This is a genomic window from Escherichia sp. WS1152 (assembly GCF_046487665.1).
Taxonomy (GTDB): domain Bacteria; phylum Pseudomonadota; class Gammaproteobacteria; order Enterobacterales; family Enterobacteriaceae; genus Escherichia; species Escherichia coli.
The window spans coordinates 1-57,671 of the sequence record NZ_JBJQJA010000010.1; the positions used below are offsets into that span (position 1 = coordinate 1).

Genomic DNA, 57,671 nt, shown 5'->3' on the forward strand with positions numbered 1-57,671 from the left:
CAGCACCCGGCAGATGACGTGGAGCCGCTACGGTCAGTTGCTGGCGTTCACCGACTGCTCGGGCTACCAGACCCGCTATGAATACGACCGCTTCGGCCAGATGACGGCGGTTCACCGCGAGGAAGGTATCAGCCTTTACCGCCACTATGACAACCGTGGCCGGTTAACCTCGGTGAAAGACGCACAGGGCCGTGAAACGCAGTATGAGTACAACGCCGCAGGCGACCTGACTGCCGTTATCACCCCGGACGGCAACCGGAGCGAGACACAGTACGATGCGTGGGGAAAGGCGGTCAGCACCACGCAGGGCGGGCTGACGCGCAGTATGGAGTACGATGCTGCCGGACGTGTCATCAGTCTGACTAACGAGAACGGCAGCCACAGCGACTTCAGCTACGATGCGCTGGACCGGTTGGTACAGCAGGGCGGCTTTGACGGGCGGACGCAGCGTTATCATTATGACCTGACCGGAAAACTCACGCAGAGTGAAGATGAGGGGCTTGTCACCCTCTGGTACTACGATGAATCGGACCGTATCACTCACCGCACGGTGAACGGCGAACCGGCAGAGCAGTGGCAGTATGATGACCACGGCTGGCTGACAGACATCAGCCACCTGAGCGAAGGCCACCGTGTCGCTGTCCACTACGGCTACGACGATAAGGGCCGCCTGACCGGCGAACGGCAGACGGTGGAGAACCCGGAGACGGGGGAACTGCTGTGGCAGCATGAGACAACACACGCCTACAACGAACAGGGGCTGGCAAACCGCGTCACGCCGGACAGCCTGCCGCCGGTGGAGTGGCTGACCTACGGCAGCGGTTATCTGGCGGGCATGAAGCTTGGCGACACGCCGCTGCTGGAGTACACGCGCGACCGCATGCACCGGGAGACGGTGCGCAGCTTTGGCAGCATGGCAGGCAGTAATGCCGCATATAAACTGACCAGCACATACACCCCCGCAGGCCAGTTACAGAGCCAGCACCTGAACAGCCTGGTGTATGACCGTGACTACGGGTGGAATGACAACGGCGACCTGGTGCGCATCAGCGGCCCGCGACAGACGCGGGAATACGGCTACAGCGCCACGGGCAGGCTGGAGAGCGTGCGTACCCTCGCACCGGACCTGGACATCCGCATCCCGTATGCCACCGACCCGGCGGGAAACCGCCTGCCGGACCCGGAGCTGCACCCGGACAGTACCCTCACAGTGTGGCCGGATAACCGCATCGCGAAGGATGCGCACTATGTTTACCACTACGATGAATACGGCAGACTGACGGAGAAGACGGACCGCATCCCGGCGGGTGTGATACGGACGGACGACGAGCGCACCCATCACTACCATTACGACAGCCTGCACCGCCTGGTCCATTACATCCGTATCCAATATGAGGAGCCGCTGGTCGAGAGCCGATACCTTTACGACCCGCTGGGTCGCCGGACAGGGAAACGGGTGTGGCGTCGCGAGCGTGACCTGACGGGATGGATGTCGCTGTCGCGGAAACCGGAGGTGACGTGGTACGGGTGGGACGGCGACCGGCTGACGACGGTACAGACCGACACCACGCGTATCCAGACGGTATATCAGCCGGGGAGCTTCGCGCCGCTCATCCGCATCGAAACAGACAACGGCGAGCGGGAGAAAGCGCAGCGCCGCAGCCTGGCGGAGAAGCTGCAGCAGGAAGGGAGCGAGGACGGGCACGGCGTGGTATTTCCGGCTGAACTGGTGCGGCTGCTGGACAGACTGGAGGAAGAAATCCGGGCAGACCGCGTGAGCAGTGAAAGCCGGGCGTGGCTTGCGCAGTGCGGGCTGACGGTGGAGCAACTGGCCAGACAGGTGGAGCCGGAATACACACCGGCGCGAAAAGCTCATCTTTATCACTGCGACCACCGGGGACTGCCGCTGGCGCTTATCAGCGAAGACGGCAATACGGCGTGGAGCGCGGAATATGATGAATGGGGCAACCAGCTTAATGAGGAGAACCCGCATCATGTGTATCAGCCGTACCGTCTGCCAGGGCAGCAGTATGATGAGGAGTCGGGGCTGTATTATAACCGGAACCGGTACTACAATCCGTTGCTGGGACGATATATTACTCAGGACCCGATTGGGCTGGCGGGGGGATGGAGTCTGTATGCGTATCCGGTGAATGGTATTGATCCATTAGGGTTAAGTCCTGCAGATGTAGCGTTAATGCGAAAAAAAGAACAACTAAACCATCAAAGAGCATGGGATATATTATCTGATACTTATGATGATATGAAGAGATTAAATTTAGGTGGGACTGATCAATTTTTCCATTGTATGGCATTTTGTCGAGTGTCTAAATTAAATGACGCTGGTGTTAGCCGATCGGCGAAAGGGCTGGGTTATGAAAAAGAGATTAGAGATTACGGGTTAAATATGTTCGGTATGTACGGCAGAAAAGTAAAGTTATCCCATTCTGAGATGATTGAAGATAATAAAAAAGACTTGGCTGTAAATGAACATGGGTTGACATGTCCATTAACACAAGATTGCTCAAATAGATGTATTGATTATATTAATCCAGAGCATAAAAAAACGATAAAGGCTTTACAAGATGGTGGCTATCTCAAGTAACATCTCAAAGATGGTAATATTTATTTTTGCTATTATAATCGTTGTTTTTTTATGCGTGACTACTTATCTTTATTTACACAAAGATGAATCTCTTGTAAGTAAGCATTACATAAACTATATGGCAATACCAGAAAATGATGGAGTTTTTACATGGCTCCCAGATTTTTTTCCGCACGTAGCGGTGGATATATCAATATCCACAAATGTAGAAGATGATTATTTTTTTTCTTATTTTTCCCTAACAATCGATGATGGGGGGAGGTTTAAGAAAACATTGACGGTGAGGGCCAGGGAACAAGTGGCGAAAATCGTATCAAAGAATGATCCAGATACAAAAAAAGTGTGGTGTAAATATGGTAAAATACCAGGGCAAGGGGATAGCGTAAATCTTTTTTTTGTTGGTGAAATTAATGTTACGCATTATTTTATAACAAATATTGGAGCTGGATTGCCTGATGCTTGTGCAGAGTAATTGCTTGAATTAAGAGTCTATCCCATATCGAAGTCGTCAACTTCGTAGTGAGGAAAAGTAAAAATCCTGACTGAGAAAAGACATGTCGGCTATTGTGTAAAGCCATATAGCTCAGACGATGAATATCTACTCGTATTCAGTTGTTTATTGAGGGTGAGTTCCGACCCTGAAGCAACAAATAAAATGAACAGTCAGAGAGTTTACATAGAATTGCACTGGTCTTTTACGATATCTGACATTGTGTAATACATATTCAGCCATGCATTAATTAAAATGTTACGTGTTTAATGTGAGTCCCTATCTGAAAATAAATAATCCTTCCGGATTAAAATAAATTCTTGCCGGGAAAGAAAGAGGAAATAAACCATTAGCGGAAAACCAGCGGCACGCCAGGGTGACATGCCCCAGTACGGCGGCCCGATAGTCCAGGGTTCAGCGGGGGTACTGATAGTCGCGCCGACTGCATCGAGAACTCCATACAACTTTTTACGGAACGTCACCTGATAAAATTTGTTCAGTATCGTCTTTTGAGATTCTCAAGGTTATGGAGTAACCAGACAGAACGGACACCACTGTCGGAGATAAAAACCCCCTGTTTACGCAGCTCGTTGCTGGCCCGGTGCTGACCATGTGTCGGGAAAGCGACGGCGTAATCAACAACAGCCTGTTCAGTTGCCTCATCGGTACGGTTCTTAAGGTTAGGAGCGCGGCGACTACGATTAATCTGCGCATCCACACCGCCTTCAGCGACCAGTTCGCGGTAACGATAAAACGTATCACGCGAAACGCCCATGATTTTACAGGCTTTTGATACGTTGCTGAGTTCTTCAGCCAGATTGAGCAAACCGGCTTTGTGTTTGATGACGGGATTGGCAGTATGAAGCATGAGAGTTACCTCTTGTTTTGGATAAGGATTCGACACTCATATCAAAACCGGTAACTCTCAACCTTTCAAGGCCATGTGTCAGATCAAGTCGCGACTAATACAAATACGTCCCTCATTACCGCGCCTTAACCCATTCCGCCACTTCCGCCCACTCACCGCGAAAGACAACTTTTTCCGCTTTTTTCTCAAGCTGATAGCGATACATCGGGTCGTAATATTCTTCAAGTAACGGCACCAGCCAGGCCAGATGACCGTCGGTGCTGCCGGTGGTGAGTTGCGTTGTCAGTGCTGCATCCAGCCTTGCAGCCAGTTCGTTATATCGCTGTAGCCCCAGCCGACGCTTAATAGCCGAAAGTCCGTGATGCAGGTATTCGCAATACTCCTGCCAGCCCTGTTCGTCGCCGTACGCGTGGGTAAAATCATGATGCATACGCAAGAAATACTCTTCGTTCAGGCGCTCAAGACGGATCTCAAACGGATCTTCTACCACCGCAATCGCCGCCTGAGTCATTCGCTCGCGCAGGCATTCCGGCAGGTGATTCGAACCGATCATCCGGCTTTCGTCTTCCAGCACCCACAGGCGCAAATTCTGACGGGCGTCGGTTTTTAGCATTTCGGCAGCCAGCAGGTTTTCAAAACTCGCCTGGCTAAGTTGTGGTTGTAACGTGCGACCAAACGCCGAACCGCGATGACGCGCCAACCCTTCCAGATCAACACCGTTCGGCTGTTGCTGCACTAACAGCGTTTTACCGCTGCCGGTACAACCGCCAATCAGCACTATCGGTTTTTGTGCCAGTTCAATGGTCGCCTGAATCGCGGTCTGGCGCAGTGCCTTATAACCGCCTTCCACCAGCGGATAATCAATCCCCGCTGCATGCAACCAGCTTTGCACAATATGTGAGCGCTGACCGCCACGGGCGCAGCAGAGAATACCTTGCGGATTTTGCAGGCACGCTGCCCGCCAGGCGTCCATGCGCTGCTGACGAATTTCACCCGCCACCAGTTTATGTCCCAATGCCAGCGCCGCGTCTGACCCTTGCTGTTTATAGCAGGTGCCAACGGCGGCGCGTTCATCGTTATTCATTAACGGCAGATTGATAGCGGCGGGCATTGCGCCTTGCTCAAACTCGATAGGGGCGCGAACATCAATAATGGGCGTATCAGCAATCAGCAGGGCACGATAGTCCTGTTCCGTGTGTCTCTCTTGCATAGTTAAAAGTGAACCTCAAATCAGCTTGCGCGCTATTTTACGCGCCAACGCGCAAGGAAACTTGATTTTTAACTGCGTGGGTTGCCGAAAATTTCTAAAAATCCGCTGATTTCCGGCCTGCGCTGGGTAAACAAGGTCACAATATCTTCTACCGCTTTGCCGCTGCCAAATTTGCGCCATGCCAGACTCAATGGCGAAGGAGGGCGCATCGTTGGGATTACCCGGCTGACCAGTTGTTGATTATCGATCATTGACTGGCAAAGTGATTTTGGCAAAAAACCAATGCCAACGCCCGCCAGATGGGCGGCGATTTTCGTTTCCATATCGGGAACAATAATCTCTTTTTGCCCTGGCAATCGCCAGGCGACGCGTTTGGTTAAGGTGCGGGCGCTGTCTTCAATATTGACCGCCGGAAAGCGCCGCAACTGCGCTTCTGTTAGCGGCTCTTCAACGTTCGCCAGCGGATGATCCGCCGCCATGACAAATCGCCATTGCACCGATCCTAAGGGATCAAGACTAAAGGTATTTGCCAGCGCCTCAGTTCCCGTGACGCCGATAGCCAGCGCAAAACCTTCGTACAATAGCGAGTCCCAGACGCCCATATAGATTTGTCGGGAGATGTGAAACTGGGTAAAGGGGTAACGTTCATTCAGCCACGCCAGCAACTGGGCGACGGCCTGGGGGGTGTAGAGCAGGTTGTTGATGACAATATTCACCTGGCGTTCCACGCCATCATTCACCTGTTGCAGCTCGCTTGGCATACTTTCCAGCCAGCTCAGCCAGTCTCTGGCCTGGGAAAGTAGATGCTCGCCAGCCGCTGTCAACGTCACGCTGCGAGTCGTACGGAAAAACAGCGCTACTCCGGTATTCTCTTCCAGAAGTTTAATGCGATAACTGATCGTCGCCGTGGTTTTACATAATCGTTCTGCCGCTTTTGAAAAACTTCCTGTTTCAGCAACCGCAATGAAAGTCCGCAAGGTTTCTGGATCGAACATCTTCAGGTATCCCCTTTTAAATCCGCAAGTTGCGTGATTTTCTTATCCTCTGATTTATCAGTATTTTTACATGATAACCCTGTTCAATTTGTGGACTAAATCTAGTTTTGGAAAAATATTCCAACTTTTGTATTGATGTTGTTCTCTTAAGGTTTTAGATTGCCTGTTATTGAAACCAAGCTGACCGGTCGGCGCTGGTTGAACGGAATTATGTTACAAGGACAAAAAGATGAAACTTCAGGTATTACCGTTAAGTCAGGAAGCCTTTAGTGCTTATGGCGACGTAATCGAAACGCAGCAACGGGATTTTTTCCATATTAACAATGGCCTGGTGGAGCGTTACCACGATTTGGCGCTGGTTGAGATTCTTGAGCAAGACCGTACGCTTATCAGCATTAACCGCGCGCAACCGGCGAATCTGCCGCTGACCATTCACGAACTCGAACGTCATCCGCTGGGTACTCAGGCCTTTATCCCGATGAAAGGTGAGGTGTTTGTGGTGGTCGTGGCGTTAGGTGACGACAAACCAGACCTGTCAACCCTGCGGGCGTTTATTACCAACGGCGAACAGGGAGTGAATTACCATCGTAACGTCTGGCATCACCCACTTTTCGCCTGGCAGCGCGTCACCGATTTTCTGACCATCGATCGCGGCGGCAGTGACAACTGTGATGTTGAAAGTATTCCTGAACAGGAACTCTGTTTTGCGTGACGCCTGCAACCGACTTGCATAAGATAAACTAATTGTTCATTGTTTATGCTCACTTGTAGGTCGGAGTTAACGTAGGTATGACGGAAGTTAGACGGCGCGGCAGGCCAGGACAGGCGGAGCCTGTGGCACAGAAGGGCGCACAGGCATTAGAGCGGGGAATTGCGATTCTGCAATATCTGGAAAAAAGTGGGGGAAGTTCGTCGGTTAGCGATATTTCTCTCAATCTGGATTTGCCGCTCTCCACGACCTTTCGCTTGCTGAAGGTTTTACAGGCAGCGGATTTTGTCTATCAGGACAGTCAGTTAGGCTGGTGGCATATAGGATTAGGTGTCTTTAACGTCGGTGCAGCGTACATCCATAACCGCGATGTCCTCTCCGTCGCCGGGCCGTTTATGCGCCGCCTGATGTTACTTTCCGGCGAAACGGTCAATGTCGCGATCCGTAACGGCAATGAAGCGGTATTAATTGGTCAGTTAGAGTGTAAATCGATGGTCAGGATGTGTGCGCCACTGGGCAGTCGTCTGCCACTGCATGCTTCCGGTGCGGGCAAAGCGCTGCTTTATCCGCTGGCGGAAGAGGAGTTGATGAGCATCATTCTGCAAACCGGTTTGCAGCAGTTTACGCCAACTACGTTTGTGGATATGCCCACCTTGCTGAAGGACCTGGAACAAGCGCGTGAACTGGGCTATACCGTAGATAAAGAAGAGCATGTTGTAGGTCTGAATTGCATAGCTTCAGCAATTTACGATGATGTAGGTAGCGTTGTTGCCGCTATCTCCATCTCCGGGCCTTCATCAAGACTGACAGAAGACCGTTTTGTCAGTCAGGGTGAGCTGGTCAGAGACACCGCCCGCGATATCAGCACGGCGTTGGGACTGAAAGCACATCCATAATGTCTGTCGCATCCCGCTCTGCGGAGCGGGTTTTTTTGACAAAATTTGAAAGTTGGAAAAATTTTCCAATAAATAGAGGTAGGAATAAAATGGCAAAAATGAGAGCCGTTGACGCGGCAATGTATGTGCTGGAGAAAGAAGGTATCACCACCGCCTTCGGTGTTCCGGGAGCTGCAATCAATCCGTTCTACTCAGCGATGCGTAAGCACGGCGGTATTCGTCACATTCTGGCGCGTCATGTGGAAGGTGCTTCGCACATGGCGGAAGGTTATACCCGCGCAACGGCAGGGAATATCGGCGTATGTCTGGGGACTTCCGGTCCTGCGGGCACGGACATGATCACCGCGCTCTATTCTGCTTCTGCTGATTCCATTCCTATTCTGTGCATTACCGGCCAGGCTCCGCGCGCCCGTCTGCATAAAGAAGATTTTCAGGCCGTAGATATTGAAGCAATTGCTAAACCGGTCAGCAAAATGGCGGTTACAGTTCGTGAAGCGGCGCTGGTGCCTCGCGTGCTGCAACAGGCATTTCACCTGATGCGTTCTGGTCGTCCGGGTCCGGTACTGGTGGATTTACCGTTCGACGTTCAGGTTGCGGAAATCGAGTTTGATCCTGACATGTACGAACCGCTGCCGGTCTACAAACCTGCTGCCAGCCGTATGCAGATCGAAAAAGCTGTAGAAATGTTAATCCAGGCCGAACGTCCGGTGATTGTTGCCGGGGGCGGGGTAATCAATGCTGACGCAGCTGCACTGTTACAACAGTTTGCTGAACTGACCAGCGTTCCGGTGATCCCAACGCTGATGGGCTGGGGCTGTATCCCGGACGATCATGAACTGATGGCCGGGATGGTCGGTCTGCAAACCGCGCATCGTTACGGTAACGCAACGCTGCTGGCGTCCGACATGGTGTTTGGTATCGGTAACCGTTTTGCTAACCGTCATACCGGTTCGGTAGAGAAATACACCGAAGGGCGCAAAATCGTTCATATCGATATTGAGCCGACGCAAATTGGCCGCGTGCTGTGTCCGGATCTCGGCATTGTCTCTGATGCTAAAGCGGCGCTGACACTGCTGGTTGAAGTGGCGCAGGAGATGCAAAAAGCGGGTCGTCTGCCGTGTCGTAAAGAATGGGTCGCCGACTGCCAGCAGCGCAAACGCACTTTGCTGCGCAAAACCCACTTCGACAACGTGCCGGTGAAACCGCAGCGCGTGTATGAAGAGATGAACAAAGCCTTTGGTCGCGATGTTTGTTATGTCACCACCATTGGTCTGTCACAAATCGCTGCGGCACAAATGCTGCATGTCTTTAAAGACCGCCACTGGATCAACTGTGGTCAGGCTGGTCCGTTAGGCTGGACGATTCCGGCGGCGCTGGGGGTTTGTGCCGCTGATCCGAAACGCAATGTGGTGGCGATTTCCGGTGACTTCGACTTCCAGTTCCTGATTGAAGAGTTAGCCGTTGGCGCGCAGTTCAACATTCCGTACATCCATGTGCTGGTTAACAACGCCTATCTCGGTCTGATTCGTCAGTCACAACGCGCCTTTGACATGGACTACTGCGTGCAACTCGCTTTCGAGAATATCAACTCCAGCGAAGTGAACGGTTACGGCGTCGACCACGTAAAAGTAGCGGAAGGTTTAGGTTGTAAAGCTATTCGCGTCTTCAAACCGGAAGATATTGCACCGGCCTTTGAACAGGCGAAAGCCTTAATGGCGCAATATCGGGTACCGGTAGTCGTGGAAGTTATTCTCGAGCGTGTGACAAATATTTCGATGGGCAGCGAACTGGATAACGTCATGGAATTTGAAGATATCGCCGATAACGCAGCGGATGCACCGACTGAAACCTGCTTCATGCACTATGAATAAGGGAGATAAATAATGTTACGTTTCTCTGCTAATTTATCGATGTTATTTGGTGAATATGATTTTCTCGCCCGTTTTGAGAAAGCTGCGCAGTGTGGTTTTCGCGGCGTTGAATTTATGTTTCCTTATGACTACGACATTGAAGAATTAAAACAGGTACTGGCGAGTAATAAACTCGAACATACGCTGCACAATTTACCGGCAGGTGACTGGGCGGCGGGCGAGCGGGGTATTGCCTGTATTCCTGGCCGTGAAGAAGAGTTTCGGGATGGCGTAGCAGCAGCGATTCGTTATGCTCGTGCGCTGGGTAATAAAAAAATTAACTGTCTGGTCGGTAAAACGCCGACTGGTTTCAGCAGTGAACAGATTCACGCAACGCTTGTAGAAAACCTGCGTTATGCCGCGAATATGCTGATGAAAGAAGATATTTTATTACTGATTGAACCTATTAACCATTTTGATATTCCTGGTTTCCATCTCACCGGAACTCGGCAGGCGCTGAAATTGATTGATGATGTTGGTTGCTGCAATTTGAAAATTCAGTATGACATTTATCACATGCAGCGGATGGAAGGTGAATTAACCAACACCATGACTCAGTGGGCCGATAAAATTGGTCACCTGCAAATTGCCGATAATCCGCATCGCGGCGAACCGGGGACCGGAGAAATTAATTATGATTATCTCTTTAAGGTAATCGAAAATTCTGACTACAACGGTTGGGTTGGTTGTGAATATAAACCCCAAACCACCACGGAAGCCGGTTTACGCTGGATGGATCCGTACCGTTAAAACGTAACGCTGTTCAGGCAATGCTTTTTTAGGCCGCTAAGTTGGCAGGGGATCGTGTTGTCTGAATCCAGGAAAAGCAAAATTTAAAAGAGGTTAATTATGAAACTGGGATTTATTGGCTTAGGCATTATGGGTACACCGATGGCCATTAATCTGGCGCGTGCCGGTCATCAACTGCATGTCACGACCATTGGACCGGTTGCTGATGAATTACTGTCACTCGGTGCTGTTAATGTCGACACCGCGCGCCAGGTAACGGAAGCAGCGGACATCATTTTTATTATGGTGCCGGACACACCTCAGGTTGAAGAAGTTCTGTTTGGTGAAAATGGTTGTACCAAAGCCTCGCTGAAGGGCAAAACCATTGTTGATATGAGCTCCATTTCACCGATTGAAACTAAACGTTTCGCTCGTCAGGTGAATGAACTGGGTGGTGATTATCTCGATGCGCCAGTCTCCGGCGGTGAAATCGGCGCGCGTGAAGGGACGTTGTCGATTATGGTTGGCGGCGACGAAGCGGTATTTGAACGTGTTAAACCGCTGTTTGAATTGCTCGGTAAAAATATCACCCTCGTGGGCGGTAACGGCGACGGTCAAACCTGCAAAGTGGCAAATCAGATTATCGTGGCGCTCAATATTGAAGCGGTTTCTGAAGCCCTGCTATTTGCTTCAAAAGCCGGTGCGGACCCGGTACGTGTGCGCCAGGCGCTGATGGGCGGCTTTGCTTCCTCACGTATTCTGGAAGTTCATGGCGAGCGTATGATTAAACGCACCTTTAATCCAGGTTTCAAAATTGCGCTGCACCAGAAAGATCTCAACCTGGCACTGCAAAGTGCGAAGGCACTGGCGCTGAACCTGCCAAACACCGCGACCTGCCAGGAGTTATTTAATACCTGTGCGGCAAACGGTGGCAGCCAGTTGGATCACTCTGCGTTAGTGCAGGCGCTGGAATTAATGGCGAATCATAAACTGGCCTGATACCCGCAATAAAAATGGCCGATATCAGAAAATGAATCGGCCAGCAATATTAAAAAAGAAAGCAGCCAAAGATGTTGCTTCAGTATTAAAAATAATATTTTTATTTTATTTGTTCCTCATAGCTAGATTAAAACAACGTTATTCGATACGTGAAATTAAGAGGGATTTATGGAACATCAGAGAAAACTATTCCAGCAACGCGGCTATAGCGAAGATCTATTGCCGAAAACGCAAAGCCAGCGGACCTGGAAAACATTTAACTATTTTACCTTATGGATGGGTTCGGTTCATAACGTTCCCAATTATGTGATGGTCGGCGGCTTTTTTATTCTCGGCTTGTCTACCTTTAGTATTATGCTGGCAATTATCCTCAGCGCCTTTTTCATTGCCGCGGTAATGGTATTAAACGGTGCTGCGGGCAGTAAATACGGCGTACCGTTTGCCATGATCCTGCGTGCTTCTTACGGCGTACGTGGCGCACTGTTTCCCGGATTATTAAGAGGCGGTATTGCTGCCATTATGTGGTTTGGCCTGCAATGTTACGCAGGGTCACTGGCCTGCTTGATTCTGATTGGCAAAATCTGGCCGGGATTTTTGACTCTCGGTGGTGATTTCACTCTGTTAGGCCTTTCTCTACCGGGCTTAATTACTTTCTTACTCTTCTGGCTGGTCAACGTTGGTATAGGTTTTGGCGGTGGCAAAGTTTTAAATAAATTCACTGCCATTCTTAACCCGTGCATCTATATCGTTTTCGGCGGTATGGCGATTTGGGCGATTTCGCTGGTCGGGCTCGGTCCAATCTTTGACTACATTCCGAGCGGTATTCAGAAAGCAGAAAACAGTGGATTCTTGTTCCTGGTGGTGATTAACGCGGTAGTTGCGGTCTGGGCGGCACCGGCGGTGAGCGCATCCGACTTTACGCAAAACGCCCACTCGTTTCGTGAGCAAGCGCTGGGGCAAACGCTGGGTTTAGTTGTGGCCTATATTCTGTTTGCGGTCGCGGGGGTATGTATTATTGCCGGAGCCAGTATTCATTACGGCGCTGACACCTGGAACGTGCTGGATATTGTTCAGCGTTGGGACAGCTTGTTCGCCTCGTTCTTTGCGGTACTGGTTATTCTGATGACGACTATCTCCACTAACGCCACCGGTAATATTATTCCGGCCGGTTATCAGATTGCTGCCATTGCACCGACAAAACTGACCTATAAAAACGGCGTACTGATTGCCAGTATTATCAGTCTGCTGATCTGCCCGTGGAAATTAATGGAAAATCAGGACAGTATTTATCTGTTCCTCGATATTATCGGCGGAATGCTGGGGCCGGTAATTGGTGTCATGATGGCGCATTATTTTGTGGTGATGCGTGGGCAAATTAATCTTGATGAACTGTACACCGCACCTGGCGATTATAAATATTACGATAACGGTTTTAACCTCACCGCGTTTTCAGTAACTCTGGTGGCCGTTATTTTATCTCTTGGCGGTAAGTTTATTCCCTTAATGGAACCGTTATCGCGTGTTTCATGGTTTGTCGGCGTCATCGTCGCCTTTGCGGCCTACGCCTTATTAAAGAAACGTACAACAGCAGAAAAAACAGGAGAGCAAAAAACCATAGGTTAATTAATCCCGATATTGAACATTGAGTTAAAAACCAATCTGTATTTTACAAGGAGTTTGTTATGTCTTTTGATTTAATCATTAAAAACGGCACCGTTATTTTAGAAAACGAAGCTCGCGTTGTAGATATCGCCGTTAAAGGCGGCAAAATTGCTGCTATCGGTCAGGATCTGGGCGATGCAAAAGAAGTTATGGATGCGTCTGGTCTGGTGGTTTCGCCGGGCATGGTTGATGCGCACACCCATATTTCTGAACCGGGTCGTAGCCACTGGGAAGGTTATGAAACCGGTACTCGCGCAGCGGCAAAAGGTGGTATCACCACCATGATCGAAATGCCGCTCAACCAGCTGCCTGCAACGGTTGACCGCGCTTCAATTGAACTGAAGTTCGATGCCGCTAAAGGCAAGCTGACTATCGATGCGGCACAACTCGGTGGCCTGGTGTCTTACAACATCGACCGTCTGCATGAGCTGGATGAAGTGGGCGTTGTCGGCTTCAAATGCTTCGTTGCGACCTGTGGCGATCGCGGTATCGACAACGACTTCCGTGATGTAAACGACTGGCAGTTCTTCAAAGGTGCGCAGAAGCTGGGCGAACTGGGGCAGCCGGTGCTGGTGCACTGCGAAAACGCGCTGATCTGTGACGCACTGGGCGAAGAAGCGAAACGTGAAGGTCGCGTAACTGCCCATGACTATGTGGCTTCGCGTCCGGTATTTACCGAAGTGGAAGCGATTCGCCGCGTGCTGTATCTGGCGAAAGTTGCCGGTTGCCGTCTGCACGTTTGCCATATCAGCAGCCCGGAAGGCGTTGAAGAAGTGACTCGTGCACGTCAGGAAGGTCAGGACGTTACTTGTGAATCCTGCCCGCATTACTTTGTACTGGATACCGATCAGTTCGAAGAAATCGGTACTCTGGCGAAGTGTTCACCGCCGATCCGCGATCTGGAAAACCAGAAAGGCATGTGGGAAAAACTGTTTAACGGTGAAATCGACTGCCTGGTTTCCGACCACTCACCATGCCCTCCGGAAATGAAAGCCGGCAACATCATGGAAGCATGGGGCGGTATTGCCGGTCTGCAAAACTGTATGGACGTGATGTTCGATGAAGCGGTACAGAAACGCGGAATGTCTCTGCCAATGTTCGGCAAATTAATGGCGACTAACGCAGCAGATATTTTCGGTCTGCAGCAAAAAGGCCGTATCGCCCCAGGAAAAGATGCCGACTTCGTCTTCATTCAGCCGAATAGCAGCTATGTTCTTACCAATGACGATCTGGAATATCGCCACAAAGTCAGCCCGTATGTTGGCCGTACCATTGGCGCGCGTATCACGAAAACCATCTTACGTGGTGATGTGATTTACGACATTGAACAGGGCTTCCCTGTTGCGCCGAAAGGTCAATTTATCCTTAAACATCAGCAGTAATCTGGCCCCTGCAATGCCCGTCCTTGCGGCGGGCATTCTCCGGTTAAGGTGTGTTTATGTTCAATTTTGCAGTCAGCCGCGAAAGCCTGTTATCAGGATTTCAGTGGTTTTTCTTTATTTTTTGCAACACGGTTGTGGTTCCTCCTACGCTACTTTCTGCTTTTCAGTTGCCGCAAAGTAGCCTGCTTACGCTCACGCAATATGCTTTTCTTGCTACCGCACTGGCCTGCTTCGCTCAGGCGTTCTGTGGCCATCGTCGCGCTATTATGGAAGGGCCGGGGGGCCTGTGGTGGGGAACCATCCTAACTATCACCCTTGGCGAAGCATCGCGCGGGACACCGATCAACGATATCGCCACCAGCCTGGCGGTGGGGATTGCACTCTCCGGCGTGCTGACGATGTTGATTGGTTTTAGCGGATTAGGTCATCGCCTGGCGCGGTTATTTACGCCGTCGGTGATGGTCTTGTTTATGTTGATGCTGGGCGCGCAGCTGACCACTATCTTTTTCAAAGGTATGCTCGGGCTGCCGTTTGGCATAGCCGACCCAAATTTTAAAATTCAGTTACCGCCGTTCGCGCTCTCGGTGGCGGTGATGTGCCTGGTACTGGCGATGATTATCTTTCTGCCGCAACGTTTTGCCCGTTATGGCCTGCTGGTCGGTACGATAACCGGCTGGTTGTTGTGGTACTTTTGCTTTCCTTCTTCGCATTCGCTCTCCGGTGAGTTGTACTGGCAGTGGTTCCCGCTCGGCAGTGGCGGTGCTTTGTCTCCGGGGATTATTCTGACGGCGGTGATTACAGGTCTGGTGAATATCAGCAATACCTACGGTGCGATTCGGGGCACGGATGTTTTTTATCCGCAGCAGGGCGCGGGGAATACGCGTTATCGTCGTAGCTTTGTGGCGACCGGATTTATGACGCTGATAACCGTACCGCTGGCGGTAATTCCATTTTCACCGTTTGTTTCATCCATTGGTTTATTAACCCAGACTGGCGATTACACGCGGCGTTCGTTTATTTATGGCAGCGTTATTTGCCTGCTGGTGGCGCTGGTTCCTGCACTCACGCGACTGTTTTGCAGTATCCCTTTACCCGTGAGTAGTGCGGTCATGCTGGTTTCTTATCTGCCTTTACTCTTTTCCGCGCTGGTGTTTAGCCAGCAAATAACGTTTACCGCTCGCAACATTTATCGACTCGCATTGCCGTTATTTGTCGGCATATTTTTAATGGCATTACCGCCTGTGTATCTGCAAGACCTTCCATTAACGCTTCGTCCTCTGCTCAGTAACGGCTTATTGGTCGGGATTTTACTGGCTGTTCTTATGGATAACCTTATTCCGTGGGAACGCATCGAATAATTTGTTGAAAAAGGATTGATAATGAAGATTGTCATTGCGCCAGACTCTTTTAAAGAGAGCTTAAGTGCAGAAAAATGTTGTCAGGCAATTAAAGCCGGGTTTTCGACCCTCTTTCCCGATGTGAACTATATCTGTTTGCCGATAGCGGATGGCGGCGAAGGGACGGTGGATGCGATGGTCGCCGCGACGGGCGGCAACATCGTGACGCTTGAAGTCTGCGGGCCGATGGGCGAAAAAGTGAATGCTTTTTATGGCCTTACCGGCGACGGGAAAACGGCGGTGATTGAGATGGCGGCAGCAAGTGGCCTGATGCTGGTCGCGCCTGAAAAGCGTAATCCGTTGCTGGCCTCCAGTTTTGGTACGGGGGAGTTAATTCGTCATGCGCTGGATAACGGCATTCGCCATATTATTCTCGGCATTGGCGGCAGTGCGACGGTCGACGGCGGTATGGGCATGGCGCAGGCGCTCGGTGTGCGTTTCCTTGATGCCGACGGTCAGGCGCTGGCGGCAAACGGTGGTAATTTAGCGCGCGTGGCAAGCATTGAGATGGATGAATGCGATCCGCGTCTGGCGAATTGCCATATTGAAGTAGCATGTGACGTTGATAACCCGCTGGTAGGGGCACGCGGCGCGGCGGCGGTGTTTGGCCCGCAAAAAGGGGCAACGCCGGAAATGGTCGAAGAGCTGGAACAGGGGCTGCAAAATTACGCCCGTGTTTTACAACAGCAAACTGAAATTAATGTCTGTCAGATGGCGGGCGGCGGCGCTGCGGGCGGTATGGGTATTGCGGCGGCGGTATTTCTCAATGCGGATATTAAACCGGGTATTGAGATTGTACTGCGTGCGGTCAACCTGGAGCAGGCGGTGCAGGGGGCAGCACTGGTGATCACCGGGGAAGGGCGCATTGACTCGCAAACGGCAGGCGGTAAAGCGCCGCTGGGCGTTGCGTCGGTGGCGAAGCAGTTTAATGTACCGGTGATTGGGATTGCTGGCGTATTGGGTGATGGCGTGGAAGTGGTGCACCAGTACGGCATTGACGCGGTATTCAGCATTTTGCCTCGTCTGGCACCTTTAGCCGAAGTGCTCGCCAGCGGTGAAACCAATCTCTTCAACAGCGCGCGAAATATTGCCTGCGCCATTAAAATAGGTCAGGGAATTAAAAACTGACCCTTACCTTTAAAGCGGATGCGATTTATTTCGTATAAGAGCGCAGTGCTCATGCCGGATGCTGCATGAGCACTATATCCTTCCTGAAAATCGCGCAAATTCTATATATTGCAGAGATCATGTAGGCCTGATAAGCGAAGCGCATCAGGCAATGTTACAAAAAAAGCCACGGTATAAACCGTGGCAAAATCCAACATAGCTAAAAATAATCAGGCGAGTGGTATGACTTAAATCTCTACGTCGCGGTTGCAATCTTTCGAGTAAATATAGCTGAACGCTTCACCACGCCCTACGCCATAACCAGCCTGTAAAGAATAAGCGCCCATAAAGATGTAATCGCCTTTTTTCACCGGGATCCAGTTATTGTCGAGGTTATAAACCCCCTGACCGGAAAGAATATAGGCACCGTGTTCCTGAACGTGTGTTTCGATATAACCATGGCTGGCACCTGGTGCAAAAGAGAGGATATGCATGTTCATATCAAAACCTAACTCTTTGGGCAGAAAATCCAGCAGGATCACATCATCCATGCCTTCATAATGAATGCGTTCCAGTTCGCTGGCATTGCCAGAAACCAGCCACGGTGCATGGCCTTCTACCGGAACATAGCGGCGCTTATATAAAAAGATTTGGCTGTCTTTGGCCTGGGCGTTAACAAACGTCATTAAGGAGCCTGGCGGGCAATAAAGATAGCCACCTTCGCTTAAGGCAAATGTTTTGCCTTCGGCTTTGGCAGTGATATTTCCAGAGATCACATACAGGAACGTTTCAATGCCTTCGCCACCGAAGCCCTGTTGGTTGCCACCGTTTTGATGCAGTGTGACCAGATAATCAACAAAAGAGGCACCCAGCTTTGGCGTAGAGAGGATTGTCGCGTCACAATTTTCAAAGCCCGGAATAATATTTTTTACCAGACCGTCTGGTGTTAACAGTGCGAAATTACCGTGTTTCACAATCGCACGGTTAGCCAGTAAATCATCGCGGTAACCGGTGACGTTATTTAAATATCCCATTTATGACTCCTTATTTCTGCCAGGCAAGTTGATAAAGCATGAGTGCCAACGTTTTGACCCCTTCGGCAAGGTCGGTAATATTGGTGCGTTCCGCCGGGTTATGGCTGATCCCGTTGATGCTGGGAATGAAAATCATGCAGGTCGGCACGTGAGGCGCGAAAATCTGCGCGTCGTGCCCGGCACCACTGTGCATCACCCGGTAATTCAGTTTTTCACTTTCACACAATTCTGTCAGGGTGGCGACCAGGTCCTTATTCATCGGCACGGGTTCTTCGTCCATCCATAAATTGATATCAATACCAATGTCCATTTCATCGCAAATCGCCCGCATGTCGTTTTCTAACTGCTGAGTGAAATCGCGCAGCACGGCGGCGTCGGTATGACGACAATCAATGGTGAATGTGGTTTTACCCGGCACCACATTCACCGTATTCGGGCGCGGCTCCACCTTACCAAAGGTCAGCACCAGCGGGTCGCCCATCTTTTTCGCTTTTTCGATCGACTGATGGCAAATGCGACTGAAAGCGTAAACCGTATCACGACGATAACCCATCGGCGTGGTGCCTGCATGGTTTGATTCGCCGTTCAGCGTCACCGTATAGCGACGTTGCCCGACAATTGCATTCACCACGCCAATTGATTGCCCATTACTTTCCAGCACACAGCCCTGTTCGATATGCAGTTCGACAAAGGCTTTAATATCCTGACGCGGAGTTAGCGGGGCGTCCGGCAGAGTAAATCCGCAAGCCTTCATCGCATCGACAAAACTATTTCCTTTGGCATCACAGATATTCCGCACGTCGTCAGGATTCGCCAGCCCAAAGATATTTTTACTGCCCCAGAAAACATACGGGAAGCGGCTGCCTTCTTCTTCCGCCATCGCCACCACTTCAACCGTACGCAGCGGTGCGCCGTATTGAGTTTTCAGCCAGTCAATTGCCAGCCACGCCGCCAGCGCGCCGAATTGCCCGTCGAGGTTACCGCCGTTAACCACGGTATCGATATGCGAACCGCTCAGAATCACTTCCTGTGGATATTCGGTGCCACTCAGGCGACCGTATAAATTCCCCACTTCATCGAAACGTGTTTCCAGCCCACTTGCGGCCATTCTTTTTTTAAATTGCTGCTGGGTTTCCAGCCATTCCGGCGAATAAAGTAAACGGGTCATCCCACCCGCTGGGTCAGCGCCAAAAGAGGAAAGCCAGGGCAGCGCTTCTTCTATGGCTTGACGAAAATGTGTAATCATAAGAAAGTCCTGTCTCAATAATTATTGCGCAAAGGGATTTTTCGTTTCGTATGACGTGTTATAAAGCGCGTCGGAAATTAAATACTGGTAAATATCATCAACAATTTCGATGCCTTCGACGGCGGCTTGGCGTTGTTTAATATCCTGATCCTGTCCGGGATAATAAACCTGATTAAAACCGGGCGCGGGGGTAATGGCATTTAATTCGCGCATGGTCTGGCTAAGATGTTGACGGAATAATTCGCTGGAGGAGAAAAAGTTCGGGTTAATAACTACATGTAATTGCCCCAAATTACGCCCGGCGTGTAAATCGTCATACATCGAACTAACCTGTCGCCCGAACGGTAAGCCGAGTAAGACGCCTGAGAGGACGTCAATCATCATCATCAGGCCATACCCTTTCGGCCCGGCTGCGGGGAGCAGAGCATGTACCGCGAACGGATCGGTTGTTGGTGCACCGTTTTTATCGACCGCCCAGGTATCCGGGATAGACATATTACGCGAGCGGGCGTCGAGCACTTTTCCCCATGCCTGTACGGTAGTCGCCATATCAAAGGTAAGGATCTCGTCGCCTTCTCCCGGCGCGGCAAAGGCCAGTGGGTTAGTACCGTAGTAAATTTCCGCGCCGCCAAACGGCACCACCATTGGATCGGACTGACACATCGAAATGCCAATTAATCCGGCGCGGGCTGCCTGCTGCACAAAATAAGAGATTGCGCCGCTGTGACCCATCCGGCTGATACCGACCACCGCAACGCCATTTTGCTGGGCGGTTTTGATGGCATGTTCCATACCCATTTTCGCCGCGACCTGTCCGGCGGCATTGTCGGCATGTAAAATTGCCGAGCACGGCCCGGTTTCCTCAAGACGAAACTCCGGTTCGCGGTTGGTGCCGCCTTTTGAAATGCGTTCCGCGTAGTATTCCACGCGCACCGCGCCATGAGAGTGGATCCCTCTGGCATCGGCGTAAACCAATACTTCAGCCACGGTTGCAGCGTGCTCACGTTTTAACCCAGCCTGGCAGAGTTTATTCTCAATTAGCTGGTGGAGTGTTTCCCGACTGATTTTCATCTGTCTTCCTTTTTAACGACGGTGTGAAGCATGACTGCAATTAACATACAGGGAAAATATCTGGATTATGTGATCCAGACAGGCAAAAAAATATAGTTAGAATTTATTTGATAATCCGCTCGCTTTTAACCTGGTTTTTAAAACAACCACGCTTATTAAAAAATAACACGTAATAGCATGGCGGTTATTTGAATTCTTTTGTTAATAATCCCTGTGTGATATTCATCACCTTATTTACCCGTTGTCATCGATACCGTAATCGCCACATTAACACTGCTCGTGCAATTGCCATGGGTGCAATTTTTAAGGAGTTGTTATGATCCACGCCTTTATTAAAAAAGGGTGTTTTCAGGATTCGGTCAGTTTAATGATTATTTCACGAAAACTCAGCGAATCAGAAAATGTTGATGATGTTTCCGTAATGATGGGTACGCCCGCCAATAAAGCGTTATTAGATACCACAGGTTTCTGGCATGACGATTTTAATAACGCCACGCCGAACGATATTTGCGTGGCAATTCGTAGCGAAGCGGCGGATGCGGGGATCGCGCAGGCGATTATGCAGCAGCTTGAAGAGGCGCTAAAACAACTGGCGCAGGGGGCAGGCAGCAGCCAGTCCTTGACGCAGGTGCGTCGCTGGGACAGTGCCTGTCAGAAATTACCCGATGCCAATCTGGCGCTGATTTCAGTGGCTGGCGAGTATGCGGCGGAGCTGGCGAATCAGGCGCTGGATCGCAACCTCAACGTGATGATGTTCTCCGATAACGTCACGCTGGAAGATGAAATCCAACTTAAAACCCGCGCGCGAGAAAAAGGCTTGCTGGTGATGGGGCCGGACTGCGGTACGTCGATGATTGCCGCCACGCCGCTGGCTTTTGCTAACGTGATGCCGGAAGGCAATATTGGCGTCATTGGCGCTTCCGGTACCGGGATTCAGGAGCTGTGCTCGCAGATTGCGCTGGCAGGGGAGGGAATTACTCACGCGATTGGCCTTGGCGGCCGCGACCTCAGCCGTGAAGTGGGCGGCATCAGTGCGCTGACGGCGCTGGAAATGCTCAGTGCAGACGAGAAAAGCGAAGTGCTGGCATTTGTTTCAAAACCACCTGCCGAAGCGGTGCGTCTGAAAATTGTTAATGCCATGAAAGCAACCGGCAAACCGACGGTGGCGCTGTTTTTAGGTTATACCCCGGCGGTGGCCCGCGACGAGAATGTCTGGTTTGCCTCCTCGCTGGATGAGGCCGCACGCCTGGCTTGCCTGCTTTCACGCGTCACGGCGCGACGTAACGCAATAGCACCTGTCAGCAGCGGATTTATTTGCGGTTTGTATACCGGCGGTACGCTGGCTGCCGAAGCGGCGGGATTACTTGCCGGACACCTTGGCGTGGAAGCCGATGATGCCCATCATCACGGCATGATGCTCGACGCCGATGGTCACCAGATTATTGACCTTGGCGATGATTTCTACACCGTCGGGCGTCCCCATCCGATGATCGACCCAACCTTACGCAACCAGTTAATTGCCGATCTCGGCGCTAAACTGTCAGTGCGCGTATTGCTACTTGATGTCGTGATTGGCTTCGGCGCGACCGCCGATCCTGCCGCCTCGCTGGTGAGCGCCTGGCAAAAAGCCTGTGCCGCGCGTTCAGACAGCCAACCGCTGTACGCCATTGCCACGGTGACAGGTACCGAACGTGACCCGCAATGCCGCTCGCAGCAAATCGCCACGCTGGAAGATGCGGGGATTGCGGTCGTGAGTTCGCTACCGGAAGCCACCTTGCTGGCGGCAGCGTTAATTCATCCGCTCTCGCCTGCCGCACAGCAACACACACCGTCATTACTGGAAAACGTCGCCGTGATTAACATCGGATTACGCAGTTTTGCGCTGGAGCTACAAAGCGCCAGCAAACCGGTTGTGCATTACCAATGGTCGCCAGTCGCCGGCGGCAATAAAAAACTGGCTCGTTTATTAGAACGTTTGCAATAAGGGGTTCCCATGTTTACATCAGTGGCGCAAGCCAATGCTGCGGTTATCGAACAAATTCGTCGCGCTCGTCCACACTGGCTGGATGTGCAACCGGCTTCTTCACTTATCAGCGAACTAAACCAGGGCAAAACACTGCTTCACGCCGGGCCGCCAATGCGCTGGCAGGAGATGACCGGACCCATGAAAGGGGCGTGCGTGGGCGCATGTCTGTTCGAAGGTTGGGCGAAAGATGAAGCGCAGGCGCTGGCAATACTGGAGCAGGGGGAAGTGAACTTCATTCCTTGTCACCATGTGAATGCCGTCGGGCCAATGGGCGGTATTACTTCTGCCAGTATGCCGATGCTGGTGGTCGAGAACGTGACCGACGGCAACCGGGCGTACTGCAACCTCAACGAAGGTATCGGCAAAGTGATGCGTTTTGGCGCTTACGGCGAAGATGTCCTGACTCGCCATCGCTGGATGCGCGATGTGTTAATGCCAGTATTAAGCGCGGCGCTGGGGCGCATGGAGCGCGGTATCGATCTTACCGCGATGATGGCGCAGGGCATTACGATGGGCGATGAGTTCCATCAACGCAATATTGCTTCCTCAGCACTGTTAATGCGTGCGCTGGCCCCACAAATTGCTCGCCTCGATCATGATAAACAGCACATCGCGGAAGTGATGGATTTCCTCAGCGTGACCGATCAGTTCTTCCTCAACCTCGCGATGGCTTACTGCAAGGCGGCGATGGATGCTGGCGCGATGATCCGCGCAGGCAGCATCGTCACGGCAATGACCCGCAACGGTAATATGTTCGGGATTCGGGTAAGCGGGCTGGGCGAACGCTGGTTTACTGCGCCTGTAAACACTCCGCAAGGTCTGTTTTTCACCGGCTTCTCGCAGGAGCAGGCGAACCCGGATATGGGCGATAGCGCGATTACCGAAACCTTTGGTATCGGAGGTGCGGCAATGATCGCAGCGCCTGGCGTAACGCGCTTTGTCGGTGCGGGTGGCATGGAAGCGGCCAGGGCGGTATCTGAAGAGATGGCGGAAATTTACCTTGAACGCAATATGCAGTTGCAGATCCCAAGCTGGGATTTTCAGGGCGCGTGCCTGGGGCTGGACATTCGTCGCGTGGTAGAAACCGGCATTACGCCACTCATCAATACCGGTATTGCCCATAAAGAGGCGGGGATCGGGCAGATTGGCGCAGGCACCGTGCGGGCACCGCTGGCGTGTTTTGAACAGGCGCTGGAAGCACTGGCTGAAAGCATGGGGATTGGTTGAGGAACGCGCAATGACGATCATCCATCCTCTGCTTGCCAGTAGTAGCGCACCGAATTATCGCCAGTCCTGGCGGTTAGCGGGAGTGTGGCGGCGGGCGATTAACCTGATGACGGAAAGCGGCGAACTGTTAACGCTGCATCGTCAGGGTAGTGGTTTCGGCCCCGGAGGATGGGTGCTTCGCCGTGCGCAATTCGATGCGTTATGCGGTGGATTATGCGGCAATGAACGACCACAGGTTGTGGCTCAAGGGATTCGCCTCGGGCGTTTCACGGTTACACAGCCACAGCGTTATTGTTTGCTGCGTATTACGCCGCCTTCGCATCCTCAACCGCTTGCAGCTGCATGGATGCAACGCGCGGAGGAAACCGGACTTTTCGGGCCACTGGCGATGGCGGCAAGCGATCCGCTGCCCGCTGAATTACGCCAGTTTCGTCACTGTTTTCAGGCCGCGCTCAATGGCGTTAAGACCGACTGGCGGCACTGGCTGGGTAAAGGCCCCGGATTAACGCCAAGTCATGATGACACGTTGAGCGGAATGCTGCTGGCGGCCTGGTATTATGGTGCTTTACATGCGCGCGCCGGTCGCCCGTTTTTTGCCTGTTCCGACAATCTTCAACTCGTTACCACAGCGGTGAGCGTCAGTTATTTACGTTATGCCGCGCAAGGATATTTCGCCTCGCCACTCCTGCACTTTGCTCATGCTCTGAGTTGCCCGAAACGTACCGCTGTTGCGATTGATTCGCTGCTGGCGCTGGGGCATACGTCAGGGGCAGATACGCTGCTGGGGTTCTGGCTTGGCCAACAATTATTACAAGGAAAACCATGAAAACACTGGTTGTAGCTCTTGGGGGCAATGCCTTGCTTCAGCGCGGTGAGGCGCTGACGGCAGAAAATCAATATCGCAATATCGCCAGTGCTGTACCCGCGCTGGCACGGCTGGCCCGTTCTTATCGGCTGGCGATTGTTCACGGCAACGGGCCGCAGGTGGGGCTGCTGGCATTGCAGAATCTGGCGTGGAAAGAGGTAGAACCGTATCCGCTGGATGTGCTGGTGGCGGAAAGTCAGGGGATGATTGGCTATATGCTGGCGCAAAGTTTGAGCGCACAGCCGCAGATGCCGCCTGTCACGACGGTGCTGACGCGCATTGAGGTTTCGCCTGATGATCCGGCGTTTTTGCAGCCAGAGAAATTTATTGGTCCGGTTTATCAGCCAGAAGAACAAGAGGCACTGGAAGCGGCTTACGGCTGGCAGATGAAACGTGATGGTAAATATTTACGCCGGGTGGTGGCGTCTCCGCAACCGCGTAAAATTCTCGACAGCGAAGCCATCGAGTTGTTGCTCAAAGAGGGGCATGTGGTGATTTGCAGTGGCGGCGGCGGTGTGCCTGTGACGGAAGACGGGGCAGGGAGTGAAGCGGTGATTGATAAAGATCTCGCTGCTGCGTTGCTCGCCGAGCAGATTAATGCCGATGGACTGGTGATCCTCACCGATGCTGATGCGGTATATGAAAACTGGGGAACGCCGCAGCAACGTGCCATTCGCCATGCCACACCGGATGAGTTAGCGCCATTTGCCAAAGCCGATGGTTCGATGGGGCCGAAGGTAACGGCGGTGAGTGGTTATGTCAGAAGCCGTGGTAAACCCGCGTGGATTGGGGCGTTATCGCGAATTGAAGAGACGCTGGCGGGCGAAGCGGGGACCTGTATTTCGCTGTAGTGATGAGAGCATCCGGCAATCGGCGTACCATGCCTGATGCGACGCTTGACGCGTCTTATCAGGCCTACAATGGGTACCGGATCGGTGTAGGCCGGATAAGGCGTTCACGCCGCATCCGGCAATCAAATGAGCACCAGGTTAACTGAACTTACTCTGCGCCCACATCACGCCGCTGGCATATTCCGGCGGCAGCAGCGGGATCAAGGCTTCCAGCGTCGCGGACAGACGCGATGTGTCGCTGTCGGTCAAATTCAGATGCCCCACTTTACGGCCCGGACGGACTTCTTTGTCGTACCAGTGCAGATGCACCAGCGGCAGTTTCAGCCAGTCATAATTCACATCGCTACCAATCAGATTGATCATCACCGACGGATTATTCACCACTGGTTGCGGTAACGGCAGATCGGTAATCGCCCGCAGATGTAGCTCAAACTGGCTGATGCTGGCACCGTTTTGTGTCCAGTGACCGCTGTTATGCACACGCGGTGCCAGTTCGTTGATCAGCAGACCTTGCGGGGTGACAAAACACTCCATCGCCATCACGCCCACATAGCCCAGCTCCTGCATAATCGCCGACAGCATCTCTTCGGCTTGCGCTTGCTGCTGCGCATTGGCCTGCGGAAAAGCGACGCTGGTGCGCAAAATACCGTCCTGATGCAGGTTATGCGTCAGCGGATAAAACACGGTGCTGCCATCAAAACCGCGCGCGCCAACCAGCGACACTTCACCAGAGAAGTTTATGCCCTGCTCGACTATACATTCGCCGTAGCATTCAGCCGGTAACTGTTCGGTTTCATCGGCGCGTAAACGCCATTGACCGCGTCCGTCATAGCCACCAGTGCGACGCTTAACAATCGCCAGCTCACCTAAACGATCAAACACCGCAGGCCACTCGCTGCGATCGGCAAGTAACTGCCACGGTGCGGTCGGCAGGTGGAGCTTATCGAAAAGCTGCTTCTGAGTCAGACGGTCAGCAATAATCGGGAACACATCGCGGTTCACAAAGGCCGGATGGCGCGCCAGCTCGCGGGTTAATGCGGTTTCCGGCCAGCGTTCGATCTCAGCGGTAATCACGCTTTGTTGAAAAGGCACCGCCGCCGGTTCAGCGTCCAGCCCGACCGGCCAGACAGCAATGCCTAACGGTTCGCCTGCCTGACGCAGCATACGGCCTAACTGCCCGTTACCGAGGACGCAAACCTGTTTCATGCCGCACCTCGCGGGTCCGGGTTTTCCAGCACTTCGTCGGTCTGGGCTTTGCGCCAGTCATTCAGACGCTGGTGCAGCTCTTTATCATGAGTCGCAAGAATTTGTGCTGCCAGTAACGCCGCGTTTGCCGCGCCAGCTTTACCAATCGCCAGCGTACCCACCGGAATGCCGCGCGGCATTTGTACGATGGAGTAGAGGCTATCGACACCGCTCAGTGCGGCGCTCTGTACTGGCACGCCCAGCACTGGCACCAGCGTTTTGGCGGCAATCATGCCTGGCAGGTGCGCTGCGCCGCCTGCGCCCGCAATAATCACCTGATAACCGTTCTCTTCGGCACTTTCGGCGAAGCTGAATAGTTTATCGGGGGTGCGGTGAGCAGAAACCACTTCAACGTGGTGCGGGACATTCAGGATTTCGAAGATTTCGGCGGCGAACTGCATGGTAGCCCAGTCGCTTTTGGACCCCATCACGATGGCGACACGCGCCGGATTATTGCGGGAAGACATGCGTCTTAAAACTCCTGTGGTGCACAACTCTCGGCTTTAGAGGGCACAGAGAATAGCACGGAAAGAGAGCAAGGAAAACGGTTGCGTGGCTGTGAAATCAGCAAAGTTGCGGGTTTTTTAAAACGGAAAATGAATTAACTCAACGTCATCCGCCGTGACTTTCACCATTGAACCTTCCGTATGCCAGGCACCCAGTACCACGCGAAAAGCAGGTTGCTGATTGGCGATAAGTTCATGTACCGCCGGGCGATGGGTATGCCCGTGGATCAGCCATTGCACCTGATGTTTTTCCATCGCACTGACCACCGCGTTTTGGTTAACGTCCATGATCGCCAGCGATTTACTGCTGTTGGCTTCTTTACTGTTCGCGCGCATTCGCGCGGCAATGCGTTTGCGCACAAACAACGGCAGGGCGAGGAATAGCGTCTGCAGCCAGGGTTTGTGGACCTTGGCGCGAAAAGCCTGATAACCCGCGTCATCGGTGCACAGCGTGTCGCCATGCATAATCAGCACCCGACGACCATAAAGTTCGAGCACTTTTTCTTCCGGCAATAACGTCATGCCACTTTCACGGGCAAAGCGTTTGCCGAGCAGAAAATCACGGTTGCCATGAATGAAATAACAGGGAACGCCGGAATCGGACACCGCTTTGATCGCTGCCGCCATCTGGCGATGGAGTGGGTTGGGATCGTCGTCGCCAATCCACGCTTCAAACAGATCGCCAAGAATATACAGCGCGTCGGCCTTGCGAGCTTCCCTCGCTAAAAAACGCAGAAAACCGGCGGTGATCGCCGGTTCTTCCACGCAGAGATGAAGATCTGCAATAAAGAGTGTCGCCACGATTACTCGCTAACGGTCACGCTTTCAATGATAACGTCTTCTTTTGGCACGTCCTGGTGCATACCGCTACGACCGGTTGCAACACCTTTGATTTTGTCTACCACGTCCATGCCTTCAACCACTTCAGCAAACACGCAGTAGCCCCAACCTTGCAGGCTTTCGCCAGAGAAGTTCAGGAAGTCGTTATCAACCACGTTGATGAAGAACTGTGCAGTTGCAGAGTGCGGAGCCTGAGTACGGGCCATTGCCAGCGTACCACGGGTATTTTTCAGGCCGTTGTTGGCTTCGTTTTTGATCGGTTCTTTGGTGGCTTTTTGTTTCATGCCCGGTTCAAAACCGCCGCCCTGAATCATAAAGCCGTTGATAACACGGTGGAAAATGGTGTTGTTGTAAAAACCTTCGCGGCAGTAGTCCAGGAAGTTTTTAACTGTTTCAGGTGCTTTATCGTCAAAAGTTTTGATGACAATATCGCCGTGATTGGTGTGGAAAGTAACCATTTTTGCATCCTGTTCCGTTTGATTGGTGCTTCAACCCAGTTCGGGTCATATATAGGGTGGTGTTATAGCATAACCGCACGATCGGATCATCACGCAATGTATGCTGATTCGCGCGGGAAATATGGGTATTATACGCAACTCAATTACCCACACATGTCTAAACGGAATCTTCGATGCTAAAAATCTTCAATACTCTGACACGCCAAAAAGAGGAATTTAAGCCTATTCACGCCGGGGAAGTCGGCATGTACGTGTGTGGAATCACCGTTTACGATCTCTGTCATATCGGTCACGGGCGTACCTTTGTTGCTTTTGACGTGGTTGCGCGCTATCTGCGTTTCCTCGGCTATAAGCTGAAGTATGTGCGCAACATTACCGATATCGACGACAAAATCATCAAACGCGCCAATGAAAATGGCGAAAGCTTTGTGGCGCTGGTGGATCGCATGATCGCCGAAATGCACAAAGATTTTGATGCGTTGAACATTCTGCGCCCGGATATGGAGCCGCGCGCGACGCACCATATCGCAGAAATTATTGAACTCACTGAACAACTGATCGCCAAAGGTCACGCTTATGTGGCGGACAACGGCGACGTGATGTTCGACGTCCCGACCGATCCGACTTATGGCGTGCTGTCGCGTCAGGATCTCGACCAGCTGCAGGCAGGCGCGCGCGTTGACGTGGTCGACGACAAACGCAACCCGATGGACTTCGTTCTGTGGAAGATGTCGAAAGAGGGCGAACCGAGCTGGCCGTCTCCGTGGGGCGCGGGCCGTCCTGGCTGGCACATTGAATGTTCGGCAATGAACTGCAAGCAGCTGGGTAACCACTTTGATATCCACGGCGGTGGTTCAGACCTGATGTTCCCGCACCACGAGAACGAAATCGCGCAGTCCACCTGTGCCCATGATGGTCAGTATGTTAACTACTGGATGCACTCGGGGATGGTGATGGTTGACCGCGAGAAGATGTCCAAATCGCTGGGTAACTTCTTTACCGTGCGCGATGTGCTGAAATACTACGACGCGGAAACCGTGCGTTACTTCCTGATGTCGGGCCACTATCGCAGCCAGCTGAACTATAGCGAAGAGAACCTGAAGCAGGCGCGTGCGGCGCTGGAGCGTCTCTACACTGCGCTGCGCGGCACAGATAAAACCGTTGCGCCTGCCGGTGGCGAAGCGTTTGAAGCGCGCTTTATTGAAGCGATGGACGACGATTTCAACACCCCGGAAGCCTATTCCGTGCTGTTTGATATGGCGCGTGAAGTGAACCGTCTGAAAGCAGAAGATATGGCAGCGGCGAATGCAATGGCATCTCACCTGCGTAAACTTTCCGCTGTATTGGGCCTGCTGGAGCAAGAACCGGAAGCGTTCCTGCAAAGCGGCGCGCAGGCAGATGACAGCGAAGTGGCTGAGATTGAAGCGTTAATTCAACAGCGTCTGGATGCCCGTAAAGCGAAAGACTGGGCGGCGGCAGATGCGGCGCGTGACCGTCTTAACGAGATGGGGATCGTGCTGGAAGATGGCCCGCAAGGGACCACCTGGCGTCGTAAGTAATTGCGCTATTGCCGGATGCGAGTTTTCGCATCCGGTTATCGTCTGCGCCACCACAACATTCCCATCAGTAGCATCCCCGGCAACCACACCCACATCAATTCAGAAATAATCACCTGATGCCCGTACGCTGTGGTGTAACGAGACAATGCAAACGGCGCGACTTTAATCACCTGCCAGGGAGCGAAAAAGCGTTCATCTGACCACGGCCACAGCCAGCCAACACCCTTACCGCCAGTGGTTACCGAATCCAGCAAGCTGTGCGATAGCAACGAGACGGTTAAAAACAGCCAGCAGCGAATCAGCCCAGCCCTGAACCATCGGCGTCCAATCAGCACACATAACAGCGGGACAACAAACGCAAACACCAGCGAATGGGTAAACCCGCGATGACCAAAAACATTGCCGTAAGCAAGGCCAAATTTAAACGACAATACGTCTGCGTCGGGCAGCATCGCCAGGATGATTCCGGCAAATAACAGACGCGGAGGGATGACTTTCGAACCCAACCCTAAACCAATGCATAGGGGAACGGCGGCGTGCGTAATAACGGTTGGCATGATGGTCGCTTCGGCAAAATGTCGATGCTATCAGCATGGATGAACGGGGCGTAGAGGGCAAAAGTCTGAAAAGAGAACCGGCCTGTTGATACAGGCCGGGAAAGGGATCAGGCAACAACCTGTACGCTGTGACCTGCAAAACTCACTGTCTGCCCGGCGACGATTTTGCAGCGTTTGCGCGTTTCAACCGCACCGTCGACTTTCACCTGGCCTTCGGCAATCGCGATTTTCGCCTGCGCGCCGCTTTCGCTCCAGCCTTCCAGTTTCAGCAAGTCGCACAGCTCAACGTGCGGATGTTTACCTAAAGAAAATGTCGCCATGTTACTCACCCTGTGGATCATGATATTCAACGCACGCCTGTAGCGTGTTTTCAATCAGCGTGGCAACCGTCATCGGGCCAACGCCGCCCGGAACAGGCGTAATGTATGAGGCGCGTTTAGCCGCGTCTTCAAACACGACGTCGCCCACAACTTTGCCATTTTCCAGACGGTTGATGCCGACATCAATCACAATTGCGCCTTCTTTGATCCAGTCACCAGGAATAAAGCCCGGCTTGCCGACGGCAACGATCAGTAGATCGGCATTTTCTACGTGGTGACGCAGATTTTTAGTGAAACGGTGAGTCACGGTGGTGGTGCAACCTGCCAGCAACAGTTCCATGCTCATTGGGCGACCGACGATATTCGATGCGCCAATCACCACGGCGTTGAGGCCGAAGGTATCAATGTTGTAACGCTCAAGCAGCGTGACAATACCGCGCGGGGTGCAGGGACGCAGACGCGGCGCACGCTGGCACAGACGACCGACGTTATAAGGATGGAAACCGTCCACGTCTTTGTCCGGATGAATACGTTCCAGCACTTTGACGTTATCAATACCCGCCGGTAACGGCAGTTGAACCAGAATGCCATCGATGGTGTTATCGGCATTCAGCGTATCGATAAGCTCCAGCAGCTCCGCTTCGCTGGTGGTTTCCGGGAGGTCGTAAGAGCGGGAGACGAACCCGACTTCTTCACAAGCCTTGCGTTTGCTTGCGACATAAATTTGCGATGCAGGGTTACTACCCACCAGCACAACGGCCAGTCCTGGTGCCCGCAGTCCGGCTGCAATACGCGCCTGAACTTTTTGAGCAACTTCAGAGCGCACCTGCTGCGCAATCGTTTTACCGTCAATAATCTTTGCTGCCATCAGAGAGAGGATTCCATCTGTTACGTAGGTCGAAGGGGATGCGCCTATTTTGTCAGAAGCGGGGCGCGCTGTCAGGTTTCGTTTCAGATTTATCGCGTGAAGCGACCTCTTGCGAAGGTTAGGCGCACCGTCGCTGAGATTGAAAGCTTCATTTTTCGTCCATGATGGCGTTGTAAATCTGGAACTGACTTATTTCCTTGTCAAAGGATTAAGATAATTTAAGAAATACCTGACAATATAAAAAGAATTTTCAGCCTGGTAATTTACCGCTTCAGGTCTATATTTGTGTTGAATATATTTTGCGCGGAAGTATTCATCTAACGGGGCTCTCTATTTTTTAGAATAGAGTGCATATTTTCAATTAAGACATTCTTAGAGGATAAAAAGGAATTTACTACTATCAGTGTCTTAAATAAAGTAATCGGTTATATACGGATGTGGAGTCGATAAATGAGATTGAAGGAATATATATGAAATTAAGATTTATTTCGTCTGCGCTGGCTGCCGCACTATTCGCCGCTACGGGTAGTTATGCTGCCGTTGTAGATGGCGGTACAATTCACTTTGAAGGCGAACTGGTGAATGCTGCCTGTTCAGTGAATACTGACTCGGCAGACCAGGTTGTCACACTCGGTCAATATCGTACCGATATTTTCAATGCTGTTGGTAATACCTCTGCATTAATTCCATTCACTATACAGTTGAACGACTGCGATCCTGTTGTTGCCGCTAATGCTGCCGTTGCATTTTCTGGTCAGGCTGATGCAATCAATGATAATTTATTGGCCATTGCATCCAGTACCAACACTACAACAGCAACGGGTGTCGGTATTGAAATACTTGATAATACATCCGCAATTCTCAAACCTGATGGGAATAGCTTCTCAACCAACCAGAACTTGATCCCCGGGACCAACGTTCTTCATTTTTCTGCACGTTATAAAGGCACCGGTACAAGTGCATCAGCAGGGCAAGCAAATGCTGACGCGACTTTTATTATGAGATACGAATAATCAAAACCACGTTGTTTTGAATTATATACCACGTCTTATAACAAAGTAATGTACCGGTTGTCTGAAGCGGTATGGTGGCAATGTAAATCGAAATCATGTTCACTTTGTATCATGCCGCTTTATTAAATGAAAAGGGAATGATGTGTTGTAAGAAACCAAAGCAATCATTTCTTTATATTTCTTATTTTTGCCGTCAGGAATACACAAGGCGTATTAACTATGATGACTAAAATAAAGTTATTGATGCTCATTATATTTTATTTAATCATTTCGGCCAGCGCCCATGCTGCCGGAGGGATCGCATTAGGTGCCACGCGTATTATTTATCCCGCTGATGCTAAACAGACTGCGGTATGGATTAGAAATAGCCATACCAATGAGCGTTTTCTGGTCAATTCGTGGATTGAAAACAGCAGCGGTGTAAAAGAAAAGTCATTCATCATTACACCGCCACTGTTTGTTAGTGAACCCAAAAGCGAAAATACATTGCGTATTATTTACACCGGTCCACCGCTGGCAGCAGATCGTGAGTCTCTGTTCTGGATGAATGTTAAGACGATCCCTTCGGTAGATAAAAATGCATTGAACGGCAGGAATGTTTTGCAACTGGCGATTTTATCGCGCATGAAGTTATTTCTCCGTCCAATTCAACTACAAGAATTACCCGCAGAAGCGCCGGATACACTCAAGTTTTCGCGATCCGGTAACTATATCAATGTTCATAATCCATCACCTTTTTATGTCACCCTGGTTAACTTACAAGTGGGCAGCCAAAAGTTGGGGAATGCTATGGCTGCACCCAGAGTTAATTCACAAATTCCCTTACCCTCAGGAGTGCAGGGAAAACTGAAATTTCAGACCGTTAATGATTATGGTTCAGTAACCCCGGTCAGAGAAGTGAACTTAAACTAACCGAATCATCTGACAATATCAGAGCTAATTATGAAAATACCCACTACTACGGATATTCCGCAGAGGTATACCTGGTGTCTGGCCGGAATTTGTTATTCATCTCTTGCCATTTTACCCTCCTTTTTAAGCTATGCGGAAAGTTATTTCAACCCGGCATTTTTATTAGAGAATGGCACATCCGTTGCTGATTTATCGCGCTTTGAGAGAGGTAATCATCAACCTGCGGGCGTGTATCGGGTGGATCTCTGGCGTAATGATGAGTTCATTGGTTCACAGGATATCGTATTTGAATCGACAACAGAAAATACAGGTGATAAATCAGGTGGGTTAATGCCCTGTTTTAACCAGGTACTCCTTGAACGAATTGGCCTTAATAGCAGTGCATTTCCCGAGTTAGCCCAGCAGCAAAACAATAAATGCATCAATTTACTGAAAGCTGTACCTGATGCCACAATTAACTTTGATTTTGCAGCGATGCGCCTGAACATCACTATTCCTCAGATAGCGTTGTTGAGTAGTGCTCACGGTTACATTCCGCCTGAATAGTGGGATGAAGGTATTCCTGCTTTACTCCTGAATTATAATTTCACTGGTAACAGAGGTAATGGTAACGATAGCTATTTTTTTAGTGAGCTCAGCGGGATTAATATTGGCCCGTGGCGTTTACGCAACAATGGTTCCTGGAACTATTTTCGCGGAAATGGATATCATTCAGAACAGTGGAATAATATTGGCACCTGGGTACAGCGCGCCATTATTCCGCTGAAAAGTGAACTGGTAATGGGAGACGGCAATACAGGAAGTGATATTTTCGATGGTGTTGGATTTCGTGGTGTACGGCTTTATTCTTCCGATAATATGTATCCTGATAGCCAGCAAGGGTTTGCCCCAACGGTACGTGGGATTGCCCGTACGGCGGCCCAGCTAACGATTCGGCAAAATGGTTTTATTATCTATCAAAGCTATGTTTCCCCCGGTGCTTTTGAAATTACAGATTTGCACCCGACATCTTCAAATGGCGATCTGGATGTCACCATCGACGAGCGCGATGGCAATCAGCAGAATTACACAATTCCGTATTCAACAGTGCCGATTTTACAACGCGAAGGGCGTTTCAAATTTGACCTGACGGCGGGCGATTTTCGTAGCGGTAATAGTCAGCAATCATCACCTTTCTTTTTTCAGGGCACGGCACTCGGTGGTTTACCACAGGAATTTACTGCCTACGGCGGGACGCAATTATCTGCCAATTACACCGCCTTTTTATTAGGACTGGGGCGCAACCTCGGGAACTGGGGGGCAGTGTCGCTGGATGTGACCCATGCGCGCAGTCAGTTAGCCGACGATAGTCGTCATGAGGGGGATTCTATTCGCTTCCTCTATGCGAAATCGATGAACACCTTCGGCACCAATTTTCAGTTAATGGGTTACCGCTATTCGACACAAGGTTTTTATACCCTTGATGATGTTGCGTATCGTCGAATGGAGGGGTACGAATATGATTACGATTACGACGGTGAGCATCGCGATGAACCGATAATCGTGAATTACCACAATTTACGCTTTAGCCGTAAAGACCGTTTGCAGTTAAATATTTCACAATCACTTAATGACTTTGGCTCGCTTTATATTTCTGGTACCCATCAAAAATACTGGAATACTTCGGATTCAGATACGTGGTATCAGGTGGGGTATACCAGCAGCTGGGTTGGCATCAGTTATTCGCTCTCATTTTCGTGGAATGAATCTGTAGGGATCCCCGATAACGAACGTATTGTCGGACTTAATGTTTCAGTGCCTTTCAATGTTCTGACCAAACGTCGCTACACCCGGGAAAATGCGCTCGACCGCGCTTATGCCTCCTTTAACGCCAACCGTAACAGCAACGGGCAAAATAGCTGGCTGGCAGGTGTAGGTGGGACCTTACTGGAAGGCCACAACCTGAGTTATCACGTAAGCCAGGGTGATACCTCGAATAATGGGTATACGGGCAGCGCCACGGCAAACTGGCAGGCCGCTTACGGTACGCTGGGGGTCGGGTATAACTACGACCGCGATCAACATGACGTTAACTGGCAGCTGTCTGGCGGTGTGGTCGGGCATGAAAATGGCATAACGCTGAGCCAGCCTTTAGGGGATACCAATGTTTTGATTAAAGCGCCTGGCGCAGGCGGTGTACGCATTGAAAATCAAACTGGCATTTTAACCGACTGGCGCGGCTATGCGGTGATGCCGTATGCCACGGTTTATCGGTATAACCGTATCGCGCTTGATACCAATACGATGGGGAATTCCATCGATGTTGAAAAAAATATTAGCAGCGTTGTGCCGACGCAAGGCGCGTTGGTTCGTGCCAATTTTGATACCCGCATAGGCGTGCGGGCGCTCATTACCGTTACCCAGGGCGGAAAACCGGTGCCGTTTGGATCACTGGTACGGGAAAACAGTACCGGAATAACCAGTATGGTGGGTGATGACGGGCAAGTTTATTTAAGTGGTGCGCCATTGTCTGGTGAATTACTGGTTCAGTGGGGAGACGGCGCGAACTCACGCTGCATTGCGCACTATGTATTGCCGAAGCAAAGCTTACAGCAAGCCGTCACTGTTATTTCGGCAGTTTGCACACATTCTGGCTCATAAAGGAAATTATCAATGAAGATAATCTGCAGATTATTATTGGCGATGGCATGTTTGTGTCTGGCAAACATATCCTGGGCTACTGTTTGTGCAAATAGTACTGGCGTAGCAGAAGATGAACACTATGATCTCTCAAATGTCTTTAATAGCACCAATAACCAGCCAGGGCAGATTGTTGTTTTACCGGAAAAATCCGGCTGGGTAGGTGTGTCAGCAATTTGTCCACCCGGCACGCTGGTGAATTATACATACCGTAGTTATGTCACCAACTTTATTGTTCAGGAAACTATCGATAATTATAAATATATGCAATTAAATGATTATCTATTAGGTGCGATGAGTCTGGTTGATAGCGTGATGGATATTCAATTTCCCCCGCAAAATTATATTCGTATGGGAACAGATCCTAACGTTTCGCAAAACCTTCCGTTCGGGGTGATGGATTCTCGTTTGATATTTCGTTTAAAGGTTATTCGGCCCTTTATTAACATGGTGGAGATCCCCAGACAGGTGATGTTTACCGTGTATGTGACATCAACGCCTTACGATCCGTTGGTTACACCTGTTTATACCATTAGTTTTGGTGGCCGGGTTGAAGTACCGCAAAACTGCGAATTAAATGCCGGGCAGATTGTTGAATTTGATTTTGGTGATATCGGCGCATCGTTATTTAGTGCGGCAGGGCCGGGTAATCGACCTGCTGGTGTCATGCCGCAAACCAAGAGCATTGCGGTCAAATGTACGAATGTTGCTGCGCAGGCTTATTTAACAATGCGTCTGGAAGCCAGTGCCGTTTCTGGTCAGGCGATGGTGTCGGACAATCAGGATTTAGGTTTTATTGTCGCCGATCAGAACGATACGCCGATCACGCCTAACGATCTCAATAGCGTTATTCCTTTCCGTCTGGATGCAGCTGCGGCAGCCAATGTCACACTTCGCGCCTGGCCTATCAGTATTACCGGTCAAAAACCGACCGAAGGGCCGTTTAGCGCGCTGGGGTATTTACGCGTCGATTATCAATGAGGTACGGAGAATGAGAAGAGTATTCTTTAGCTGTTTCTGCGGGTTACTGTGGAGTTCCAGTGGATGGGCAGCTGACCCTTTAGGAACGATTAATATCAATTTGCACGGTAACGTTGTTGATTTCTCCTGTACCGTAAACACAGCGGATATTGATAAGACGGTAGATTTAGGCAGATGGCCTACGACACAACTACTGAACGCTGGCGATACCACGGCACTCGTCCCTTTTAGCCTGCGGCTGGAGGGATGTCCTCCGGGTTCAGTTGCGATTTTATTTACGGGAACGCCGGCATCTGATGCCAACCTGCTGGCTCTGGATGATCCCGCAATGGCACAAACCGTCGCCATCGAATTACGTAATAGCGATCGCTCCCGGCTTGCACTGGGGGAGGCGAGCCCGACTGAGGAAGTTGATGCAAATGGCAATGTCACACTAAACTTTTTTGCCAATTATCGAGCGTTAGCCAGCGGTGTTCGGCCAGGTGTGGCGAAAGCGGATGCGATATTTATGATCAATTATAATTAATATTATATTAATTCATATAATTTGGCGTAGTCGATGAGCTCTACAATTGAATGCAAACCTAGCTTGCCATAAATATTAGATTTATGCGCGCTAACTGTTTTATTGCTAAGTAATAACTTATCGGCAATTTCTTTATTAGATAATCCGCTGACCAGATAACGTAATATCGTCACTTCACGATTAGATAGCACAGTGATCGTTGAACTATTCGTACTACATTTATTGCTTTTTATATAGTTGAGCGTTTCGCTGGGAAAAAAAGTGTATCCGGAGAGGATCATCTGAACGGCATGAAAAATATCATTCTGATCATTGCATTTACTGACAAAACCGTTAGCACCAGCTTGTATCGCTCTGCCAGCATAAAAGCATTCTGATTTCGATGATAAAAATAATACTTTCACTGTGCTCTGGATTTGTTTGATCCTTTTCAGGAAGGTAAAACCGTCTGTTCCGGGCAAGTCTATATCCATAATGATTAAATCAACAGGACGGGTTCGGAGATAATCGATGGTTATGCGATAATCATCCGTTTTCAGGACAATCTGCAATTCACTGTTTTTTTGCAACAGAACTTCAATAGACATTCTGATGATAGGATGAGTATCCATAATGATCACCGACGTTGGTTTCATAGTTACCAGTCTCATAGGAGCGGACAATTTTCCGTTAGGGCGGGAAATTGTACTTTGATACATGAAAATACGGGTTTTCTTGATTCAGACGCGTAGCGGTGTGCGTTTGTTTGCCGCTATAGCGAAATAAATCAGAAAATCAGACGCGGTCGTTCACTTGTTCAGCAACCAGATCAAAAGCCATTGACTCAGCAAGGGTTGACCGTATAATTCACGCGATTACACCGCATTGCGGTATCAACGCGCCCTTAGCTCAGTTGGATAGAGCAACGACCTTCTAAGTCGTGGGCCGCAGGTTCGAATCCTGCAGGGCGCGCCATTTCTTCTTCATTTATGCCCGTCTTATCCGTTTCCGCTTTGCCCTTCACCACATCACTTTTTGTCGCTGTTTGGCGAGATAATTCAACGGTGTCAGGCCGTAAAACGCCTTAAAAACAGAGATAAAGTACGACGTGCTGCTATAGCCACATAATTGCGCCACCTGAGTGATATTTTTGTTATCCATCAATAACATCTGTACGGCGTAACGCATACGACACTCTGTGACAATCTGGCTATAGCTGGTATTTTCGTTTTTTAATTTCTTTTTGAGCAGGCTGGGGCTTAAACATAGCGAACTGGCGACAATTCGCAGATTCCAGTAATGCTGAATATCGCTTTGAATAATGCGGCAGACGCTGTCGCGGACGCTGCTGCGTAAGATATACATCAGTAGGGCAATAAACCGCGATTGCTCAAGAAAGTTAGACAATACGGTAAAAAGCAATGCGCGCGTCAACTCCGCTTCGCAGGGTTTGCTGGGTTGCTGCTTGCTGTGGTTGGCGGCTAGCCGGAACACTTCCGGTGTACGGCTATGACAAGCGATAACCGGGGTAGCCAGCCGCGACCAGGGCTTTACACAGGTTAAGTTCTTATTTAAAAACAACAGATAATCGTTGATGATGTTACGGTTGATGTGGGTGATTAATACGTGATTTAACGTTGAGAGTTCAATGACGTTATTGTTGCACGCGAAGGCGGCCAGGTAGTTTTTCGGAAGGGTAAACGTAGCATGGTTATTGACGCTTACCTCTACCTCTTTTTCGGTCAGGATCACCACGCAAGGTTCACTGCTGCTCAATTGCATTTCGCACTCCTCAGATATCAGAAACTCCGCTCAAAGGATCTATGCTTCCTGCATGAGTGATCGGCCCGTTCGCCGATAACGATCTTCTTTCTTTAGCACGCTTTTTAGCAATTAATCTTGATGGAATTCTGACGAGAGCGAAAGAGGTAAGCCAGGTCGTACCCGACTTACCTGGAGGAGATTTAATACTCGAGAATGCCGTGCGCGACGGGCAAATAGCGCAGAGAGAAATAGAGAGTGTCTTTACCGCAAGAGGAACGTTTCGCTAACAGCGAGGCAATTTCTGCGTCCGGTTTCGGTTTCGCTGTAAAGGTTTTGCCTTTGCCGGCGACAAACAGTTCATAAACAATGCCGCTTGCTGGGGCGGATCTTTGGCAATCGGCGCTGGCCTGTAGATAACGTTCACGCTGTTCAGCGGTCAGTTTATCCACGCCGCTGCCATCCTGTACCCAGACATTAACGCCGGTTGCTTTAACGTGTTCCAGCAGTTGGCGATAGCCATCGGGCGACATGTTTCCGGCGAAAAAACTACTGATATAAACCGGTTTTGCTGAAACATCGCTAATCAGCCGCTGCGCGTTGTTTAACCATGTTAGCAAAGGCTGACGGGCGGCTTCGCTGCGCCAGTTCAGGTCGTCAATTTCCGCGCTGATGTACCAGCCATCCGGCGTTATGCCAGGCGCGGCGCTCCATAATCTGGCTTGCTGGAGATCGGCAGCCAGCAGGCGATTAAGATAGCTTTCCAGCGCTGCGGACGACTGTTTCTGGTGCATAAAAAATTCCGGATCGGCGTTCAGCCCGACAATCAGCTTCAGGCCAGCCTGTTGCGCAGCTGCGGCACGCTTAAACAATAACGTGCGCTGTTCTGGCTGGGTAAATGCATCGCCGTAACGGGTCCATTGCAAAACCAGGGTATCGAAGCCTTGCAAACGTAACTGACTCATCAGCCCCTGCCACTGGGTATCGGTAACCTGACTATCTCGGTTTTGTGGTTGCCAGATAATACCTTTCATCGCAAAGGAAAAAGGGCTGACCAAAAGCAGTGTCAGCAATACGAAAATGAACTTACGCATTTACCAGTGCACTCCAATGGTGAGAAACGCGTTGTTGCGCTCTCCGTTACGTTGATTAATCGCCTTAAAGGTATGTTGATACTCGACGCCGAGACTGACTTTGTGCGGCCAGGCGTCGTAGTGCGTCTCGCCGGTCCAAATATTCCAGCGGACCCCGACACCGCCAAGCTGCGCGCCCTGAGTGCCTTTATCACGATAGCCGTTGTCCTGAACGTGAGCGTAAGGCTCAATAGTCTGTCCGTTAGCTACCTTCTGATGCCAGCTGACGCGATAATCTGCCGTCCACGCCTGAATATCCTGGCGGATATATTGCGCCGCATCGAGGTACAGGTTTTGGGCAAACCAGCCTGAACCGTTCGGGTGCCATTCGTCGCTGTATTTGCCGCCATTAAAGAATGAGGCGCTGGCGCGCAGCATGGTATCGGATGCGCCATTTTGCCCGTTCAGCGGCAACTGCTGTTCGACGGCGAGGAAAAAGATCTGATCGCGCAGCGGCTTCCAGCGTAGACCGGTGCCGGACATCGGATTTTTCACCGGCATCATCACCCCGTTTTCTCCGGTATCGGCAAAGACGCGGCTATAAACTGAGAGCAGGTCGCCTTCCAGCAGCATATTGCGTCCGATGCGGTATTCGGCTTCCAGTTGCCCGTAGCTACGATAGCTTTTCCCTGGCGCTGCGCCGCCGACATTATTGTTAGCGGTACTCATTGCGCCGGAACGCAAGCCGATAGAAGAATCGAAACTGAACGTCCAGCGGCGACCGACCTCCTCATGCAAACGGCGGAAATTGAAGCGTTGTTGATTTTGCTCTGGCGTCAATGGGGTTATTAGCGCCTGATTATCAATGTCATCAATCACCAGCCGGGCGTAGTGCTGCGTCGCAGGCATGTCATCCAGACGCTGGTTCACATAGGCCAGTTGTCGGATCAGTGCCGGATCGTCCGGAAGCCCTTTATGCGCCTGTTCGAGCATTTCCCGCGACTGTGCGATATCACCGCTATCCCACAAGGCGTAACCAAGCGCTGCCTGGGTGTTGCTATTATTCGGTTCCAGTTCCAGCGCGGCGCGCAAATCACTCACCGCGGCCGGGACATTATGACGTTGGCGATAAATTGTCGCCCGCGCAACGTAAGCGTTGGCAGAAGGCGCAATATTGATTGAGCGCGTGAGATCGTTCAGTGCGAGTTCCGGCTGACCAGGAATGTAACGTTGCGCATGCAGCCACCAGTAGAGGGCATTGCTTCCCAGTCCACGTTGTTCTGCCTGTTGTAGCCAGCGATCGCGAGCCGCACCATTTCCTGCCGCCTGGGCGGTATTGGCAGCAGCAAGCAGATCCTCATTGCTCATGTCGTGAAGACTGATTTTCTGCCAGGCCGCCAGTGCGGTGGCGTAGTCCTCAACCTGATACGCCTGATAGGCTACCGCACGATGTTGCCAGGCGTTCGGTTGTCGTTGTTCGGCCTGAAGCCATGCATACAACGCCACACCGGGTAGCGTGTCCCGATAACACTTTGCCAGACGGTTCCAGGCGGCGGCATCGTAGGAAGGCGACATATCGCCCAGCAAGCGAACTATTGCCGGGCAATTATCTGCAATACCCGGCAACTGACTTTGCCACTGACGTTGCTCCGCCAGCGGTAAGGGTTTCGATAAAATCGCCACCTTCGCCGGCGTTGCCAGGTAAGGATGACTTTCCAGCAGAGACGCCAGTCGCGCCATTAAAGTCTGGCTGATACGCGCATCGCCCTGGAAAGGATAGCGTTGCAGCAATAAATCGGCAGCTTCCCGTGACTGCTCGTTCTGCATCAGTTGCCAGGTTAGTTGATCCAGGCGGGTAAGATTTGCCGGTTCTTGCTGATACAGCAAGCGTGCCAGACGCAGAGCTTCAGCCTTGTTACGGGTCGCCACGCTGACAGCATAACGCTCCTCAAGCATTTCATTGGCGGGGAGGGTGGCGAGCAGTTTTTGCGCTGCGTCGTACTGACCTTCTTTTAACAGCACCGGTAGCGTCGCGCCAACAACATACTGGCGGTTATCGGCAAACTGCACCGTATAATTCGCCAATGCCTGAACGGGGTTGGCGCTGTATTTAGATAACAGATAGAGCCAACTTTTCTCTTGTGCGTCCGTGGTAAACAGCGGCTTATTTTCAATGAGATAATGCTGGAGGCATGCTTTTTCGCCACGATAAGCCAGCGCGGTCGCGTAAGTAATATATGACTGAGGATCGGTGAAGATCCCCTGTGATTGCAGTGCCAGGATCCGATCGTCCAGCTGCCCGGCAAGAAGCACGTCAAACCACTGACGGCGTTCTGCCGCGCTTAATGTGTTCTGCTGGCGTGCTTCATTGTATAGCGTATCTGCCTGGGACCATTGTTTCAGGTAGATTGCCCGTTGCAGCAGATCGGTTCGCAGCGTTTTTCCTTCCGGCGATGCAGCAAACGTCGCATCGTTCAGTTGCGCTCTGGCGACAGGTAACTGTGCCAGCCGCAGGGCATTCTGCCCGACTTCACTGCGACAACGCAGGGTCGGCGCAGCATCGCACGCTTTTTGCTGGGCAAGCAGTTCTTCAACTGTCGTAACGCTTTTCACTTCAACTGGAATAGCCGCCAGACTGCGCTCAAGTCGGGCATCTCCTGGGTGACGTTTCAGTTGATCCTCAAGCAACAGCCGCGCCCGGTCATCATGACCAAAATGGCGATAGGCTTCCGCAAGGTATAAAGTCAGCGGAATATTATCCGGCACCTGCTGGTGTATATATTCAAATTCGCGGATGGCGGTTGCTTCGTCGTTATTTTTCTGTGCCTTCAGCGCCTTATCGAGACGGGGATAAATAACAAAATGGCGATAATCGCTCAGCCCCAGCTCTTCTGCGCTGGTGCCGATATTGTCTGCGAGTGCGCTGGTACTCAATAAAGACGTCAGCAGTAAACCAGACCATCCGATGACGCGATTAAGGTTATTCTCCTTCATTTTCGGACTCCAGTTGCGCAACCTGTTCTGTGTTTAAACCTGCTTTGAGTAATAGTGATTGCATCGAAACTTGTAATTCGCGTTGAATTGTCAGGACGCGATCCAACGTTTCCTGGCTGATAACGCCTTCGGTGACCAAAAACTTGCCGAGCGGCAGAGAACTGCGTTCATGGCGCAATAACAACACGTTAATTGCTGAACGATTAATATGACCGAGCGTGGTCAGTATTTCGGCGAACAGGAACTGATGCGGCACATATTGCCGCCAGATTTCACCGGCCTGCTGTTCCGTGAGCCACTGATGCTGAACCGCATTGTACAACATTGCCCGCGGATCGTGACCGCGTCGGCGTGCATACCAGTGACGTAACCCCGTGACAATTTGTCCCCGCAGAACAATGACGTAACGCACTTTGCGTCCGACTTTACGCGTCAGGGCCGCCAGCGAAACCGGGTCAATACCATCTTCACTGCCGACAATTAACTCATCATTTTCCAGACGCAGCGGCAGTACTGCATAATGCAGCGCTACGGAGGCTGGCATTTCGGCAATCAGCGAGGCAGGGATCTGCCAGGCATCGATCGACTCCCACGCCACGCTGTTTTGCTCTGCCAGCGCCTGTGCCAGTTGCTCGGCGCTAATCAGCCCCTGCATCAGCATTGAACCGCCCAGGCGTAGACCTTCGACGCGATTACGCAATGCTGTATCGAGTTGTTCTTCAGTGATGACCTGATTTTCCAGCAGAATTTGACCTAACGGGCGCAACGAGCGGGTATCGCCAGTCACGCTGGGGAAGTCATGCGTTGTTTTATCCCACGCCACGCGACGCGGATCGCCGTGCTGAAGAACCTGTTTCAGCGCGCGCCAGTTAGCCATAAAGTTAATCAGGTTGCCCCAGAAAAGACGCAGGACGGAAAGCAGGCCCTGCGTGAGGCCGTAGTAGCCAGTGACAAAAATCACCCGCTGCACAATGCGGTTAACCATCAAGCCAAAGTTTAGCCACAGCAGGGTCATTAACCATGCGCTGCCGCTAAAAATAGAAAGGAAATGCCAGGCATCGGGTCACAAACTTTCATACGCCAGCAATAGCAAAAGCTGGATCATCACCAGCATCGCGAGGAAGCTGACAAAGTTACTGATTGCCCCTTTGCGGTCGCGCCAGAGAAAGTAGTTCAGCGTCAGGCTGGAGGTCCATTTATGGGTTTTAAAGCCCTGGAAAACAATGCCGATGATCCAGCGGGATTTTTGTCGAACCGCAGTCGAAAAGGTATCGGGGAAATATTCGCGCACGCAGATCATGTTTGATGTCCGTGCGTGCTGTAAAAATTTACGCTGTTCGCGTTCTTTGGCTTCGTCCACCACCGGAAAACGGACAAAAATTTCCGTCATACCTTTTTCTTTCAGGCGGAAGCCAATGTCGTAATCTTCAGTAAGACTCTGCACGTCGAAAGCAATACCGTCACCGTCAGCTAACAGTGCGGTCACGGCGCGGCGGCTGAAACAGGTGCCGACGCCTGCGCTGGGCACTTGTCCGGCGAGGGCTTCACGCACCGGAACATCTTTGCCATGCAGCTCTGAAAACTCATCAATGTAAGTCATGCTGGTGAAGTGCGTCCATTCGCGTTCAAACGGATACACCGGGATCTGAATCAGATCTTTACGCTCGACCAGATAGTTGAACAGACGCAACTCCATCGGTGAAATTACGTCTTCGGCGTCATGCAGAATAAAACCAGCAAAAGCGAAATTGGCGCTACGCTCAAATTGGGTGATGGCGTCCAGCACGTTGTTCAGACAGTCAGCTTTGCTGGTGGGGCCAGGACGCGCGCAGACTACCTTATGCACATTCGGGAAGCGAGCGCACACTTCGTCAACATCACGCTGAGTGTCCGGGTCGTTGGGGTAGGTGCCAACAAAGATATGATAGTTTTCGTAGTCGAGCGTGGTCGCCGCCAGCTCGGCCATATTGCCGATGACGCCCGTTTCATTCCACGCCGGAACCATAATCGCTAACGGTTTTTCATCTGGTTTATACAGTTCGCGGTAACTCATTCGCGGGTAGCGGCGATAAACACTCAACTTGCGTTTAATGCGGCGTACCCAGTAGACGACATCAATAAAAAAATCGTCCAGCCCGCTGATGAACATGATGACCGCTAACGTTATCGCGATTACTTTTAAGCCGTAGAGCCAGGTAGCAAAAACATCAAGAAGCCAGTCCACACAAAAACCTTACATTAACGCTGGTTATGTTTAGGGTGGCGTATATTAAGGTTTTTTATGAATTGTGACAGCTTTTTACCATTAATAGGTATGACTATTGCGGCACGTTATTTTTACACTGGTTATAAAAGTTGCCGTTTGCTGAATAATTAAGCGGGTAATGTGATAACAAACCTTGTCCTCCGCGCATTTGACGTAACCGCAACCGTGCCTTTATGCGCGACAACAATCGATTTCACTATCGCCAGCCCAATGCCGCTACCTTCGCCTTTTCGTTGGCGGGAAGGATCAACGCGGTAGAAACGGTCAAACAAACGCGGTAAGTGCTCGGGCGCAATGGGAGTACCGGGGTTTTCGACGATAACTTGCACCTGATGCTCGACCGTCTGGCAGCGCACTACAATAGCCTCACTGGGTGGCGTATAACGTAGGGCATTAGAAAGCAGGTTGCTTAACGCCCGACGCAGCATCAGCGGATCGCCCGCAACCTGACATTCGTCGCCAACAAATCGCAACTCCACGCAGCGATCTTCCGCTAACGCCTCGAAAAAATCGAACACTTTGCCGACTTCATCCGCCAGGTTGAGCATTTTCTTTTCGGGGATTAACTGGTTGTTATCGGCCTGGGCGAGAAACAGCATATCGCTGACCATTTTCGCCATTCGCGTCAGCTCTTCGAGATTAGAGTAGAGCACATCTTCCAGCTCCTTCTGGCTGCGAGACTGGCTGAGGGCGATTTCCGTTTGCGTGATGAGATTGGTAATCGGCGTGCGAATTTCGTGAGCGATATCCGCTGAGAAATTGGACTGGCGGGTAAAGACATCCTCAATACGCTCGATCATATGGTTGAACGACAGTACCAGCTGCTCCAGCTCAATCGGCACGGTCTGCGGGTCAAGGCGAACGTCGAGATCTTTCGAGGTGATATTCTGGATTTGACGGCTGACGCTGCGGATCGGCGCGTGACCTTTATGTACCGCCAACAGCACGATAAAGACAATCAGGATGCTGATTACCGATGCGGTCATAATAAGTTTATTCATCAAATCATTTATGTAATGAAGATGAAAATCGATCGAAAGCGCGATGTAGAGCGTATAAATCGGTTTGCCGTCAACCAGCGGGCCAACCGGTAAGTTAATCATCCGCCAGTTGCTGTGTTCCATATGCCCGTGACCGTGCCCTGGCATCATAATCGTCGGGCCGGAAAGGAGATACACCTCGCCGCCCCGCGCGTCTTTATCGGGTATGGCGTCACGCGTAAACTCGCGGATATCGGGCGCACCGGGGGAGTGATACACCGTTTTGCCGTGGCTATCTGCCAGGGAAATCAACACATTGGAATAACCACTGACGATATCTTCCAGCGTCATTAAGCGTCGGGCTTGCGTCTCGTCAGGATGATTAAGTACCCGTTCAAGGGTGGCGCTAATTTCTTTTAAATCATTAATATCCTGCTCGGCAAAATGCACTTTTACTGAGTGGATCATGATCCATGCAAAGGCGAAAAACGCCGCGATGGTGGCCAGGCTGATAAAAAAGGTCAGGCGGGTTGCCAGCGAAAACGGGCGCTGAAATGGCTTACTGACCATCCGGCACCTCAAGCATGTAACCCACGCCGCGCACGGTTTGAATCAGCTTTGGCTCAAAGTCGTTGTCGATTTTGCCGCGTAGCCGCTTCACCGCCACATCAATAGCGTTGGTATCGCTGTCGAAATTCATGTCCCATACCTGCGAGGCGATAAGCGAGCGGGGCAGCACTTCACCCTGATGGCGGAGAAAAAACTCCAGTAGAGTAAACTCTTTACTGGTCAAAGTGATGCGCGTGCCGCTGCGGGTGACTTTGCGGCTGACGAGATCGACCATCAGATCGGCAACCTGAAACTGACTTTCGATAATCACCGCCGCCCCGCGCCGCAGGAGAGTGCGCACCCGCGCCAGCAGTTCAGCAAAAGCGAATGGTTTCATCAGGTAGTCATCTGCCCCCAACTCCAGCCCCTTGACGCGATGTTCAATGGTGCCAAGCGCGGTAAGCAACAGAATCGGCATCCCTTTATTGGCGGAGCGTAACATGCGCACGATATCCCAGCCGTTCACGTCCGGCAGCATAATATCGAGGATTATCAGATCATAATCACCGGTCATCGCCAGATGGTAGCCATTCAGCCCGTTGTCGGCCAAATCGACCACAAAACCGGCTTCGGTTAACCCTTTGGTCAAGTATTCTCCGGTTTTCTTTTCATCTTCGACAATCAACAGTTTCATATTTCCTCCGCATGTTGCCCGGGCAATTCTAGAGTAGCGGGATCAGATGGCAATCGCTTATTGGCAAAATGACAATTTTGTCATTTTCCTGTCACCGGAATATCAGAGCCTGGCGAGTAAAGTTGGCGGTATAAAATCACCAGAAATTATGAGCCTATGTCTCCTTGTAAACTTCTGCCATTTTGTGTGGCCCTTGCGCTAACCGGTTGTTCACTGGCACCGGATTATCAGCGCCCGGCAATGCCCGTACCGCAGCAGTTCTCACTCAGCCAGAACGGCCTCGTTAACGCAGCAGATAACTATCAGAACGCGGGCTGGCGCACCTTTTTTGTTGATAATCAGGTGAAGACGCTGATTAGCGAGGCGCTGGTGAATAACCGGGATTTGCGCATGGCGACGCTGAAAGTGCAGGAGGCACGGGCGCAATATCGTCTGACCGATTCCGACCGCTACCCACAGCTCAATGGCGAGGGCAGCGGCAGCTGGAGCGGTAATCTTAAAGGGAATACCGCCACGACACGGGAGTTTTCGACCGGCCTTAACGCCAGCTTTGACCTCGATTTTTTCGGTCGCTTAAAGAACATGAGCGAAGCCGAGCGCCAAAATTATTTAGCCACTGAGGAAGCTCAGCGCGCGGTGCATATTCTGCTGGTTTCTAATGTCGCGCAAAGCTATTTCAATCAGCAACTGGCGTATGCGCAATTGCAAATAGCTGAAGAAACGCTGCGTAATTATCAGCAGTCATATGCGTTTGTCGAAAAACAACTGTTGACAGGTAGCAGTAATGTTCTGGCGCTGGAACAGGCTCGCGGGGTGATAGAAAGTACCCGCAGCGACATCGCTAAACGTCAGGGGGAACTGGCGCAGGCGAATAATGCATTGCAACTGTTGCTGGGAAGCTACGGCAAGCTGCCGCAAGCGCAGACAGTAAACAGCGACAGCCTGCAAAGCGTTAAATTACCGGCGGGCTTGTCGTCGCAAATCTTATTGCAGCGCCCGGATATTATGGAAGCTGAACACGCGTTAATGGCGGCTAATGCCAATATTGGGGCCGCACGCGCGGCATTTTTCCCATCTATAAGCCTGACCAGCGGAATATCAACCGCCAGCAGCGATCTGTCGTCATTATTTAACGCCAGCAGCGGGATGTGGAATTTTATTCCTAAAATTGAGATCCCCATTTTTAATGCCGGACGCAACCAGGCCAATCTGGATATCGCCGAAATTCGCCAGCAGCAGTCGGTAGTGAATTATGAACAGAAAATCCAGAACGCCTTTAAAGAAGTGGCAGATGCGCTGGCATTACGTCAAAGCCTGAACGATCAAATTAGCGCCCAGCAGCGTTATCTGGCATCGCTGCAAATTACTTTGCAACGGGCGCGGGCATTATATCAGCACGGCGCAGTAAGTTATCTGGAAGTGCTGGATGCCGAACGTTCGTTATTTGCAACCCGACAAACTTTACTTGACCTGAATTATGCCCGTCAGGTTAACGAAATTTCTTTATATACCGCACTTGGTGGCGGTTGGCAGCAATAACTTTTAACTCCAGGAGAGAATAAATGAAAAAAGCACTGCAAGTCGCAATGTTCAGTCTGTTTACCGTTATTGGCTTTAATGCCCAGGCTAACGAACATCATCATGAAACCATGAGCGAAGCACAACCACAGGTTATTAGTGCCACTGGCGAGGTAAAGGGTATTGATCTGGAAAGCAAAAAAATCACCATCCATCACGATCCGATTGCTGCTGTGAACTGGCCGGAGATGACCATGCGCTTTACCATCACCCCGCAGACGAAAATGAGTGAAATTAAAACCGGCGACAAAGTGGCGTTTAATTTTGTCCAGCAGGGCAACCTTTCTTTATTACAGGATATTAAAGTCAGCCAGTAACCCAGGTTTAATGAGATGAAAAAAATCGCGCTTATTATCGGCAGCATGATCGCGGGCGGTATTATTTCTGCGGCAGGTTTTACCTGGGTTGCAAAGGCGGAACCGCCTGCAGAAAAAACGTCGACCGCAGAACGTAAAATCTTATTCTGGTACGACCCGATGTATCCCAATACGCGGTTCGATAAACCAGGTAAATCGCCGTTTATGGATATGGATCTGGTGCCGAAATATGCCGATGAAGAGAGTTCTGCGTCTGGTGTGCGCATTGACCCGACTCAGACGCAGAATCTGGGGGTGAAAACGGCTACCGTCACGCGCGGACCGCTGACTTTTGCCCAGAGTTTCCCGGCGAATGTCAGTTACAACGAGTATCAGTATGCCATTGTGCAGGCTCGCGCTGCCGGGTTTATCGACAAGGTGTATCCGCTTACCGTGGGCGATAAAGTACAAAAGGGCACACCGCTTCTCGACCTGACCATTCCTGACTGGGTGGAAGCGCAGACTGAGTATTTACTGCTGCGCGAAACCGGCGGTACGGCGACCCAGACTGAAGGCATTCTTGAGCGGCTGCGACTGGCGGGAATGCCGGAGGCGGATATTCGCCGCCTGATCGCCACGCAAAAAATCCAGACTCGCTTTACGCTCAAAGCGCCCATTGATGGCGTGATCACCGCGTTTGATCTGCGCGCGGGAATGAATATCGCCAAAGATAACGTGGTCGCGAAAATTCAGGGTATGGACCCGGTGTGGGTCACTGCTGCGATCCCGGAGTCCATCGCCTGGCTGGTGAAAGATGCCTCGCAGTTTACCCTCACCGTTCCGGCGCGACCGGATAAAACACTCACCATCCGCAAATGGACGCTGCTACCTGGCGTGGATGCCGCGACCCGCACGCTGCAGCTGCGTCTGGAAGTCGACAACGCCGACGAGGCGCTAAAACCGGGCATGAACGCCTGGTTGCAACTCAATACCGCCAGCGAACCGATGCTGCTCATTCCGTCACAGGCGCTGATTGATACCGGCAACGAACAGCGGGTGATTACCGTTGATGCCGACGGACGCTTTGTACCGAAACGCGTTGCCGTTTTCCAGGCATCGCAAGGCGTCACCGCGTTACACTCTGGTCTGGCGGAAGGTGAAAAGGTGGTTTCCAGCGGCCTGTTCCTGATTGATTCCGAAGCCAATATTTCTGGCGCACTGGAGCGGATGCGCTCTGAAAGTGCTACCAATGCGCATTGAGGGAATAACCAATGATTGAATGGATTATTCGTCGCTCGGTGGCGAACCGTTTTTTGGTGCTGATGGGCGCGTTGTTTCTGAGCATCTGGGGCACCTGGACCATCATTAACACGCCAGTGGATGCGCTGCCGGATCTCTCCGATGTGCAGGTGATTATTAAAACCAGCTATCCCGGTCAGGCACCGCAAATCGTTGAAAATCAGGTGACTTATCCGCTAACCACCACCATGTTGTCGGTGCCTGGCGCGAAGACTGTGCGCGGTTTCTCGCAGTTTGGAGACTCTTATGTGTATGTCATTTTCGAAGATGGTACCGATCCGTACTGGGCGCGTTCGCGGGTGCTGGAGTACCTCAACCAGGTACAGGGTAAGCTGCCTGCGGGAGTCAGCGCCGAGCTGGGACCAGATGCCACGGGTGTTGGCTGGATCTATGAATATGCACTGGTGGATCGCAGCGGTAAGCACGATCTGGCCGATTTACGCTCATTGCAGGACTGGTTTCTCAAATATGAGCTAAAAACCATCCCTGACGTTGCGGAAGTGGCGTCGGTGGGCGGCGTGGTGAAAGAGTATCAGGTGGTTATCGATCCCCAGCGCCTGGCGCAATATGGCATCAGTCTAGCCGAAGTAAAAAGCGCGCTGGATGCTTCAAACCAGGAAGCGGGCGGTTCGTCGATCGAACTGGCGGAAGCGGAATATATGGTGCGCGCCAGCGGCTATCTGCAAACGCTCGACGACTTTAATCACATCGTTTTAAAAGCCAGTGAAAATGGCGTGCCCGTTTATCTGCGTGATGTTGCGAAGGTCCAGATTGGCCCGGAGATGCGCCGGGGCATTGCCGAACTGAATGGCGAAGGTGAAGTGGCGGGCGGGGTGGTGATCCTGCGATCCGGCAAAAACGCCCGAGAAGTGATCGCCGCCGTGAAGGACAAACTGGAAACGCTGAAAAGTAGTCTGCCGGAAGGCGTGGAGATAGTTACAACATACGATCGCAGCCAGCTCATTGACCGCGCCATCGACAACCTCAGCGGCAAGTTGCTGGAAGAGTTTATTGTGGTGGCGGTAGTCTGTGCGCTGTTTCTCTGGCATGTGCGCTCGGCGCTGGTGGCGATTATTTCGTTGCCGCTGGGGTTGTGTATTGCTTTTATTGTCATGCACTTCCAGGGACTGAATGCCAATATTATGTCGTTGGGCGGCATTGCGATTGCCGTCGGGGCGATGGTCGATGCCGCTATCGTCATGATCGAAAATGCACATAAACGGCTGGAAGAGTGGCAGCACCAGCATCCTGACGCCACGCTGGATAATAAAACGCGCTGGCAGGTGATCACCGATGCGTCTGTTGAAGTGGGGCCGGCGCTGTTTATCAGTCTGCTGATTATCACGTTGTCGTTTATCCCGATCTTCACCCTGGAAGGGCAGGAAGGGCGTCTGTTTGGCCCGCTGGCGTTCACTAAAACCTATGCGATGGCGGGTGCGGCGCTGCTGGCGATCGTAGTGATCCCTATCCTGATGGGTTACTGGATCCGTGGCAAAATTCCGCCGGAAAGCAGTAACCCGCTCAATCGCTTTTTGATTCGTGTTTATCATCCGCTGTTGCTGAAAGTACTGCACTGGCCGAAAACCACGCTGTTGGTGGCAGCGCTTTCGGTGCTGACGGTTCTCTGGCCGCTCAATAAAGTTGGCGGGGAATTTTTACCGCAGATCAATGAAGGCGACCTGTTGTATATGCCATCGACGCTGCCGGGGATTTCCGCAGCAGAGGCGGCGAGTATGCTGCAAAAAACCGACAAGCTAATTATGAGCGTACCTGAAGTGGCGCGGGTATTTGGCAAAACCGGGAAAGCGGAAACCGCCACCGATTCTGCTCCGCTGGAGATGGTAGAAACGACCATCCAGCTTAAGCCGCAGGATCAGTGGCGGCCTGGCATGACGATGGACAAAATCATTGAGGAACTGGATAACACCGTGCGGCTGCCGGGGCTGGCGAATCTGTGGGTGCCGCCAATTCGTAACCGTATCGATATGCTCTCGACTGGCATTAAAAGCCCCATCGGCATTAAAGTTTCCGGCACTGTGCTGGCGGATATCGACGCGATGGCGGAGCAAATTGAAGAGGTGGCACGAACGGTACCAGGCGTGGCTTCTGCGCTTGCCGAGCGTCTGGAAGGTGGGCGCTATATCAACGTTGAGATTAACCGTGAAAAAGCCGCGCGTTACGGTATGACGGTGGCGGATGTGCAGTTGTTTGTGACTTCTGCGGTGGGCGGGGCGATGGTTGGCGAAACGGTGGAAGGGATTGCCCGTTATCCCATTAATCTGCGTTATCCGCAAAGCTGGCGCGATAGTCCGCAGGCACTGCGCCAGTTGCCGATCCTGACGCCGATGAAGCAGCAAATCACCCTGGCAGACGTGGCCGACGTTAAAGTCTCTACCGGACCGTCGATGCTGAAAACCGAGAATGCGCGCCCGACGAGCTGGATTTATATCGATGCCCGCGATCGTGACATGGTGTCGGTGGTTCACGATTTGCAAAAAGCGATAGCTGAAAAAGTGCAGTTAAAACCGGGCACCAGCGTGGCATTCTCCGGGCAGTTCGAGCTACTGGAGCGCGCCAACCATAAGCTGAAACTCATGGTGCCGATGACACTGATGATCATCTTCGTGCTGTTGTATCTGGCATTCCGTCGGGTGGGCGAAGCGTTGCTGATTATCAGCAGCGTACCGTTTGCGCTGGTGGGCGGCATCTGGTTGCTGTGGTGGATGGGCTTTCATCTTTCCGTGGCGACGGGTACTGGCTTTATTGCCCTTGCCGGGGTCGCCGCCGAATTTGGCGTGGTGATGCTGATGTATTTACGTCACGCCATAGAGGCCGAGCCGTCGTTGAATAATCCGCAAACATTCAGTGAGCAGAAGCTGGATGAGGCGTTGTATCACGGCGCGGTACTGCGCGTGCGCCCGAAAGCGATGACGGTGGCGGTGATTATCGCTGGTCTGCTGCCGATTCTGTGGGGAACAGGAGCAGGGTCAGAGGTGATGAGCCGGATCGCCGCACCGATGATTGGCGGCATGATCACCGCACCTTTGCTGTCGCTGTTTATTATCCCGGCGGCGTATAAGCTGATGTGGCTGCACCGACATCGGGTACGGAAATAAAAGCAGGATACCCCGTTTAACCGTGTGGATTGTGTCTTGCGACGATGGGCACTAAATGTTAAAAGGTGCCCCTCAACAAAAAAGACACACAGGGGAAAGGCGTGAAAAACGCGTCAACCGTATCGGAAGATACTGCGTCGAATCAAGAGCCGACGCTTCATCGCGGATTACATAACCGTCATATTCAACTGATTGCGCTGGGTGGCGCAATTGGTACTGGTCTGTTTCTTGGCATTGGCCCGGCGATTCAGATGGCGGGTCCGGCTGTATTGCTGGGCTACGGCGTCGCCGGGATCATCGCTTTCCTGATTATGCGCCAGCTCGGCGAGATGGTGGTCGAAGAGCCGGTATCCGGTTCGTTTGCCCACTTTGCCTATAAATACTGGGGACCGTTCGCGGGCTTCCTCTCTGGCTGGAACTACTGGGTGATGTTCGTGCTGGTGGGGATGGCAGAGCTGACCGCTGCGGGCATCTATATGCAGTACTGGTTCCCGGATGTTCCAACGTGGATTTGGGCTGCCGCCTTCTTTATTATCATCAACGCCGTTAACCTGGTGAACGTGCGCTTATATGGCGAAACCGAGTTCTGGTTTGCGTTGATTAAAGTGCTGGCGATCATCGGTATGATCGGCTTTGGCCTGTGGCTGCTGTTTTCTGGTCACGGCGGCGAGAAAGCCAGTATCGACAACCTCTGGCGCTACGGTGGTTTCTTTGCCACCGGCTGGAATGGGCTGATTTTGTCGCTGGCGGTAATTATGTTCTCCTTCGGCGGTCTGGAGCTGATTGGGATTACTGCCGCTGAAGCGCGCGATCCGGAAAAAAGCATTCCAAAAGCGGTAAATCAGGTGGTGTATCGCATCCTGCTGTTTTACATCGGTTCACTGGTGGTTTTACTGGCGCTCTATCCGTGGGTGGAAGTGAAATCCAACAGTAGCCCGTTTGTGATGATTTTCCATAATCTCGACAGCAACGTGGTAGCTTCTGCGCTGAACTTCGTCATTCTGGTAGCATCGCTGTCAGTGTATAACAGCGGGGTTTACTCTAACAGCCGCATGCTGTTTGGCCTTTCTGTGCAGGGTAATGCGCCGAAGTTTTTGACTCGCGTCAGCCGTCGCGGTGTGCCGATTAACTCGCTGATGCTTTCCGGAGCGATCACTTCGCTGGTGGTATTAATCAACTATCTGCTGCCGCAAAAAGCGTTTGGTCTGCTGATGGCGCTGGTGGTAGCAACGCTGCTGTTGAACTGGATTATGATCTGTCTGGCGCATCTGCGTTTTCGTGCAGCGATGCGACGTCAGGGGCGTGAAACACAGTTTAAGGCGCTGCTCTATCCGTTCGGCAACTATCTTTGCATTGCCTTCCTCGGCATGATTTTGCTGCTGATGTGCACGATGGATGATATGCGCTTGTCAGCGATCCTGCTGCCGGTGTGGATTGTATTCCTGTTTGTGGCATTTAAAACGCTGCGTCGGAAATAAGGCATTCACGCTACATCCGACAAAACGATGTCCGCTCTCATCCATTCGATGAGAGCGGTTTTTTTAATTACTGCTTAAATGCACCCGCCAGAGAGCGAATATCATTGCCGGTTGGCGACTGATGAAGTCGCAGACCAAACTCTTCGACAATCGCAAATATGTGATCGAATATATCAGCCTGAATGCTTTCATATTCCAGCCACACCACGGTGTTAGTAAACGCGTAGATCTCGAGCGGTAAACCGTTATCACCTGGAGCCAGTTGGCGTACCATTAAGGTCATATCTTTACGAATCCGCGGATGGTTACGCAGATATTCGTTCAGATAGGCACGAAAGGTTCCAATATTGGTCATTCGGCGCAGGTTTAATATCGACTCCGTAGAACCTTGCTGGCGATTCCACTCATTAATTTCCTGATGGCGGCTGGTTAAATAAGGTTTTAACAAGTGCGCTTTATTCAGACGTTGCATTTCGTCTTCATCAAGAAAACGAATACTGGTGACATCAATACTGATACTGCGCTTAATACGTCGCCCGCCAGATGCTGACATCCCGCTCCAGTTTTTAAAGGAGTCAGAAACCAGAGACCAGGTGGGAATAGTGGTAATGGTATTGTCCCAGTTACGCACTTTGACGGTGGTTAACCCAATATCGATCACCGCGCCATCCGCGCCGTATTTCGGCATCTCCAGCCAGTCGCCCAGTTTCAGCATATCGTTCGCGGAAAGCTGAATACCTGCCACCAGACCAAGAATCGGATCTTTAAAAACCAACATCAGCACGGCAGCCATTGCACCAAGACCGCTGATCAGAATCGCTGGCGACTGACCAATCAGCAGCGAGATCATCAAAATGCCGACCAGGATTGCGCCGATCAGTTTAATCCCCTGAAATATCCCTTTCAGCGGTAACTGAGATGCCGCCGGGAATTTCTGCGCCAGATTCAAAATAACATCCAGCAACGAGAAGACTGAAAGCAGCGCATACATCATGATCCACAACTGCGCGCAGGTAGTCAGAATATCTGCCGCTTCGGTGCCTTTTTGCAGCCAGAATACCGCCTGAATATTGACGATAATCCCCTGCAGGGTAAAAGCTAAACGGTGGAAGAGTTTATTCTGGGTAATGATTTGCAACCAAAGCCGTGAACTGGCGATGGCACGTTTTTCGAAGGTCCGCAGTACCACCCAATGCAAAATAATATGCACCACGACGGCGGTCAGAAAAATAATACCGAAAATCATCACCATCGAGGTGGTGTGATCGATCTCAATACCCGCTAAATCTTCAACCTGGGATATTAAATCCTGCATAACGTCTCCTTTATACAACAGCAGCCTATGATGACGGCTGAAACAGGGTTATGCAAATCAGGAGAATCTGAGGGGAAATAGCCGGGCAGATGCCCGGCAAGAGAGAATTACACTTCGGTTAAGGTTATGTTTTGCGGCAGACGAGATTTCGGCAGCGTAGCGTTAAAATCTTCAACGCTGTGATGACCTACCGGAACAACCACCAGACTGGTGTAGCCTTTCTCTTTCAGACCAAATTCTGCATCGAGGATGGCGGCGTCAAAACCTTCGATGGGTACCGCGTCCAGACCCAGCGCCGCCACGCCGAGCAGGAAGTTACCGACGTTGAGATAAACCTGTTTTGCCATCCACTCTGCATCATCATGCAGATCTTTACGGTGCATATCAGCGAAGAACTTGCGACCTTTATCGTTCGCGGCTTTCGCTTCCGGCGTGGCAAAGCGGCCATCAGCATCTTCCTGGTCAACAACCAGCTTCAGCCAGGCATCGTCCATCGCGGTTTTTGCACAGAACACCACGACGTGCGAGGCATCAAGTATTTTACGTTCGT

General features: G+C 51.4%; 45 protein-coding genes, 1 tRNA gene and 4 pseudogenes (1 of these 50 running past the window's edge). 28 read left to right on the plus strand and 22 right to left on the minus strand.

Annotated features, from left to right (window positions below; translation table 11 throughout):
• The 3 genes and pseudogenes from ACJHW7_RS16135 to ACJHW7_RS16145 form a co-directional block, all read left to right on the plus strand.
• Positions 1-2,605, plus strand: a 2,605-nt coding sequence (locus ACJHW7_RS16135; protein ID WP_410233566.1) for an RHS repeat-associated core domain-containing protein, incomplete at its 5' end; no start/stop codon positions are given.
• Entirely contained in the window at positions 2,586-3,077 is a 492-nt protein-coding gene (locus ACJHW7_RS16140) for a hypothetical protein (RefSeq protein WP_072847846.1), read from the plus strand. The genes ACJHW7_RS16135 and ACJHW7_RS16140, both read left to right, overlap by 20 nt.
• A gap of 366 nt (positions 3,078-3,443) precedes the next feature.
• Positions 3,444-3,539, plus strand: a pseudogene (locus ACJHW7_RS16145) (hypothetical protein); the annotation flags it as partial.
• Positions 3,540-3,597: 58 nt separating this feature from the next.
• Here ACJHW7_RS16145 and ACJHW7_RS16150 read toward each other — a convergent pair.
• From ACJHW7_RS16150 to allS, 3 genes and pseudogenes are all read right to left on the minus strand, one after another.
• Positions 3,598-3,963, minus strand: a pseudogene (locus ACJHW7_RS16150) (helix-turn-helix domain-containing protein); the annotation flags it as partial.
• 115 nt (positions 3,964-4,078) lie between these two features.
• On the minus strand, positions 4,079-5,173 hold the full coding sequence (gene mnmH, locus ACJHW7_RS16155) for a tRNA 2-selenouridine(34) synthase MnmH (protein ID WP_001157988.1): 1,095 nt from the start codon (positions 5,171-5,173) through the stop codon (positions 4,079-4,081).
• A 68-nt stretch (positions 5,174-5,241) separates the two neighbouring features.
• Positions 5,242-6,168, minus strand: a complete 927-nt coding sequence (gene allS, locus ACJHW7_RS16160; RefSeq protein WP_000460154.1) for an HTH-type transcriptional activator AllS — start codon at positions 6,166-6,168, stop codon at positions 5,242-5,244.
• Positions 6,169-6,397: 229 nt separating this feature from the next.
• Here allS and allA point away from each other — a divergent pair, with 229 nt between their 5' ends.
• The 9 genes from allA (at position 6,398) to glxK (ending at position 16,980) form a co-directional block, all read left to right on the plus strand.
• A complete protein-coding gene (gene allA, locus ACJHW7_RS16165) occupies positions 6,398-6,880 on the plus strand; it encodes an ureidoglycolate lyase (RefSeq protein WP_000776388.1) in 483 nt (160 codons plus the stop codon).
• Between the two features lie 77 nt (positions 6,881-6,957).
• Complete coding sequence (gene allR / locus ACJHW7_RS16170) at positions 6,958-7,773, plus strand: HTH-type transcriptional repressor AllR (protein ID WP_000141271.1); 816 nt, start codon at positions 6,958-6,960, stop codon at positions 7,771-7,773.
• 89 nt (positions 7,774-7,862) lie between these two features.
• Complete coding sequence (gene gcl, locus ACJHW7_RS16175) at positions 7,863-9,644, plus strand: glyoxylate carboligase (RefSeq protein ID WP_001096881.1); 1,782 nt, start codon at positions 7,863-7,865, stop codon at positions 9,642-9,644.
• 12 nt (positions 9,645-9,656) lie between these two features.
• Complete coding sequence (gene hyi, locus ACJHW7_RS16180; RefSeq protein ID WP_000943564.1) at positions 9,657-10,433, plus strand: hydroxypyruvate isomerase; 777 nt, start codon at positions 9,657-9,659, stop codon at positions 10,431-10,433.
• A gap of 99 nt (positions 10,434-10,532) precedes the next feature.
• Entirely contained in the window at positions 10,533-11,411 is an 879-nt protein-coding gene (gene glxR / locus ACJHW7_RS16185) for a 2-hydroxy-3-oxopropionate reductase (protein ID WP_000765822.1), read from the plus strand.
• A 168-nt stretch (positions 11,412-11,579) separates the two neighbouring features.
• Positions 11,580-13,034, plus strand: coding sequence for an allantoin transporter (locus tag ACJHW7_RS16190; protein WP_000401142.1), 1,455 nt, complete (start codon positions 11,580-11,582; stop codon positions 13,032-13,034).
• A gap of 59 nt (positions 13,035-13,093) precedes the next feature.
• Positions 13,094-14,455: an allantoinase AllB gene (gene allB / locus ACJHW7_RS16195; RefSeq protein WP_000006887.1), complete on the plus strand. Its 1,362-nt coding sequence runs from the start codon at positions 13,094-13,096 to the stop codon at positions 14,453-14,455.
• Positions 14,456-14,511: 56 nt separating this feature from the next.
• A complete protein-coding gene (locus ACJHW7_RS16200) occupies positions 14,512-15,813 on the plus strand; it encodes a uracil/xanthine transporter (RefSeq protein ID WP_021556566.1) in 1,302 nt (433 codons plus the stop codon).
• A 21-nt stretch (positions 15,814-15,834) separates the two neighbouring features.
• Complete coding sequence (glxK, locus tag ACJHW7_RS16205) at positions 15,835-16,980, plus strand: glycerate 3-kinase (RefSeq protein WP_021556567.1); 1,146 nt, start codon at positions 15,835-15,837, stop codon at positions 16,978-16,980.
• Between the two features lie 227 nt (positions 16,981-17,207).
• On the opposite strand, the gene allE is transcribed toward glxK, so the two are convergent.
• The 3 genes from allE to allD are packed head-to-tail and all read right to left on the minus strand — an operon-like array spanning position 17,208 to position 20,310.
• A complete protein-coding gene (gene allE / locus ACJHW7_RS16210; RefSeq protein WP_000540950.1) occupies positions 17,208-17,993 on the minus strand; it encodes a (S)-ureidoglycine aminohydrolase in 786 nt (261 codons plus the stop codon).
• 10 nt (positions 17,994-18,003) lie between these two features.
• Positions 18,004-19,239, minus strand: coding sequence for an allantoate deiminase (gene allC / locus ACJHW7_RS16215; protein ID WP_021556568.1), 1,236 nt, complete (start codon positions 19,237-19,239; stop codon positions 18,004-18,006).
• A gap of 21 nt (positions 19,240-19,260) precedes the next feature.
• Complete coding sequence (gene allD, locus ACJHW7_RS16220) at positions 19,261-20,310, minus strand: ureidoglycolate dehydrogenase (RefSeq protein ID WP_000703914.1); 1,050 nt, start codon at positions 20,308-20,310, stop codon at positions 19,261-19,263.
• 316 nt (positions 20,311-20,626) lie between these two features.
• On the opposite strand from allD, the gene ACJHW7_RS16225 reads away from it, so the two are divergent.
• From ACJHW7_RS16225 to ACJHW7_RS16240, 4 genes are read left to right on the plus strand one after another with little or no spacing between them, the layout of a single operon-like run.
• Positions 20,627-22,294, plus strand: a complete 1,668-nt coding sequence (locus tag ACJHW7_RS16225) for an acyl-CoA synthetase FdrA (RefSeq protein ID WP_021556569.1) — start codon at positions 20,627-20,629, stop codon at positions 22,292-22,294.
• 9 nt (positions 22,295-22,303) lie between these two features.
• Positions 22,304-23,563: a DUF1116 domain-containing protein gene (locus tag ACJHW7_RS16230; protein ID WP_000495404.1), complete on the plus strand. Its 1,260-nt coding sequence runs from the start codon at positions 22,304-22,306 to the stop codon at positions 23,561-23,563.
• Between the two features lie 10 nt (positions 23,564-23,573).
• A complete protein-coding gene (locus ACJHW7_RS16235; protein ID WP_021556570.1) occupies positions 23,574-24,389 on the plus strand; it encodes a DUF2877 domain-containing protein in 816 nt (271 codons plus the stop codon).
• Complete coding sequence (locus tag ACJHW7_RS16240; RefSeq protein WP_000855388.1) at positions 24,386-25,279, plus strand: carbamate kinase; 894 nt, start codon at positions 24,386-24,388, stop codon at positions 25,277-25,279. The genes ACJHW7_RS16235 and ACJHW7_RS16240 overlap by 4 nt, the downstream gene beginning before the upstream one ends.
• Before the next feature lie 138 nt (positions 25,280-25,417).
• Here the strand turns inward: ACJHW7_RS16240 and purK are convergent, their stop codons facing one another.
• The 4 genes from purK to ppiB form a co-directional block, all read right to left on the minus strand.
• Complete coding sequence (gene purK / locus ACJHW7_RS16245; RefSeq protein WP_021556571.1) at positions 25,418-26,485, minus strand: 5-(carboxyamino)imidazole ribonucleotide synthase; 1,068 nt, start codon at positions 26,483-26,485, stop codon at positions 25,418-25,420.
• A complete protein-coding gene (purE, locus tag ACJHW7_RS16250) occupies positions 26,482-26,991 on the minus strand; it encodes a 5-(carboxyamino)imidazole ribonucleotide mutase (RefSeq protein ID WP_001295318.1) in 510 nt (169 codons plus the stop codon). The genes purK and purE overlap by 4 nt, the downstream gene beginning before the upstream one ends.
• A gap of 117 nt (positions 26,992-27,108) precedes the next feature.
• Positions 27,109-27,831, minus strand: a complete 723-nt coding sequence (lpxH, locus tag ACJHW7_RS16255; protein ID WP_040234597.1) for a UDP-2,3-diacylglucosamine diphosphatase — start codon at positions 27,829-27,831, stop codon at positions 27,109-27,111.
• 2 nt (positions 27,832-27,833) lie between these two features.
• On the minus strand, positions 27,834-28,328 hold the full coding sequence (gene ppiB / locus ACJHW7_RS16260) for a peptidylprolyl isomerase B (RefSeq protein WP_000256002.1): 495 nt from the start codon (positions 28,326-28,328) through the stop codon (positions 27,834-27,836).
• Positions 28,329-28,501: 173 nt separating this feature from the next.
• Here ppiB and cysS point away from each other — a divergent pair, with 173 nt between their 5' ends.
• Entirely contained in the window at positions 28,502-29,887 is a 1,386-nt protein-coding gene (gene cysS / locus ACJHW7_RS16265; protein WP_000912345.1) for a cysteine--tRNA ligase, read from the plus strand.
• A 35-nt stretch (positions 29,888-29,922) separates the two neighbouring features.
• On the opposite strand, the gene ACJHW7_RS16270 is transcribed toward cysS, so the two are convergent.
• The 3 genes from ACJHW7_RS16270 to folD form a co-directional block, all read right to left on the minus strand.
• On the minus strand, positions 29,923-30,444 hold the full coding sequence (locus ACJHW7_RS16270) for a metal-dependent hydrolase (RefSeq protein WP_021556572.1): 522 nt from the start codon (positions 30,442-30,444) through the stop codon (positions 29,923-29,925).
• Positions 30,445-30,551: 107 nt separating this feature from the next.
• Entirely contained in the window at positions 30,552-30,764 is a 213-nt protein-coding gene (gene ybcJ / locus ACJHW7_RS16275) for a ribosome-associated protein YbcJ (RefSeq protein ID WP_000190288.1), read from the minus strand.
• Position 30,765: 1 nt separating this feature from the next.
• Positions 30,766-31,632, minus strand: coding sequence for a bifunctional methylenetetrahydrofolate dehydrogenase/methenyltetrahydrofolate cyclohydrolase FolD (gene folD, locus ACJHW7_RS16280; RefSeq protein WP_000729161.1), 867 nt, complete (start codon positions 31,630-31,632; stop codon positions 30,766-30,768).
• A gap of 470 nt (positions 31,633-32,102) precedes the next feature.
• On the opposite strand from folD, the gene fimA reads away from it, so the two are divergent.
• From fimA to sfmF, 5 genes and pseudogenes are all read left to right on the plus strand, one after another.
• Positions 32,103-32,645 (plus strand): type 1 fimbrial major subunit FimA, encoded by a 543-nt coding sequence (gene fimA / locus ACJHW7_RS16285; protein WP_000776555.1) that lies wholly within the window; start codon positions 32,103-32,105, stop codon positions 32,643-32,645.
• 219 nt (positions 32,646-32,864) lie between these two features.
• Positions 32,865-33,557, plus strand: coding sequence for a type 1 fimbria chaperone FimC (fimC, locus tag ACJHW7_RS16290; RefSeq protein ID WP_000988364.1), 693 nt, complete (start codon positions 32,865-32,867; stop codon positions 33,555-33,557).
• A 30-nt stretch (positions 33,558-33,587) separates the two neighbouring features.
• Positions 33,588-36,197 (plus strand): annotated as a pseudogene (locus ACJHW7_RS16295) (fimbrial biogenesis usher protein).
• Positions 36,198-36,209: 12 nt separating this feature from the next.
• Positions 36,210-37,217, plus strand: a complete 1,008-nt coding sequence (gene fimH / locus ACJHW7_RS16300; protein ID WP_000691070.1) for a type 1 fimbria D-mannose specific adhesin FimH — start codon at positions 36,210-36,212, stop codon at positions 37,215-37,217.
• A 10-nt stretch (positions 37,218-37,227) separates the two neighbouring features.
• A complete protein-coding gene (sfmF, locus tag ACJHW7_RS16305) occupies positions 37,228-37,743 on the plus strand; it encodes a fimbria assembly protein (RefSeq protein WP_001255115.1) in 516 nt (171 codons plus the stop codon).
• A 2-nt stretch (positions 37,744-37,745) separates the two neighbouring features.
• Here the strand turns inward: sfmF and fimZ are convergent, their stop codons facing one another.
• Positions 37,746-38,378, minus strand: a complete 633-nt coding sequence (gene fimZ, locus ACJHW7_RS16310) for a fimbria biosynthesis transcriptional regulator FimZ (RefSeq protein WP_000805422.1) — start codon at positions 38,376-38,378, stop codon at positions 37,746-37,748.
• A 242-nt stretch (positions 38,379-38,620) separates the two neighbouring features.
• Here fimZ and ACJHW7_RS16315 point away from each other — a divergent pair.
• Positions 38,621-38,697: transfer RNA gene (locus ACJHW7_RS16315), tRNA-Arg, on the plus strand.
• 45 nt (positions 38,698-38,742) lie between these two features.
• Here the strand turns inward: ACJHW7_RS16315 and envY are convergent.
• The 6 genes and pseudogenes from envY to cusR form a co-directional block, all read right to left on the minus strand.
• Entirely contained in the window at positions 38,743-39,504 is a 762-nt protein-coding gene (gene envY, locus ACJHW7_RS16320) for a DNA-binding transcriptional regulator EnvY (RefSeq protein ID WP_001177464.1), read from the minus strand.
• A 182-nt stretch (positions 39,505-39,686) separates the two neighbouring features.
• Positions 39,687-40,577, minus strand: a complete 891-nt coding sequence (locus ACJHW7_RS16325) for a DUF4434 family protein (protein ID WP_001224603.1) — start codon at positions 40,575-40,577, stop codon at positions 39,687-39,689.
• A complete protein-coding gene (gene nfrA, locus ACJHW7_RS16330; RefSeq protein ID WP_040234601.1) occupies positions 40,578-43,550 on the minus strand; it encodes a bacteriophage adsorption protein NfrA in 2,973 nt (990 codons plus the stop codon). It lies immediately after the preceding gene.
• A pseudogene (gene nrfB, locus ACJHW7_RS16335) lies at positions 43,537-45,774 on the minus strand (cyclic di-3',5'-guanylate-activated glycosyltransferase NrfB). Before nrfB ends, nfrA begins: the two are co-directional and overlap by 14 nt.
• A gap of 149 nt (positions 45,775-45,923) precedes the next feature.
• Positions 45,924-47,366: a Cu(+)/Ag(+) sensor histidine kinase CusS gene (cusS, locus tag ACJHW7_RS16340; RefSeq protein WP_021556575.1), complete on the minus strand. Its 1,443-nt coding sequence runs from the start codon at positions 47,364-47,366 to the stop codon at positions 45,924-45,926.
• Complete coding sequence (cusR, locus tag ACJHW7_RS16345) at positions 47,356-48,039, minus strand: copper response regulator transcription factor CusR (protein ID WP_000770941.1); 684 nt, start codon at positions 48,037-48,039, stop codon at positions 47,356-47,358. The genes cusS and cusR overlap by 11 nt, the downstream gene beginning before the upstream one ends.
• Positions 48,040-48,195: 156 nt before the next feature.
• Here cusR and cusC point away from each other — a divergent pair, with 156 nt between their 5' ends.
• The 5 genes from cusC to pheP all read left to right on the plus strand — a co-directional run bounded on the left by cusC (position 48,196) and on the right by pheP (position 55,806).
• On the plus strand, positions 48,196-49,578 hold the full coding sequence (gene cusC, locus ACJHW7_RS16350) for a Cu(+)/Ag(+) efflux RND transporter outer membrane channel CusC (protein ID WP_021556576.1): 1,383 nt from the start codon (positions 48,196-48,198) through the stop codon (positions 49,576-49,578).
• Positions 49,579-49,601: 23 nt separating this feature from the next.
• Positions 49,602-49,934, plus strand: coding sequence for a Cu(+)/Ag(+) efflux RND transporter periplasmic metallochaperone CusF (gene cusF, locus ACJHW7_RS16355; protein WP_000709865.1), 333 nt, complete (start codon positions 49,602-49,604; stop codon positions 49,932-49,934).
• A gap of 15 nt (positions 49,935-49,949) precedes the next feature.
• Positions 49,950-51,173 carry a Cu(+)/Ag(+) efflux RND transporter periplasmic adaptor subunit CusB gene (gene cusB, locus ACJHW7_RS16360; protein WP_000717160.1) on the plus strand — a complete coding sequence of 408 codons (1,224 nt, stop codon included), beginning with the start codon at positions 49,950-49,952 and terminating at the stop codon, positions 51,171-51,173.
• Between the two features lie 11 nt (positions 51,174-51,184).
• Positions 51,185-54,328, plus strand: a complete 3,144-nt coding sequence (gene cusA, locus ACJHW7_RS16365) for a Cu(+)/Ag(+) efflux RND transporter permease subunit CusA (RefSeq protein WP_000573940.1) — start codon at positions 51,185-51,187, stop codon at positions 54,326-54,328.
• Between the two features lie 101 nt (positions 54,329-54,429).
• Positions 54,430-55,806 (plus strand): phenylalanine transporter, encoded by a 1,377-nt coding sequence (gene pheP / locus ACJHW7_RS16370; protein ID WP_000786320.1) that lies wholly within the window; start codon positions 54,430-54,432, stop codon positions 55,804-55,806.
• A gap of 67 nt (positions 55,807-55,873) precedes the next feature.
• Here pheP and ybdG read toward each other — a convergent pair whose 3' ends face one another.
• Both ybdG and nfsB read right to left on the minus strand, forming a co-directional pair.
• Positions 55,874-57,121, minus strand: a complete 1,248-nt coding sequence (ybdG, locus tag ACJHW7_RS16375) for a mechanosensitive ion channel YbdG (RefSeq protein ID WP_001153146.1) — start codon at positions 57,119-57,121, stop codon at positions 55,874-55,876.
• A 107-nt stretch (positions 57,122-57,228) separates the two neighbouring features.
• Positions 57,229-57,671 carry the 3' portion of an oxygen-insensitive NAD(P)H nitroreductase gene (nfsB, locus tag ACJHW7_RS16380; protein WP_000351464.1) on the minus strand. It continues 211 nt past the right edge of the window, so 443 of the gene's 654 nt are visible here — the last part of the coding sequence; its start codon lies beyond the right edge, outside the window; its stop codon occupies positions 57,229-57,231.

Excerpts from the sequence above, each read along its gene's own strand:
- ACJHW7_RS16140 (WP_072847846.1), top strand. The coding sequence starts at position 2,586 with ATGGTGGCTATCTCAAGTAACATCTCAAAGATGGTAATATTTATTTTT.
- mnmH (WP_001157988.1), bottom strand. The coding sequence starts at position 5,173 with ATGCAAGAGAGACACACGGAACAGGACTATCGTGCCCTGCTGATTGCT.
- allS (WP_000460154.1), bottom strand. The coding sequence starts at position 6,168 with ATGTTCGATCCAGAAACCTTGCGGACTTTCATTGCGGTTGCTGAAACA.
- allA (WP_000776388.1), top strand. The coding sequence starts at position 6,398 with ATGAAACTTCAGGTATTACCGTTAAGTCAGGAAGCCTTTAGTGCTTAT.
- allR (WP_000141271.1), top strand. The coding sequence starts at position 6,958 with ATGACGGAAGTTAGACGGCGCGGCAGGCCAGGACAGGCGGAGCCTGTG.
- gcl (WP_001096881.1), top strand. The coding sequence starts at position 7,863 with ATGGCAAAAATGAGAGCCGTTGACGCGGCAATGTATGTGCTGGAGAAA.
- hyi (WP_000943564.1), top strand. The coding sequence starts at position 9,657 with ATGTTACGTTTCTCTGCTAATTTATCGATGTTATTTGGTGAATATGAT.
- glxR (WP_000765822.1), top strand. The coding sequence starts at position 10,533 with ATGAAACTGGGATTTATTGGCTTAGGCATTATGGGTACACCGATGGCC.
- ACJHW7_RS16190 (WP_000401142.1), top strand. The coding sequence starts at position 11,580 with ATGGAACATCAGAGAAAACTATTCCAGCAACGCGGCTATAGCGAAGAT.
- allB (WP_000006887.1), top strand. The coding sequence starts at position 13,094 with ATGTCTTTTGATTTAATCATTAAAAACGGCACCGTTATTTTAGAAAAC.
- ACJHW7_RS16200 (WP_021556566.1), top strand. The coding sequence starts at position 14,512 with ATGTTCAATTTTGCAGTCAGCCGCGAAAGCCTGTTATCAGGATTTCAG.
- glxK (WP_021556567.1), top strand. The coding sequence starts at position 15,835 with ATGAAGATTGTCATTGCGCCAGACTCTTTTAAAGAGAGCTTAAGTGCA.
- allE (WP_000540950.1), bottom strand. The coding sequence starts at position 17,993 with ATGGGATATTTAAATAACGTCACCGGTTACCGCGATGATTTACTGGCT.
- allC (WP_021556568.1), bottom strand. The coding sequence starts at position 19,239 with ATGATTACACATTTTCGTCAAGCCATAGAAGAAGCGCTGCCCTGGCTT.
- allD (WP_000703914.1), bottom strand. The coding sequence starts at position 20,310 with ATGAAAATCAGTCGGGAAACACTCCACCAGCTAATTGAGAATAAACTC.
- ACJHW7_RS16225 (WP_021556569.1), top strand. The coding sequence starts at position 20,627 with ATGATCCACGCCTTTATTAAAAAAGGGTGTTTTCAGGATTCGGTCAGT.
- ACJHW7_RS16230 (WP_000495404.1), top strand. The coding sequence starts at position 22,304 with ATGTTTACATCAGTGGCGCAAGCCAATGCTGCGGTTATCGAACAAATT.
- ACJHW7_RS16235 (WP_021556570.1), top strand. The coding sequence starts at position 23,574 with ATGACGATCATCCATCCTCTGCTTGCCAGTAGTAGCGCACCGAATTAT.
- ACJHW7_RS16240 (WP_000855388.1), top strand. The coding sequence starts at position 24,386 with ATGAAAACACTGGTTGTAGCTCTTGGGGGCAATGCCTTGCTTCAGCGC.
- purK (WP_021556571.1), bottom strand. The coding sequence starts at position 26,485 with ATGAAACAGGTTTGCGTCCTCGGTAACGGGCAGTTAGGCCGTATGCTG.
- purE (WP_001295318.1), bottom strand. The coding sequence starts at position 26,991 with ATGTCTTCCCGCAATAATCCGGCGCGTGTCGCCATCGTGATGGGGTCC.
- ppiB (WP_000256002.1), bottom strand. The coding sequence starts at position 28,328 with ATGGTTACTTTCCACACCAATCACGGCGATATTGTCATCAAAACTTTT.
- cysS (WP_000912345.1), top strand. The coding sequence starts at position 28,502 with ATGCTAAAAATCTTCAATACTCTGACACGCCAAAAAGAGGAATTTAAG.
- ACJHW7_RS16270 (WP_021556572.1), bottom strand. The coding sequence starts at position 30,444 with ATGCCAACCGTTATTACGCACGCCGCCGTTCCCCTATGCATTGGTTTA.
- ybcJ (WP_000190288.1), bottom strand. The coding sequence starts at position 30,764 with ATGGCGACATTTTCTTTAGGTAAACATCCGCACGTTGAGCTGTGCGAC.
- folD (WP_000729161.1), bottom strand. The coding sequence starts at position 31,632 with ATGGCAGCAAAGATTATTGACGGTAAAACGATTGCGCAGCAGGTGCGC.
- fimA (WP_000776555.1), top strand. The coding sequence starts at position 32,103 with ATGAAATTAAGATTTATTTCGTCTGCGCTGGCTGCCGCACTATTCGCC.
- fimC (WP_000988364.1), top strand. The coding sequence starts at position 32,865 with ATGATGACTAAAATAAAGTTATTGATGCTCATTATATTTTATTTAATC.
- fimH (WP_000691070.1), top strand. The coding sequence starts at position 36,210 with ATGAAGATAATCTGCAGATTATTATTGGCGATGGCATGTTTGTGTCTG.
- sfmF (WP_001255115.1), top strand. The coding sequence starts at position 37,228 with ATGAGAAGAGTATTCTTTAGCTGTTTCTGCGGGTTACTGTGGAGTTCC.
- fimZ (WP_000805422.1), bottom strand. The coding sequence starts at position 38,378 with ATGAAACCAACGTCGGTGATCATTATGGATACTCATCCTATCATCAGA.
- envY (WP_001177464.1), bottom strand. The coding sequence starts at position 39,504 with ATGCAATTGAGCAGCAGTGAACCTTGCGTGGTGATCCTGACCGAAAAA.
- ACJHW7_RS16325 (WP_001224603.1), bottom strand. The coding sequence starts at position 40,577 with ATGCGTAAGTTCATTTTCGTATTGCTGACACTGCTTTTGGTCAGCCCT.
- nfrA (WP_040234601.1), bottom strand. The coding sequence starts at position 43,550 with ATGAAGGAGAATAACCTTAATCGCGTCATCGGATGGTCTGGTTTACTG.
- cusS (WP_021556575.1), bottom strand. The coding sequence starts at position 47,366 with ATGGTCAGTAAGCCATTTCAGCGCCCGTTTTCGCTGGCAACCCGCCTG.
- cusR (WP_000770941.1), bottom strand. The coding sequence starts at position 48,039 with ATGAAACTGTTGATTGTCGAAGATGAAAAGAAAACCGGAGAATACTTG.
- cusC (WP_021556576.1), top strand. The coding sequence starts at position 48,196 with ATGTCTCCTTGTAAACTTCTGCCATTTTGTGTGGCCCTTGCGCTAACC.
- cusF (WP_000709865.1), top strand. The coding sequence starts at position 49,602 with ATGAAAAAAGCACTGCAAGTCGCAATGTTCAGTCTGTTTACCGTTATT.
- cusB (WP_000717160.1), top strand. The coding sequence starts at position 49,950 with ATGAAAAAAATCGCGCTTATTATCGGCAGCATGATCGCGGGCGGTATT.
- cusA (WP_000573940.1), top strand. The coding sequence starts at position 51,185 with ATGATTGAATGGATTATTCGTCGCTCGGTGGCGAACCGTTTTTTGGTG.
- ybdG (WP_001153146.1), bottom strand. The coding sequence starts at position 57,121 with ATGCAGGATTTAATATCCCAGGTTGAAGATTTAGCGGGTATTGAGATC.